Genomic DNA, 57671 nt, shown 5'->3' with positions numbered 1-57671 from the left:
CTCCTATCCTCAGTCGCCCTCGAGCTGGGCACGCAGAGCTTCTTCCTCCTCCTCACGCCTGCGATCTCGGAATGTGTCCGAGGCGAGATTCATCCACAGGTCCTCATGGGTGCTGCCGTCGGCGTACGTGAAGGTCGCGGCCGGCCCCACGGGGATGTCTTCGTCGAGGTTGGCGATGTAGCCGAGAAGGTGGCCGTCGAGGGCGAATCCGCAGACGCTACACAGGAAGTGCCGGGTGACGATCACGACCTCGGGCTCTTCGGCCGTAAAGTCGGTGTCTAGATCACCGCCGACCCAGCCTTGGCTGGAGCATGCGGGGCAATCGCGCATCGCTGTCGCCTGCCCTGCGACCATGCTGTGTACCTGCGCGCTGGCTACGGCCCTGCGTCGCTCTTCTGTGTCGCTCTTCTGTGTCGATGGCACCGAACCGCGTCACGTATGTCTTGTTGGCACGGATCTTCAACGCCTCGATTCGGAGGAAGTCCGCGCGACGCTTCTCTCCGAGGATCTTGTCGTGGAGAGGCTGGAACTCTCCCCTCAGCAGCGTCTTCTTCGAGAGCGACGAGAACGGCATCGACAATCTTGATCCCGTTGCTGAGAAGGTCCTCAATCTTGGCGGTGTCGTGCACTCCGATGTGAGCGACGCCGTTGCGTGCGTCAGCGATCACGCGGAACTGAGCCTCTGTGACTGTGAGCTTGCCCTTGTCAAGGATCTTGGTGACCCGCGAGAAGGCTTCGACGGCACCGATGGTTTTGATCAGGGACAGTTCCTTCTTGGCGAGGTTACCCCGGTCTGCTGCGTGCAGCAGACTCGGGAGGTCGCGTCCGTCGGCGACGAGCGAGGGGTGGATGGAGCACAGGTGTGCCTTGAGTGCATGCTCAATGGCAACGCCTGCATGGAGGACAACCACGTCAACTTGCTGGTCAGGGGCCCCGAGTTCTCCGAGGGCCAAGTGCATGAGGCGCCGGCTGGAGGCCAGAAGTTCGCTCTTTTTCACGTCTTCTTCCACGGTCGATCAAACCTGGAACGGTTCGGGTACGTGTTGTTCCTGGGATGAGTGAGGCAGCGCTCGGCAGGGCCGGGCGGTGACGTCAACGGACGTAGCGGCGTGCGAGAGCGGCGTCGGCGCGCAAGGTCGCGGGCATTCCCGCGTCCGTTTCGGCTTGGTCGTGCTCTTCGCCGCAGGGGCAGATGCTCCAGCCGTCGCGTTCGACGCGCAGGGCTACGGTCTCGGTGACGTCGGCGAGTTCGGTCACCACGCCCACCGGAACCTCAGCTTCGGTCCCGTCACCGACGCCCGCGACGGTCAGGGCCGCTCCGATCTCGGTCGCCAGGTCCAGGACGTGCGAGGCGGTGCGGCCGTCGCCGTTCAGCGTCGCGTACTGCCGGCCTGTGCGGCGGCCATCACCAGACGGCCCGCCACCACTACAGGCAGTGCGACGGCACGGGCGTCGACTCGCACCGGCCGCACCGCGTACACATGCTCGGCACCCTCGCGGCCAGGGTCCGCGGCGGCGGCGATCGCCTCGGCAACCGACTCCGGCCGGACCAGGTGAAGCGCCTCCTCCTGATCCACGCCCATCCGCTCGGCAACCGAGCAGACCATCAGCGCCACCACGTCGCGCACAGCCACCGGTTCGACCTCGACGCCGCGTGTCAACAGCACCGCGCTCGTCTCGGCGACGATCGCCTTGAACTCCACGCCCTGCTGGATATCCGGCACCTCTCCAGCCTACGAGTTCATTCCTGTCGGGATGCGACAACCCAACAGGACACCGCAGCACCACGAACGCCGGGCCATCCGGGGACTCATTCCGCCCACCGGACGCTCCAACGCACCTACGGCCAGCACCGAGCCACCAGAGAAACGGGACCAACAACGGCCTTCGGCCGCGCGCACCGTGCGCTCCCCGGGAACAGTCCGTCGTCCTCCACCTGTCCCGATGCGCTCCCCTCGCGCTCCCCTGACCTTCCGGAGCCGTCTTCAGACCGGACCGGAGGACCCACGAGGCTCAGGGAAAAGCAAAAGCCCCAGGTCACGGCGAGTGAGTCCTGAGGCTTCTACAGAGCCGCCTTCGGGATTCGAACCCGAGACCTACGCATTACGAGTGCGTTGCTCTGGCCAACTGAGCTAAGGCGGCACGCCCTGTCACACCATGGTGCGATCAGCAGCGGGCCCAAGTCTACACAGTTTCCGAGGGTGCTCCGTACCGGCCTCTCGCCGGGGTGTAGTCGCAGGTCAGCGGCGCGGTGGGTGGGGTCAGGAGCACTTCTTGCCGTCGCTCGGCGGGGTGCCCTCCAGGAGGTACGTGTTGATCGCCGTGTCGATGCAGTCGCTGCCACGGCCGTACGCCGTGTGGCCGTCGCCCTGGTACGTGAGGAGGGTCCCGGAGGAGAGCTGGCCGGCCAGGGACTTGGCCCACTTGTACGGGGTGGCCGGGTCCCGGGTGGTGCCGACCACCACGATCGGGGCCGCACCCTCCGCCTTGATGCGGTGCGGGGTGCCGGTGGCGCGGACCGGCCAGTAGGCGCAGTTCAGGGAGGCCCAGGCGAAGCCCTTGCCGAAGACCGGGGAGGCCTTCTCGAAGGTGGGGAGTGCCTGAGTGACGGCCTTGGAGGTGGTGAAGGCGGGCGGGAGGTCGATGCAGTTCACGGCCGCGTTGGCATACATCAGGTTCGCGTACGAACCATTGGGCTCGCGTTCGTAGTAGCTGTCCGCCAGGGAGAGAAGGCCGGAGCCGTCGCCCTTCTGGGCTGCGGTGAGCGCTTCGCGGAGCTGGGGCCAGGCCGTCTCGTCGTACATGGCGGCGATGACGCCCGTGGTGGCCAGGGACTCGCCGAGCTTGCGGGGGTCGCCCGTGGCGATCGGTTTGGCGTCGAGGTCGGCGAAGAGCTGCTTCAGCCTGTTCGCGGCCTCGGACGTGGACGTGGTGCCGAGCGGACAGTCCGCCTTCTTCACGCAGTCACCGGCGAAGGACTGGAACGCCGTCTCGAACCCCGCGGTCTGGTCGCGGTTCATCTCGACCGAGGGAAGCGACGGGTCCATCGCGCCGTCGAGGACGAGCCGCCCGGCCCGTGCGGGGAAGAGTTCGGCGTACGTCGCGCCCAGGAACGTGCCGTACGAGGCCCCGACGTAGTTCAGCCGGTCGTCACCGAGCAGCGCGCGCAGGATGTCCATGTCACGCGCCGTCTCAACGGTGGAGACATGCGGCAGGATCTCCCCCGAGCGCTGCTCGCAGCCCGTGGCGAACTTCTTGAACGCACCGCTCAGCGCGGTGACCTCGCCCGCGTCGTCCGGCGTCTGGTCGACCTGGGTGTAGGCGTCCATCTGCGGACCGGTGAGACAGGTGACGGGTTCGCTGCGCGCCACCCCGCGCGGATCGATGGCCACCATGTCGTAGCGGGCCCGTACCTGGGCGGGGTAGCCGATCGCGGCGTAGCCCTGGAGGTAGCCGATGGCCGATCCGCCGGGGCCGCCCGGATTCACCAGCAGGGAGCCGATCCGCTTGCCGGGCCCGGTGGCCTTCTTACGGGAGACCGCCAGCTTGATCTCGCCGCCGTCCGGCTTCGCGTAGTCGAGCGGCGCCTTCATCGTGGTGCACTGGAATCCGGTGACACCGCAGTCCCGCCAGCTGAGGTGCTGCGCGTAGAACGTCTTCAGCGCCGCGGGGACCGGGGAGGCGGTGGCCGAAGGGATGGACGAGGAGGCGCTCGTCGTCGAACTTCCGCTGCTGCAGCCGGAGATGAGCAGGCCGGCAGTGCCGAGCGCGAGGGCGAGAGTGCGGAGCGGGCGCCTGGTGTCCATGTCCGGAGCGTAGCCGCCGGGTGACGACTCGCCCGATTCCCTGCCCATTCGGGTGATTCGGTGCCGGCCGCCGGACCGCGACGGCCACCGGACTCGTTACGTCAACCCGCCCGCAGCGCCATCGTCATCGCCTCCACCGCGAGCAGCGGGGCCACATTGCGGTCCAGCGCCCGGCGGCAGGCGATCACCGCCTCGATCCGGCGCAGGGTCCGCTCGGGGGTGGACGAACGGACGATGCGGTCGAGGGAGTCCTGCGCGTCGGTGTTGGCGATGGCGATCCGCGAGCCCAGCTGAAGAGCGAGCACATCGCGGTAGAAGCCGGTCAGTTCGGTGAGCGCCAGATCCAGGCTGTCGCGCTGCGTACGGGTCTTGCGGCGCTTCTGCCTGTCCTCCAGCTCCTTCATCACCCCGGCCGTGCCGCGCGGCATCCGGCCTCCGGCGGACGCGCCGAGCGCGGCCTTCATGTCTTCCGTCTCCTTGACGTCCACGCCCTCGGCGACCTGTTTCGCGTCGTCGGTGGCGGTGTCGATCAGCTCCTGCGCGGCCTTGAGGCAGCCGCCGATGTCCTCCACACGCAGCGGCAGTCTGAGGACCGCCGCACGACGGGAGCGGGCCCGCTCGTCCGTGGCGAGGCGGCGGGCCCTGCCGATGTGGCCCTGGGTGGCGTGGGCGGCGGCCGCGGCCCGCTCCGGGTCGATGCCGTCGCGCCGGATCAGGACGTCGGCGACCGCTTCGACCGACGGGGTGCGCAGCGTGAGGTGACGGCAGCGGGACCGGATCGTCGGCAGTACGTCTTCGAGTGAGGGCGCGCAGAGCAGCCACACGGTACGGGGCGCGGGCTCCTCGATCGCCTTCAGCAGAACATTGCCCGCGCCTTCGGTGAGGCGGTCGGCGTCCTCCATGACGATGACCTGCCAGCGTCCGACGGCCGGGGAGAGCTGGGCGCGGCGGACCAGCTCCCGGGTCTCCTTCACACCGATGGAGAGCAGGTCGGTACGGATCACGTCGACATCGGCGTGCGTACCGATGAGGCTGGTGTGACACCCGTCGCAGAAACCGCACCCCGGCGCCCCGCCCAGGGCACGGTCCGGACTGGTGCACTGCAGAGCGGCGGCGAAGGCGCGGGCGGCGGTGGACCGTCCGGAGCCCGGCGGGCCGGTGAACAGCCAGGCATGGGTCATCTTCGAGCCGGGCGGCACCGGTTCTCTCGCCGCGATGGCGGAGACCAGCACGTCGGCGTCCCGGGCGGCGGCACCGAGTTGCTCCTGCACCCGGTCCTGGCCGACCAGGTCGTCCCATACGGACATGGGTCACCGCCCTTCCGGAGGTGTGCGGCCGCGCTGCCCTTCCGTGGAACGGCGGCTCGGCCCTGTGTGGCTCGTCGTGGATCTCGTCCCGGCTCTTGCCGTGGACCTCAACCCGGCTCTTGCCGTGGCTCTCGTCGGTCCGGCATCGACCGGGCGTCGATCCGGCTTCCCATTGTGGGGGACGGGTCTGACAATCCCGGCAGCGTCCCGGCTGACCGTTAAGCAGGCGGCCGGCTGACCGGCAAGCGCCCTGGAACGCGCCGGGAGCCCCAGACACCAGTCGCCCGGGGCTCCCGTACGTACCCGGATCAGCGGCGCGGGCGACGTCCCCGGCCCGGGGACGCGGGGCCCTCGTCGTCGTGGTCGCCGAGCAGTTCGTCCGCCAGCGTCGGCAGATCGTCCAGCGGGGTCTCCTCCGCCCAGTCGGGGCGGGGCCGCCGGGACGGCCGGCCGGAGCGCTCCTGCTGGTCCGGAGCCGGCTGCTGGGGCGCGTTCGGGTCGGTGACCTGCGGGAGCTCGCGGGTGCGCTCGTTCTCGCGCTCCGGTACGGAGCCCGCCGGGTGCTCGTCCCGGAATATGCCCCGCGGTACCCGGTCGGCCGGATCGGCGTCCCGCACGGACCCGCGGCCCGCGTCCCGTACCGGCGGGAGCACCGTCGTCTCGTCCATCGCACCAGCCGCGTCCCGCCCGCCGGAGCGCTCGTCCGGGTCGGTGACCTTCGGGATCATCGTCGTCTCGGCCTCGTCGGAGGGCCAGGTGGCGGACGAGGAACGGGAACCGGAACGCGTCGCGCCGGACGGCGGATCCACCGGGGAAGGAACCGGCTGAGTGATCTCGTTCGGGTTGACGATCGGGGTCGGCACGGTCAGCTCGTTGTCCGGCATGGACGGCCCGGACGACCCTGACGAAGAGGACGAAGAGGACGACGAGGACGAGGAGGACGAGGACCCGGACGCCCGGGAAGCCCTCGCAGCCCTCTCGGCCTCCGCCGCTTCCGCCTCGGCGGCGGCAGCTTCCGCGCGCGCGGTCTCGGCCGCGGCGGCCGCCTCTGCCTCGGCCTGACGGCGTGCCGCCTCGGCCCTGAGCAGTGCCTCCTCGGCCTTGCGCTGCTTCTCAAGACGCCGTGCCTCGGCCTCCTGACGCTGCCGCGCCTCCTCCTCGGCCTGGCGGCGCAGCCGCGCCTGCTCAACCTCGCGGGCGGCTTCCTCGGCCTCCAGCCGGGCTCGCTGCTCCTCCGCGATCCGGCGGGCCTCCTCGGCGCGCTGCCGGGCCTCCTCCGCCTGGCGTTCGGCCTCGCGGCGACGCGCTTCCTCCAGCTCCTGGCGCTTGCGCTCCTCCTCCTCGGCACGGAGCCTGGCGAGCTGTTCCTGCCGCTCGCGCTCCAGGCGCTCCTCCTCGGCCTTGCGCGCCGCCTCTTCCTCGGCGAGGCGCCTGGCCTCTTCCAGGGCGGCCTTGCGTGCCTCTTCCAGGGCCTTGATCTCGGCCTCGGAGAGCGGAAGGAGCTGGTCGAGCCGGTGCCGTACGACCGTGGTGATCGACTCCGGGTCCTGGCCGGCGTCCACCACGAGGTAGCGCGTCGGGTCGGCCGCGGCCAGCGTCATGAAGCCGGCGCGCACCCGGGCGTGGAACTCGGGCGGCTCGGACTCCAGCCGGTCGGGCGCCTCGGTGAACCGTTCGCGCGCCGTCTCCGGATCCACGTCCAGGAGCACCGTCAGATGCGGTACGAGCCCGCTCGTCGCCCACCGCGAGATCCGGGCGATCTCGGTCGGCGCGAGATCGCGGCCCGCGCCCTGGTAGGCGACGGACGAGTCGATGTAGCGGTCGGAGATGACGATCGCGCCGCGCTCGAGCGCCGGACGCACGACCGAGTCGACGTGCTCGGCACGGTCGGCGGCGTACAGCAGCGCCTCGGCACGGTTGGAGAGCCCGGCCGAGGACACGTCGAGCAGGATCGACCGCAGCCGCTTGCCGACGGGCGTGGCCCCGGGCTCCCGGGTGACGACGACCTCGTGGCCCTTGGCCCGGATCCACTCGGCGAGCGCTTCCACCTGAGTGGACTTGCCCGCTCCGTCGCCGCCCTCCAGGGCGAGGAAGAAACCGGTCGTGGCGGGTGCGACGGCCGGATCGCCGCCGCGCAGCGCCTCGCGCAGATCGCGGCGCAGCGGCACTCCGGAACGGTCGTCCGTCTTCGCGAGGACGATCGCGGCGACCGGCAGCAGCAGGGCGCCGATCAGCATCAGGGTGAAAGCGGCACCACCGTGCGCGAATACGAAGTCACCGGCTGTCAGCCGGTGCGTACCGATGGCGGCGGCCAGCAGCGGGCCCCCGACCGCGCCGAGCGCGATCAGGACCCGGACGACGGCCTGGAGGTGTTCGGTGGTCCGCGCCCGGCGGAACTCCTCGGACTCCTGGTCGACGAGGACATGGCCGGTGTTCGCGGCGACGCCCGCCGCGTATCCGGCGAGCACCGCGATCAGCACGACGGTCGTCGTGTCCGGCACCAGGCCCATCACCAGGAGCGCGACTCCGGTGACGGCGGTGGCCAGGGAGAGCAGCCGTCGCCGCGACAGCGTCGGCAGCACCTTGCCGGCGGTGCGGATACCGACCCCCGTACCGCCGGTGAGGGCGAGGATCAGCAGCGCGAAGGTGACGGGGCCGCCGCCCAGGTCGGGGGCGTGCAGCACGGCGGCGGCTCCCGCGGCCGCGATCGCTCCGGCGACAGCGGCGCAGGTCGCGACGATCAGCGGGACGGCACCGGTGCGGCCCTTGTCCCGCTCATCGCCGGTGGACGGCCGGCGCAGCCCCTCCAGGGGGGAGCGCGGCCGGGGCGTGGCCGTAGCGGGGAGCTCCAGGAAGTACAGGATGGAGATGGAGGCGGAGAACAGCCCGGCCGCTACGTACGAGCCGAGGGCCGCCTGGTGGAAGGAGAACCAGTCCAGGCCCGAGCCCAGCAGGTTCCCGATCAGCGTGGCCACCAGCAGCACGGCCGCGGCGACGGGGACTGAGGCGAAATCGGTGCGCAGGGAGAGCCGGCGCAGCGCGCCGAGGTGGTCCGGCAGCGGGCGTACCGCGGCGCCCTCGATGGGCGGGGCGGGCAGCAGTGCGGGAGCGGCGCTCTCCTTGGCGATCCGCCACAGGCGTTCGCCGACGCCGGTGACGAAGACGGTGATCAGGATCATCATGAGTGCCCGATCGGGCATCCAGTCGATCCACAGCGGTGCGACGACGAGCAGCGCGAGCCGCAGCCCGTCCGCCCCGATCATCAGCCATCGCCGGTCGATCGGCCCGCCCGGCGCCGTCAGGGTCGTCAACGGCCCCAGAAGTACGGCTCCGAAGAGCAAGGTGGAAATAATCCGGGCACCGAACACGGCGGCGACGGCGAAGGCCGCCCCGCGGTATCCGGATCCGAATGAGCCCTCAAGGACCGCCGCTTGCAGCGACAGCAACACCAGCACGAGAAGGGCGAGTGCATCGCCGATACCACCGACGAGCTGGGCGCTCCACAACCGCTTCAGCGGGGGAATACGCAACAGGGCTCGTACGGCGCGCTCGCGTGAGTCTGCGGCAAGTGTGTCGGAGGTGGGGCTCACGACCGTTGGCTGCTCGGCTCGCGTCATCCGCCCAGCCTATCGGGAGCAGACCGGTGCCCGGGGCCCGCATCCGAACATACGACCGCCGGCCACCCACACCCACCCCGTCCCGCCCCCGATTCCACCCCACCCCAGCCCGCCACCCGGTCGGCCGTCACTTTCAGCCCCTCCAGCGTTTGAGGAGCGGGGTCCGGGGCGGAGCCCCGGTTACGGGAAGGGGCGGGGAGGGGACAAGGCACGCCGCAGGCGCCCCACCCCCGCCCCCGAACCACAGAACAAACGCCGGACGGGCTGGAGAAACATCTCCAGCCCGTCCGGCGTTCAGAAACCCCGCGAGGTCACTCCCCCGTCGACGACGACGACGCAGAGGCAGAAGCGGAAGCGGAAGCGGACTTCTTCGCGACCGCAGTCGTCTTCTTCGCCGCGGTCTTCTTCGCCGTAGCCGCAGTCGTCTTCTTCGCCACCGTCTTCTTCGCCGCAGCCGTCTTCTTCGCCGGCGCCTTCTTCGCGGTCGCCTTCTTGGCCGGGGCCTTCTTCGCCGTCTTCTTCTTGGCGGGCCCCTTGGCCCGCTTCTCGGCGAGCAGCTCGTACCCGCGCTCCGGCGTGATCTCCTCGACGCTGTCGTCGGACCGCAGCGTCGCGTTCGTCTCGCCGTCGGTGACGTACGCGCCGAAGCGGCCGTCCTTCACGACCACCGGCGCCCCGCTCACCGGGTCCGTGCCCAGTTCCTTCAGCGGCGGCTTGGCCGCGGCCCGGCCTCGCTGCTTCGGCTGGGCGTAGATCGCCAGCGCCTCGTCGAGCGTGATGTCGAAGAGCTGGTCCTCGGAGGTCAGTGACCGAGAGTCCGTGCCCTTCTTCAGGTACGGGCCGTAGCGGCCGTTCTGCGCGGTGATCTCGACACCCTCGGCGTCCTCACCGACGACGCGCGGCAGCGACATCAGCTTCAGCGCGTCGGCCAGCGTCACCGTGTCCAGCGACATCGACTTGAAGAGCGAGGCGGTCCGCGGCTTCACCGCGTTCTTGCCGGTCTTCGGGGTGCCCTCGGGCAGCACCTCGGTGACGTACGGGCCGTAGCGCCCGTCCTTGGCGATGATCTGGTTCCCGCTGACCGGGTCCGCACCGAGTTCGAAGTCGCCGCTCGGCTTGGCCAGCAGCTCCTCCGCGTACTCGACGGTCAGTTCGTCGGGCGCCAGGTCCTCGGGGACGTCCGCGCGCTGGTGGCCCTCGGAGTCCTTCTCGCCGCGCTCGATGTACGGGCCGTACCGGCCGACGCGGAGCTTGATGTCGTTGCCGACGGGGAACGAGGAGATCTCCCGGGCGTCGATGGCACCGAGGTCGGTGACGAGCTCCTTGAGCCCGCCGAGGTGGTCGCCGTCGCCGTTGCCCGCGTCGGAGGCCTTTCCGGCACCGGCCGCCTCGTCCCCGGCGGTCGCACCGAAGTAGAAACGCCTCAGCCACGGCACGGACTGGGCCTCACCGCGTGCGATGCGGTCGAGGTCGTCCTCCATGCGGGCCGTGAAGTCGTAGTCGACCAGCCGGCCGAAGTGCTTCTCCAGCAGGTTGACCACGGCGAACGAGAGGAACGACGGCACGAGCGCCGTCCCCTTCTTGAACACGTATCCGCGGTCGAGAATCGTCCCGATGATCGAGGCGTACGTCGACGGACGGCCGATCTCGCGCTCTTCGAGCTCCTTGACCAGCGAGGCCTCGGTGTACCGGGCCGGCGGCTTCGTCGCATGGCCGTCGACGGAGATCTCGTCCGAGGTCAGCGCGTCGCCCTCGGTGACCTGCGGCAGGCGGCGCTCACGGTCGTCGAGCTCGGCGTTCGGGTCGTCGGCGCCTTCGACGTACGCCTTCATGAAGCCGTGGAAGGTGATCGTCTTGCCGGACGCCGAGAACTCGGCGTCCCGGCCGTCGCTCGCCCGGCCGCCGATCTTGACCGTGACGGAGTTACCGACCGCGTCCTTCATCTGGGAGGCGACGGTCCGCTTCCAGATCAGTTCGTAGAGCCGGAACTGGTCGCCGGTGAGGCCGGTCTCGGCAGGGGTGCGGAAGCGGTCCCCGGAGGGACGGATCGCCTCGTGCGCCTCCTGCGCGTTCTTGACCTTGGCGGCGTACGTGCGCGGCTTGTCCGGCAGGTAGTTCGCCCCGTACAACTGCGTGACCTGGGCACGGGCCGCGGAGATCGCGGTGTCCGAGAGGGTCGTGGAGTCGGTACGCATATACGTGATGAAGCCGTTCTCGTACAGCTTCTGCGCGACCTGCATGGTGGCCTTGGCCCCGAAGCCCAGCTTCCGGCTCGCCTCCTGCTGGAGGGTCGTCGTACGGAAGGGTGCGTACGGAGAACGGCGGTACGGCTTCGACTCGACGGACCGTACGGCGAACGCGGAGTCGGCGAGCGCGGCGGCCAGGGCGCGGGCGTTCGTCTCGTCCAGGTGCAGCGTCTGGCCGGAGCCGGACTTGAGCTGCCCGTCCGGACCGAAGTCGCGGCCCTGGGCGATACGGCGCCCGTCAACCGCGCTGAGGCGTGCGGTGAGCGTCGAGGGATCGGAGGCGTCACCGGTGCGGCCGGTGGCGAACGTGCTGGTCAGGTCCCAGTACTCGGCGGAGCGGAAGGCGATGCGCTCGCGCTCCCGCTCGACGACGAGGCGGGTGGCGACGGACTGGACACGGCCCGCCGACAGGCGCGGCATGACCTTCTTCCACAGGACCGGCGAGACCTCGTAGCCGTAGAGACGGTCGAGGATCCGGCGGGTTTCCTGGGCGTCGACCATGCGCTGGTTGAGCTCGCGCGGGTTGGCGACGGCTGCCCGGATCGCGTCCTTGGTGATCTCGTGGAAGACCATCCGGTGGACCGGGACCTTGGGCTTGAGCACTTCCTGCAGGTGCCACGCGATGGCTTCGCCCTCACGGTCCTCATCGGTGGCGAGGAAGAGTTCGTCCGACTCGGCCAGTAGCTGCTTGAGCTTCCTGACCTGGGCCTTCTTGTCGGCATTGACGACATAGATGGGCTGGAAGTCGTTCTCGACGTCGACGCCGAGCCGGCGCACCTCGCCGGTGTACTCGTCCGGCACCTCCGCGGCGCCGTTCGGGAGGTCGCGGATGTGCCCGACGCTCGCCTCGACGACGTATCCGGGGCCGAGATAGCCCTTGATCGTCTTCGCCTTGGCAGGCGACTCGACGATGACGAGTCGGCGGCCGCCCTGTGCGGTCTCGCTGGTCGGGGACAACTTCGCTCTTCTCTCCGGTCGACGCTCGGTGGGCATCCGGGCAGCGCGATCGCGCTGCCGACAGTGCTGTCGCTGCGGAGTGTGACGGTACAACCCGCCCCCGTGTCAAACGGCAAAAGCCCGCAACGGCCACTCGAACGGTAACCCGACTTCCGCCTTTCCTGCCGCCCGGCCCGCTCGGTCCGTCGCGTACAGGGCCGCTGCCTGCGGGTTTCGGAGGGGCTGTGGCCGCCCTTCGGGTGCCGGGGGCGAGGTGCGGGCAGGCCGGGCGTGTTCCGGGTCCACCCCGGGCGGTGAGCGGCTCACGGCAGATTCGGACGCGCATTCATACACGTGTTCAAACGGGCACTTCAGACACGCGTTTCAGACATGCGTCTGAAACGCGTGCTTCAGACGCATGTGAAGCACCACACCCCGAGGACGAGGAAAACTACGCCGAACACAGTGGCGAGTACGGCGGAAACGACGGGGCTAGCCCTGTGCGCCACCGGCGCGCGGTGCAGCACGCACGCCCCCGTCCACAGCAGCAGCGCGGCACCGAACAGCGCGAATGCCGTTCCGGCGAAGATCGCAGGTCCGCTCTCCATGTCCGTACGCCTCTCTGTCCCCCCGGCGCGGACCGGGGTGGGTACCCGCGGGGTCACACCGCGCCGCACGGCTTCGTGTCGCACCGTTTCGGGGGAGGCTCGCACCACGGGACGTCGGCGACGCGAACCCCGGGTGAACAGCGGGTCGGGGCTGTGAACACGTCATCCGTACGTGCGGCCGGCGACGGACAACTCACGTGCTGCTTCGGCGGCGTGGGCCGGCGCCAGGCCGAACGTGGCACACCCCACCGCCGCGGCGAGCACGACCGCGGCCAACCCGGGCAGAACGCGAACCGGAACCCGCAGACCGAGCAGCAGACATGCGGCGCAGACCATGAAGACGCTGATGACAAGGCCGTTCAGCACATACTGCAGTGCACCGCCGAATCAGAGCGGAGCCCGGTTTCGGCGGCTCAGCAGCCCCGCGCCGGGGGATGGCTCGTCCGGCCCGATCGGGTCATCCGGCCCGATCAGATCATCCGGCTGGTCGGCCGGCCGGGGGCACCGGTTCCAGGAAGCCCTCCTCGACCAGCAGCCGGATGGCCTGCGGGGTGCGGTCGCGCAGCAGCACCGGGTCCTCGTTCATCAGCTGGGCGATGGCGTCGAGGATCCGGCCCGCGGGCAGCGATCCGTCGCACACGCCGGCGAATCCGGCGCCGACCGCGTCGACCTTCGTCGCGCGTCGCATACCCCGGTTCTGACGGAGCACCACGTGCTCGGGATCCTCCGCACCCGGCAGCCCGACCTGCTCCTGCATGACCTCGTCGGCGAGGGTGAAGTAGCCGGCCAGGAGCGCGGCGTCGTCCTGGTCGCGCAGATAGTCCTGACGGGCGAAGTGCGTCTCGATGGCCGGTCCGAGCGGCTGCTCCACCGCGTGCGGCCACTCCTCGATCACGATCGACGGGTACCCGGCGGCCGCCGCGGCGGACTTCCGCAGTGTGATCCAGCCGAAGCCGACGCCCTTGGTCCCACTGGCCTCGAACTCGTCCAGCCAGGCGTTGTACCGCGCGGCGTACTCCGCGGGCTCCGTGCGGTGGTCGCCACTGTCGCGCAGCCACAGCTCCGCGTACTGCGTGACGTCCTGGACCTCGCGCTGCACGACCCAGGCGTCACAGCCGTTCGGCACCCAGGAACGCAGCCGGTCCTGCCACTCCTCGTCCTCCGTGTGCTGCCAGTTGGCCAGGAAGTGGGCGTATCCGCCCTCGTTCAGCCGGGCGCCGGTCTGCTGCACCAGGGTCCGGCACAGGTCGTCGCCCGCCATGCCGCCGTCGCGGTAGGTGAGCCGGGCGCCGGGCGAGATGACGAAGGGCGGGTTGGAGACGATCAGGTCGTACGTCTCGCCGGCGACGGGTTCGTAGAGGGACCCCTCGCGCAGATCGGCCGGGGCGGCGCCGGACAGGGCGAGCGTGAGTCGGGTGAAGCCGAGGGCGCGCGGGTTGAGGTCAGTGGCGGTGACCCTGGTGGCGTGCTGCGAGGCGTGCAGCGCCTGGATGCCGGAGCCCGTACCGATATCGAGGGCGGAGGCGACGGGTCCGCGCACGGTGATCCCGGCGAGGGTGGTGGACGCGCCGCCGATGCCGAGGACGACGCCCTCCTCGTGCGAGCCGATGCCGCCCGCGCCGCCGACGGCGCAGCCCAGGTCGGAGACGATGAACCAGTCCTGGCCGTCCGGCCCGCTGTACGGCCGCACGTCGACGGACGCGCGCACCTCGCCGTCCGACTCGGTCAGCCAGCCGTCCGCCACGCATTCCGGCAGCGGCAGCACGGCAGCCGCCCGCCCGGCCGGAACCGGGTGCTGGAGGAGGAAGAGCCGCACCAGCGTGTCGAGCGGCGCCTCCCCCGGGGTGGCACGCAGCGCCGGAACGGTCTCGCTGCGGGCGAGCGCGGCGTAGGCGGGCGCACCGAGCAGGTCGAGGAGCCCATCGGCGGTGAAGGCGGCGGCGAGCAGGGCTTCGCGGAGCCGGGTCGCATGGTCGGGTGCGGGAAGGCTGGTCTTACTCACGTGACCCATTGTGGCGGCTCCCACTGACAACGGCAGCGGCCCGCCGGCCCGTCAGGGGCCGCCGGGCCGGTCGCACGACCGCCGGCCGGCGGTCGTACAGCTGCTCGTTCGGGGTATGCGGCCGCGGCCGGGGGCTGCCCGGTTACGACTTCTCGCTGGGCGAGGCGGCAGAGGACGCCTCCTTCGATGCCTTCGAGTCCTTCGGTTCCCCGGAGTCCTTCGAGGAGCCGGCCGACGGCGATGCCGAGGCCGTCGGCTTCTGGCAGCCCTCCTGCTTGGCCATCGCGGTGCCGACCTTGCCGGACTGGAGCTTCTTCAGCGCCTGGTCACCGTTGGTGCTGATCTTGTTCAGCTCGTCAGCGATGCCCTTGAGGCCGTCGGCGAACTTCGCCTGGTCCTTCGTGTCGAGATCATCGACCTTCTTCTGCAGATTCGCGTAGGCCGCGGAGGAGGCGTTGAGCTCCTTCACGGCCTCCTTCTGCGTGGTCTCACCGTTGTCGACCGGCGGCGGGCCCGCCGAGTCGACCGCCGAGCCCAGTGCCTTGTAGGCCTGGGAGATCTGCTGGAAGGCGGCCGAGTCGGTCTCCTGGACGTCGGCGGGCTTGCTGTTGTCGGCGGTCTGCTGCTGGATGGAGGCGTTGGCGTTCGCGATCTTCTGCAGCTGGGGCTGGACCTGGTCGCAGACCTTCTTGGCCCAGTCGTTCACCTTGTTGTCGCTGTCGTCGCTGCAGCCCGACAGCGTAAGTACCAGTACCGCACCGCCGGACAGCGCGGCCGCAAGCTTCTTGTTCACCGGATTGGTCCCTTCCAAGGCTCTCGGCCCCGGAACTTACACGGCGAGCGCCCTTCATCCGGGCGCCCGGCGTCCCATGGGTGACCTTTTGAAGCCATTTGCACCAAGCGAAACATGGGAGATACAACTCACCCACATGGCCCCCACATACAGGAACACCTGAACGAACAAGCACTCGTTCGGACAGCCCAACGGGCGGACGAAGCATCAGAATGCCTCGCCCGCCCGCCCGTTCGTCATTTCGGTCGCCCATTGACCTCAGGCAGTCCGGCTGGGGTGTCCCGGAGCGTCGCCGACGCGGGTCTTCTCGGACGGCCGCCTCACTGAACGGCCGCCGGGTCGGCCGGCCTGGCCGAGCTGCCCCCGTCCTCACCTCCGGAGTCGCCGTCGTCCCCCACGGCGATCCCGCGCCGCTTGGAGACGTAGACCGCACCGACGATGACCGCGATGGCGAGCGCGGCCACCACCGCGCGCACCCCGGCGCTCGCGTCCTCGCCGTAGCTGAACTTCACCACCGCGGGCGCGATGAGCAGCGCCACCAGGTTCATCACCTTGAGCAAGGGGTTGATCGCCGGCCCGGCCGTGTCCTTGAACGGGTCGCCGACCGTGTCGCCAATGACGGTCGCGGCATGGGCGTCGCTCCCCTTGCCGCCGTGATGCCCGTCCTCGACGAGCTTCTTGGCGTTGTCCCACGCACCGCCGGAGTTGGCGAGGAAGACCGCCATCAGCGTCCCGGTGCCGATCGCGCCGGCGAGATACGAACCGAGCGCCCCGACCCCGAAGCTGAAGCCGACCGCGATCGGCGCCAGCACCGCCAGCAGACCGGGCGTAGCCAGCTCGCGCAACGCGTCCTTGGTGCAGATGTCGACGACGCGTCCGTACTCCGGCTTCTCGGTGTAGTCCATGATCCCGGGGTGCTCGCGGAACTGCCGGCGCACCTCGTAGACCACGGCCCCGGCGGACCGGGACACCGCGTTGATGGCCAGGCCGGAGAAGAGGAAGACGACCGCCGAGCCGACGATCAGGCCCACCAGGTTGTTGGGCTGCGAGATGTCCAGGCTCAGCCCCATCTCCCCGGCCGAGGCGCCGACGTCGTCGACCGCGGTGGCGATCGCGTCACGGTAGGAACCGAAGAGCGCCGCCGCCGCCAGAACGGCGGTGGCGATGGCGATGCCCTTGGTGATGGCCTTGGTGGTGTTGCCGACGGCATCCAGATCGGTGAGGACCTGGGCACCGGCGCCGGTGACGTCGCCGGACATCTCGGCGATGCCCTGAGCGTTGTCGGAGACCGGACCGAAGGTGTCCATGGCGACGATGACCCCGACGGTGGTGAGCAGTCCGGTCCCGGCCAGCGCCACTGCGAAGAGCGCCAGCATGATCGACGTACCACCGAGCAGGAACGCCCCGTAGACGCCGAGCCCGATCAGCAGCGCGGTGTAGACGGCGGACTCCAGGCCGATGGAGATGCCGGCGAGTACGACGGTGGCCGCTCCGGTCAGCGAGGATTTACCGATGTCCCTGACGGGGCGCCGGTTGGTCTCGGTGAAGTACCCCGTCAACTGCTGGATCAGGGCCGCGAGCACGATGCCGATGGCAACGGCGACCAGGGCGAAGAGCCGTGGATCCCCGCCGTGCGAGGTGATCGACGTATCGGTGACACCGTCCAGATCCGCGTACGAGGACGGCAGGTAGACGAAGACCGCGACCGCCACCAGGACGAGCGAGATGACCGCCGAGATGAAGAACCCGCGGTTGATGGCGGTCATCCCGCTGCGGTCGCTGCGCCGCGGGGCGACCGCGAATACGCCGATCATCGCGGTGATCACGCCGATCGCGGGCACGATCAGGGGAAAGGCCAGCCCCGCGTCACCGAAAGCGGCCTTGCCGAGGATGAGCGCGGCGACCAGCGTCACGGCATACGACTCGAAGAGGTCGGCCGCCATGCCCGCGCAGTCCCCGACGTTGTCACCCACGTTGTCGGCGATGGTGGCGGCATTGCGCGGATCGTCCTCCGGAATACCCTGTTCCACCTTGCCGACCAGGTCGGCACCGACGTCGGCGGCCTTGGTGAAGATGCCGCCGCCGACCCTCATGAACATCGCGATCAGCGCCGCACCGAGCCCGAAGCCCTCCAGCACCTTGGGCGCGTCGGCGGCGTAGCCGAGCACCACGCAGGAAGCGCCCAGGAGGCCGAGGCCCACGGTGATCATGCCGACCACGCCGCCGGTACGAAATGCGATCTTCATCGCTTTGTGCGAAACGGCGGTGAGATCCTTTTCCGGTTCGCCTTCCGCGGGAGTCGCCTCACGCGCGGCGGCGGCCACCCGCACATTGCTCCGAACGGCAAGCCGCATCCCGATGTATCCGGTGGCCGCCGAGAAAAGCGCACCCACCAGGAAGAACACCGAACGGCCCGCTCGCTGCGACCAGTTGTCGGCCGGAAGCAGCAGAAGCAGGAAGAAGACCACGACGGCGAAGATGCCTACCGTTCGCAACTGCCGTGCCAGATAGGCATTTGCGCCTTCCTGGACGGCCCCCGCGATCTCCTTCATGCGGTCGGTGCCCTCACCGGCCGCCAGCACCTGGCGTGCCAGCAGCTGGGCGACCAGCAGTGCCGCGACAGCGACGACCGCGACGACGATCACGATGACGCGGTTGTCATCGGTGAGTACCGCTGCCGCGAGAGTGGTGGGTGGGTCGGAAAGTGCGGAAAACTGCGTCAGTTCTGCCAGTGGTGTGGTGCCGAACCCCGCCATACGTCCTCCTTGACGCTCAGCGCTCAAGACGTGGACGGATTGTAGGTAGCAGAACACGATCAAAACAGTGCGCGGTAAATGTAATTGACCTTCATCCACCTAACGGCAATTGATCACCTCTGCCGACTGGACCGAATGCAGTAATGGGGCAGACGCATTGTCCGTAGATCACCGATCAAGCAGAAATGAAAAAAGGCCCTGCTCAGCAGGGCCTCGAAAAACTGATCAGGGGTGACGCCCACGCCACCGGGCCGGCCGAACCGCCCCGGGACGCGCCCCACTCAGGGCAGTACGGTCGCCGGCGTCTTCGGCCAGCTCATCCGGATGACTCCGCCGTCCGCACCGGATCTGACTTCCACGTCGTCGACCAGACCGCTGATGACCGCGAGGCCCATCTCGTCCTCGCCGTCGCCCTCCGGATCAGGTTCCGGCTCGTCCGGTCCCACACCGGGCGTGGCGCCGCCGCGTCCGGACGTGCCGGGTACGGCCCCGTCGCTGCCGGGGCCCGGCACCTCGTCGGCGACCTCGATGGAGAAGGACTTCTCCTCCTCGGTCAGGACGACCGTGACGGGAGCGGTGATGCCATGGCTGCGGTGCAGCCCGACTGCACGGCTGCAGGCTTCTCCCACGGCGAGTCTGACCTCGTCGAGCACGGCCTCGTCGACCCCGGCCCGGCGCGCCACGGCAGCCGCCACGAGGCGGGCCGTTCTGACGTGTTCGGGCTGGGCGCTGAAGCGAAGTTCAACGGTGGCCATGCGATCCCCTCGAACGTACGTGTGTGCATCCCAGGAACCGGGCGGGTGGCCCGGCACTCCTGCGCTCTTCTTTCCGGACACCGCCGACCGGCACACCTGCCCGGCAACCGCCGGACACCGGCCCGACGGATGATGTCCGGACAACATTCGGCCGCTGCCTTACGGCTGACGGCTGACGGCTGACGGCTGACGGCTGACGGCTGATCCGATCGTGTGAGCGACCGGCCGGCAAATGGACCGGCAAATAGATCAGCCGACGACCGCCGACCGAGTGACAGGCCGATGCCTGACACCGGAATCGCCAGCCACCGGAATCACCGGCCACTGGAGTCACCAGCCGCCGACGAACCGCCGCCATCACTCCGGCTGTCTTCCTCCGGAGCTACCAACGGCATCGACTGCGGTGGCACCCGCTGCCGCCGGACCGGCCCTGGAGCCGATCCGACCGCGGGGCCGTCAGTCGGTTGCCGCAACGGCCTCGTCGACCGTGGTGTGAATCGGGAACACCTTGGTCAGGCCGGTGATCCGGAAAATCTTGAGAATGCGCTCCTGGTTGCAGACCAGGCGCAACGAGCCCTCATGGGCCCGCACACGCTTCAAGCCGCCCACGAGCACGCCGAGGCCGGTGGAGTCGAGAAAGTCGACGCCTTCCATGTCGACAACCAAGTGGTAGCTGCCGTCATTCACCAACTCGACCAACTGCTCGCGCAGCTTGGGCGCGGTATACACATCAATCTCGCCACCGACCTCGACGACCGTACGGTCGCCACCAGGGCCGGACACATTGCGAGTCGACAAGGACAGGTCCACGGATCCTCCAGCACCTTGCTATCGAGCGGTCGCCCCTCGGTCTCCCCGGCGGAGCCAGGGGACGGATCGCCAGCCGCGATGGCATTCAATCACTTACCAGCTGCCATGCACGACGCCTTGGGACCATTGTCCGCCTCGCCAGTGACACACTCGGTGCCGATGGCCAAGAATCACCGCCCCAGTCGACCGCCCGAGAGCGGGGGCTCCCGCCCCTCTCCGGACATGGTCCTCGACCGGCTCGCCGCAGGGGCGAACCGGTCCGCGCGCATCACTCATACGGAGCACTTGCCCCCGCGTGCGGGAACCCATGCCATCTGGCCCGATCGCATCCGTCCAGAAGTGATCGCCGCCATCCAGAAGGCCGGAATCGATCATCCCTGGGCCCATCAGGCGGCTGCGGCGGAGCACGCGCTGGACGGCGAGTCGGTCGTCATCGCCACCGGAACCGCCTCCGGCAAGTCGCTGGCCTACCTCGCCCCGGTCCTCAGCGCCCTCCTGGACGGCTCCGAGGCTCCCAACGGCCGTGGCGCGACCGCCCTCTACCTCGCCCCCACCAAGGCCCTGGCCGCGGACCAGAGGCGCTCGGTGAAGGAACTCGCGGCCCCGCTGGGCAACGGGATCCGTCCCGCGGTCTACGACGGCGACACCCCCGTCGAGGAACGCGAATGGGTACGCCAGTACGCCAACTACGTCCTCACCAACCCCGACATGCTGCACCGCGGGATACTCCCGTCCCACCCCCGCTGGTCCTCCTTCCTGCGCGCCCTGCGCTACGTCGTCATCGACGAGTGCCACACCTACCGAGGTGTCTTCGGCTCCCACGTCGCCCAGGTGGTGCGCCGACTACGCCGCCTGTGCGCCCGCTACGGCGCCGATCCCGTCTTCCTCCTGGCCTCCGCCACCGCGGCGGAGCCCTCGGCCGCGGCGGGCCGCCTCACCGGCCTCCCGGTCGTCGAGGTCGCCGACGACGCCTCCCCGCGCGGCGAACTGGTCTTCGCCCTGTGGGAGCCGCCCCTGACCGAGCTGCACGGCGAGAAGGGCGCCCCCGTGCGCCGCACCGCCACGGCGGAGACCGCGGACCTGCTCACCGATCTGACCGTGCAGGGCGTGCGCTCGGTCGCCTTCGTGCGCTCCCGGCGGGGCGCCGAACTCATCTCCGTCATCGCCAAGGAACGCCTCGCGGAGATCGACCGCTCCCTGCCCGCCCGCGTCGCCGCCTACCGCGGGGGGTATCTCCCCGAGGAACGCCGAGCCCTGGAACGCGCCCTGCACTCCGGCCAGCTGCTCGGCCTCGCCGCCACCACCGCCCTCGAACTCGGCATCGACGTCTCCGGCCTGGACGCCGTCGTCATAGCGGGCTACCCCGGTACGAGGGCTTCACTGTGGCAACAGGCCGGCCGCGCGGGACGAGCGGGCCAGGGCGCCCTCGCCATCCTGGTGGCCCGTGACGACCCGCTGGACACCTTCCTCGTCCACCACCCCGAGGCACTCTTCCAGCAGCCCGTGGAGTCGACCGTCCTCGATCCGGACAACCCGTACGTCCTGGCCCCCCATCTGTGTGCCGCCGCAGCGGAGCTGCCGCTCACCGGACCCGACCTGGAGCTCTTCGGGCCCGCCACGGCCGAACTGCTGCCCCAGCTGGAAGCCGCGAAGCTGCTCCGCAAACGACCCTCGGGCTGGCACTGGACCCGGCGGGAACGGGCCGCCGACCTCACCGACATCCGGGGCGAGGGCGGCCGCCCCGTCCAGATCGTCGAGGAGGGCACCGGGAGGCTGCTGGGCACCGTCGACGAGTCCGCCGCCCACACCGCCGTCCACGAGGGCGCCGTCCACCTCCACCAGGGCCGCACCTACCTGGTCCGGAAACTGGACCTGGAGGACTCGGCGGCACTGGTCGAGGAGGCGAATCCGCCGTACTCGACGACCGCACGCGACACCACCGCCATCGCCGTCCTGGAGACCGACACCGAGATCCCGTGGGGCGACGGGCGCCTCTGCTACGGCTCCGTGGAGGTCACCAACCAGGTCGTCTCCTTCCTCCGTCGCAAACTGATCAGCGGCGAGGTGCTCGGCGAGACCAAACTGGACCTTCCGCCCCGCACCCTGCGCACCCGCGCCGTGTGGTGGACGGTCACCCAGGACCAGCTCGACACCGCCCGGATCAACCCGGAGATCCTGGGTGGCGCGCTGCACGCCGCCGAACACGCGTCGATCGGGATGCTGCCGCTCTTCGCCACCTGCGACCGCTGGGACATCGGCGGCGTGTCCGTACCGCTGCACCCGGACACCCTGTTGCCGACAGTCTTCGTGTACGACGGCCACCCCGGAGGTGCCGGGTTCGCCGAACGCGCCTTCCACACCGCGCGCGGCTGGCTGACCGCCACGCGTCAGGCCATCGCTTCCTGCGAGTGCGACGCGGGCTGCCCGTCCTGCATCCAGTCCCCGAAGTGCGGCAACGGCAACGAACCGCTGCACAAACGCGGCGCCGTACGCCTGCTCACCGAGCTCCTCCGATCCGCACCTCCCGACCAGGGTTTGGGGGGCTCGGTGCCACCGGACCCGCGCTCGGCGGCACCGGACCGATCAACCGTGTCAGGGCCCTCGGCGACACCGGCGCCGCCATCTGCACCGGACCCGTCACCGGCACCAAGCCCGCCCGAACCGGACGCCCCTCACGACCCCCCGGACTCCCCGACGGCCCTGTAGCCACAGGAGCCGTCGTCGCCGGCCCCGCCCGGGACCTGACCTCCGGTGCGTACGGCCCGAGCCGCACCCGGACCGCCACATCGGCGATCTCCCCCTGCACGGCACACCGCACCACTTCCGCCCCCTGCGCGCCGGCAACCTGCTGGGCGGCCCGGCATGCCGCGGCTGCTCCCTCCAAGGCCCGGTCGGCCGCGGCCAAGGCAGCCAGATCGGCCGCGCCTCCGGCCCGGTGCCGAGCCACCACCACCTGCCCGAGCGCCAGCACCACCGCGAACACCGTGCACAGCGTCACCGTGGCCACCGCAGCCCACACGGTGGCCAGTCCCCGGTCCCGCCGCTCACAGCGCCTGTAGCGCCCGCAGAGCCCCTGTAGCCACTCGCCAGGCGCTCGCCGACCCAGCCGCATCATGGCGTCGCCCCCACCATGTCCTCCGCCGACGCCACGGCCTCCGCTCTCAGCGTGACGGCCAGCGGCCCGGGGCCCGGAGTCGGTGCGGTCACCCTGACCCGCCACAGTGCCCCGGTCCGTCGTACCTCGACCCCCGCCCGGCCCGGCGCCGCCGAGAGGGCGGCCTCCCGCACCTGTGCCTCCGGCTCGGAGCGGGCCGCCGCCCGTGCGCCGGCCCGTGCCGCGTCCACACACCGGATCTGGGCCGATGCGGCCATCAGGGCCCACAACAGGGCGAGGGTGAACACCACCAGCACCGGAATCGTCATGGCGGCCTCTGCCGTCACCGCACCCCGGTCACTCCACATCCCCACCGGCCCGGATCGCTCCCCGGACCCTTCCCCGGACCCCGGCACCACCACTGCGCCGCGCTCAGATGCGCCGCGCTCAGAACTTCGCATCGAGGGCGCCCTTGAGCAGCGATTGCAACTGCGCCATGACCGGTGCGCTGGTGACCACCTTGTAGAGCACCGCAGCGAACGCACAGGCGGCGATCGTGCCCACCGCGTATTCGGACGTCGTCATGCCCCTGTCGGCCCGAGTCCGGCTTACCAGACTCCGCACCCGATCCATTACTTTCCGCATCATTTCAAACCCCCACGAGATGGTTTTCCATCGAAATTGACCAAGTAATCTCATTTGCCTCTATTGGCGCGTCAGGGATTCAGCAATCCCGTCGCCAGACCGATCACCACGGGCGCCACCCCCACCGTGAGAAACGCGGGAAGGAAGCAGAGCCCGACAGGCGCGGTGATCAGCACGCCGGCCCTCTGCGCACGCGTCACCGCTGCGCTCGACCGCTCGGCGCGCATCGCTTCGGCCAGCCTGGAGACCGGCTCCGCCGCCGGAGCGCCGGTCGCAGCGGCCCGGTCCAGACAGCGCGCCAGCGCGGCAGCGCCCGGTACCTCCCCGAATCTCCCCCAGGCGACGGCAGGGTCCCCACCGAGCCGGATCTCCGCCGCCGTGCGCGCCAGTTGCTCACCGACCGGCCCTCCCAGCGACTCCCCCACCGCCTCTGCCGCCTCTCGCGGACCGGCCCCGACGGAGATACAGGCCGCCAGCAGATCGGCAGCCAGCGGGAGCTGACGTATGGCCTCCGCGGCCCTCGCCGCCTCCTGCGCCGCGTCATGCGGCGCGTTTCCCTGCCGAGCCCGCTGCCACCGCCAGGCGCCGTACCCCGCCGCCAGGCCAACCGCCCACCCCAGCAGGCCACCCACCAGAATCCAGCCCGCCGGCACGACACCCAGCGCCACCGCCCACAGCCTGACCGGGGCACCGGCCACCAGCCGGCCGAGCCGCCGCGGTACCCGGCCGACTGTGCCGGCACGGCCGCCAGGACGTACCGGACCCAGCTCGTCGACCGCCAGAACCGTCGCTCCCCTGCACCGCACCCGCCGCCCGGTCCGCCGACGGGCCAGGGCGAGCGCCGACTGGGTACACACAACCGCCGCCGACCCGACGACCCCCACCCTGTGGACAACTTCACCGAACGCGGCGCTCATACCGCTTCTCCCGCCCGGACGATCCGGCCGGCCCAGAGCAGACCGGCCGCCTCCAGCAGGCCGCCCGCCACCAGACAGACCAGTCCGGCCGAACTGTGCAGCAGCACCTTCAGCGGCTCCGCCCCGAGCGCGGCGCCAAGCCCCATGCCCAGCACGGGCAACAGAGCCAGCACCACGACCGTCGACCACGCACCGGCCAGTTGCGCCCGCAGTTCTTCCCGCCGACGCCGCTCGGCCCGTAACGCGCCCTCCAGCCGGTCCAGACCGGCCGCGAGTCCGGCCCCGCCGTCCACCGCCACCCGCCAGCAGGCGGCCACTCCGGCGAGCCCGTCCAGACCCGGTTCGCACGCCGCCTGCCCCAGCGCTCCCGGGACATCGCCCCCGAACTGCGCTGCGGCCGACACCCCCGCCTCCGCCGCGCCCATCGCCCCCGTTCCGCGGACCGCGACGAGCAGCGCCTGCCCCGGTTCGCGGCCGGCCCTCAGCTCACCCACCACCGCACCGCACAGGTCCACCACTCCGTCGGCCCGGCGCTCCCGGTCCTCGCGCAACTCCCTTCTCCGCAGCCACCGCCGCACCAACGGCACCGCGGCCGCCCCCGCGACGATCGGCAGCACGGACTCACCAAGAGCCCCCAGGGCCAGGGCCACCGGCAGACACAGCCACTCCCGCCGCCCTCTCAGCCACACCTGGAGCCGTCTCCGACCGCTCTCCCATCGCTTCCCCAGCGGCGACTCCGCAGCCCCTTCGTCGAACAACACCCTCGCTCGCCGCGGCCCTTGGTCCCGCCCGGCCACCACCAGCCAGGCCGCTGCTCCCGCACACAGTGCTGCCGCACGCACCGCCTCCGGCATCCCCACCTCTGCCGCACCACCGGTCACAGCTCACCCCCGATCAGGGACCGCAGCCGCTCCCAGCCCCGCTCCCGCTCGAATCCGACCGCACCCCAGCGCAGTGCCGGTACGGTCACCACCAGCCCCGCCGCGTCCCGCTCCAGAACATGGACCTCGGCGATCCGCCGCCGCCCGGACCGGTCCCGCACGAGATGAACCACCACGGACAGCGCCGCCGCCAGCTGGCTGTGAAGAGCCGTCCGGTCCAGTCCCGCCGCCGTCCCCAACGCCTCCAGCCGGGCCGGGATATGCTCGGCCGCGTTTGCGTGAACCGTTCCTGATCCGCCCTCATGGCCGGTATTCAGCGCAGCCAGCAGCTCGGTGACCTCCGCGCCCCGCACCTCCCCGACCACCAGCCTGTCGGGCCGCATGCGCAGGGCCTGTCGCACCAGGTCCCGGAGCGTCACCCGCCCGGCGCCCTCCTGGTTGGCAGGACGGGACTCCAGCCGTACGACGTGCGGATGGTCCGGGCGCAGCTCGGCGGAGTCCTCGGCGAGCACAATCCGCTCCCGCTCCCCCACCGCACCCAGCAGGCTCGCGAGGAGCGTTGTCTTCCCGGCCCCCGTTCCTCCACTGATGAGGTAGGAGACCCGGGCCTCCACCAGTGCCCGCAGCACCCGGTCACCACCTGGGGGTACGGTCCCCGCCGCAACCAGCTCGGCCAGCGAGAAGGCCTTGGGCCGGACCACCCGCAAGGACAGGCAGGTCGATCCGACCGACACGGGTGGCAGCACGGCGTGCATCCGGGTCCCGTCCGGAAGCCGCGCATCCACCCAGGGCCTGGCATCGTCCAGGCGCCGTCCCGCCACGGCTGCGAGCCGCTGCGCGAGCCTGCGCACCGCCGCCGCGTCGGCGAAGGTCACCCCGGTGAGTTCGAGTCCGCGGCCCCGGTCCACCCACACCCGGTCGGGCGCGGACACCAGAACGTCGGTGACCGCCGGATCCACGAGGAGCGGCTCCAGCACGCCGGTCCCGATCAGCTCTCCGCGCAACTCATCTGCGGCACACAGCACTTCGGCGTCCCCGAGCAGTCGCCCCTGCGCCCGCAGCGCGGCCGCGACTCCGGCCGGGGTCGGCGCCGCTCCGCTCTGCGCCAGCCGCTGCCGAACGGCGTCGAGCAGCGCCTCGGTCATGAGGCACCTCCGGCGGCCGGTCCACCGGCGCCCTCACCGGCGAGCGCCCGGTCCCAGAAGGCCGAGCAGAACCTGGCAAGCGGTCCGCGAGCGCTGCCGCCGGGCGGCTCACCCATGTCCTGCTCGGCCAGCAGGCCTTGCTCCAAGGGGAGTTCACCGGCCAGCGGGAGCCCCATGGCGTGCGCCACCCATTGTTCGTCGAGGCCGGAGGCGTACGGCCCGCGCGCCACGACCCGGAGGTCGTCGAGCACCATCCCAGCCATCGACGCCACGCGTTTCGCCGCCGCGACCGCCCGCAGTTCCCCGGGCACCACCACAAGTCCGAGGTCCATTTGCGCAAGGGCCTCGGCCACCGCCTCGTCGACACGGCGCGGCAGATCGACGACCACCACCCCACCGAGCCTCCGCGCGGCGGCCAGAACCGCCTGCATGGCCTGCGGCGGGATGACCACCCAGTCGTCACGGCCCCAGCTGAGCACCCGCAGCCCGTGGACCGCGGGCAGCGACTCCTCCAGGGCGCCGCCACCGACCCGCCCCTTGGAGTGGGCGAAATCAGGCCACCTCATGCCCTCCGCCCGTTCGCCGCCGAGCAGCACATCGATGCCGCCGCCCAGCGGATCACCGTCGATCAGCATGGTCCGCCGCCCGATCCTCGCGGCGGTCACCGCGAGTGCGCAGGCCAGCGTGGACGCACCGGCGCCACCGCGGCCGCCGATCACTCCGACGGTGAGCGCCGGCCTGCCGACGCCTTCCGTCGCGTTGGCGATCTGATCGACGAGCCAGTTCTCCGAATCGGGCAGCCGCAGCACGTACTCGGCCCCGATCTCCACGGCCCGGCGCCAGACGTCGGGCGCGTCCTGGTCGCGCCCGACGAGCATCACGCCCCGCCTGCGAGCCGCACCACGGCACCGCAATGCCGCGTCGTCCCCGACGAGAACCATGGGTGCCCGCTCCCAGCCCCCTCGCCGGTCCGGCAGCGTGTGATGGACCTCGGGCTCCGCGCCGGCGGCCGCACACAGCCTCAGCAGATCGTCGAGCAGATCCACATCCTCGGTGACGATCAACGGCCCGTCCCGCCGCGACCCGACGGCCTGCAAACGATCCCGTGCGCTGGATTCAGCCACGATCTCAGCCCCCTTCTTCACTCACCTTCACCGCGGTTCGCGGCGATCTCGGAGCGTTCCGAGAACGGTGATTCCGGACCCCGCGGACTTCACGGGTGGAATCACGGTGCAGCGCTTCAGGAAATCGTGTGGATCTTGCTCGAAAACTGTGGACAACTCCGCCGTTGTGAATATCCCCGTAGCTCAAACCGGCGACTTCCAGAGAGCAGCCCTTCCATCACACACCGTGACGATGCATGCTGATGTGAGTTCAGCGCAGACACGGGCCACCACGGCCGAGAAGGAGGAGAAAATGCTTGATTCCGAGCGACAGAAACGCGTCCGGACATGCGACGACCCCCGCCGGGGGGGAGAGCGGGGGTCGTCCCCACGGCCGACTCGGGGGGGGAGGAGCCGGACCGGGTTAGCACGGTCGCGAACGATCCGTGACTTCCATGGTGTACCCGAGCGTCTTCTCAGGCAAACCCACACGCCGGAGTTTACGCCGAATGGTGGGCCCCTATGCTCTGCCTTGTGGAAAACTGCTTCTTGCCGCGCACAGCAGCCTTCTTTGACCTGGACAAGACGGTCATTGCGAAGTCTTCGACACTGACCTTCAGCAAGTCCTTCTATCAAGGCGGGCTGATCAACCGCCGTGCCGTACTGCGCACTGCGTACGCACAGTTCGTGTTCCTTGCCGGGGGCGCAGATCACGACCAGATGGAGCGGATGCGCGAGTATCTCTCCGCGCTCTGCAAAGGCTGGAACGTCCAGCAGGTGAAGGAAATTGTCGCCGAGACCCTTCACGATCTGATCGACCCGATCATCTACGACGAAGCGGCGACGCTCATCGAGGAACATCACACCGCAGGACGTGATGTGGTCATCGTCTCGACCTCCGGCGCCGAAGTCGTCGAACCGATCGGTGAGCTGCTCGGCGCCGACCGTGTCGTTGCCACGCGCATGGTCGTCGGCGACGACGGCTGCTTCACCGGCGAGGTGGAGTACTACGCGTACGGACCGACGAAGGCGGAGGCCATCAAGGCCCTCGCCGTGTCCGAGGGCTACGACCTCGCGCGCTGCTACGCCTACAGCGACTCCGCGACCGATGTGCCGATGCTGGAGTCCGTCGGCCATCCGCACGCGGTCAATCCGGACCGCGCCCTGCGCCGCGAGGCGACTCTCCGGGAGTGGCCGATTCTCGTCTTCGACCGCCCGGTCCGACTCAAGCAGCGGTTGCCCGACTTCTCGTTGCCGCCGCGCCCGGCACTCATGGCTGCGGCAGCGGTGGGCGCGGCCGCTCTCACCGCCGGACTGGTCTGGTACACCGCCCGCCGACGCGCCGCCGTGACATCGGCGTGACGCAGCCATCTCCCAACCCCGCCCTCGGCCACCCGGACGCCGGACGCCCCACCTCGCCCCGCCAAACCCGGTCCGCCGACCATCTGGACCACCCCGGGAATCAGCTACGGACCGTCATCACCGCACCCTGAAATCCCCGTGGCCCCAATTGATCCGACTCATCCGTAATTGAACCCAAAAGTAAAGAAGTGCCGCCAGCACTACCGCTCACCCGGCCCCTGGAGTACAAAGGAGTCAACGGCCCGCGAGACCAAGGACATCCGTGAGGATGACCTGGAACGCAGAAAAGGCCCCACGGACCGCGCATGAAAGCCGGGCACCCACGCGACGTCGACCCGTCGATTACGGGCCAGCCGCACCAGGGACGGGCAAAGCACCCGACCTGATGGGCATATATCGAGGACGCTTGGTAACCGGGTGGACATGCCAGCGGCGGTACCGAGCCCGGTACCGCCGCAACCCTTTTCCCCAGATACTGCCGCCCGGCGTCGGAACCAGCGTGAACCTCTCGGCGTCCGCTCGTTACGCGGCGCCGCGCTGGAGCGCCTCGCAGACCGCCGTCGATTCCCTGGCGCCGAGTTCCGCCGCGCGCCCGCAGTGCGCAATCCAGGCCGCCATACCCTCCGGCGTTCCCGACAGGTATCCCTCGAAAGCCGCTACGTAAGCCGCCCGCCCCTGCTCGGCATGGCCGACCTCTGCCGGGCAAATCGACTTCGGGTCGAGTCCGCTCCCGATCAGCACGATCCGCTCGGCGGTCCGCGCGACCAGACCGTTGTGCGATTCGAACGGACGCAGGGCCATCAACTCGCCGTGCACGACCGCGGCCGTCACCAGGGCAGGCGCCTCACTCCCCGAAAGAATGAGCCCGCTGAGCCCTTCCAGCCGGCCCGCCACCTCGTCGGCGCCGGGCAGCGGCGCTTCGATCAGCGGCTCATCCACCGGCTCACCCGCCAGCCGGGGCCGGCCGACGGCGTCCTCGGGCGCCGCGCCACCGGCCGCCACCAGATGCAGCCTCGCCAGCACACGCAACGGGGACTGCCGCCAGATGGAGAGCAGTTGGCCCGCCTCTGCGGTCAACCGCAGAGCGGCCCCGACCACACGCGCCTCACTGTCCCCAGTGAAGTCGGTGCGCCGGCGCACCTCTTCCAAGTTCCAGTCAGCGCCGGAGAGCGCGGCCGACCCGCGAGCGCCGCGCAGGGCCGCCTCCGAGGTGACCTCGTTGCTGCGGCGCCGCATGACACGGTGACCGTAGACGCGGTCGACCGCCTTGCGTACGGAGTCCACCGCATCCGTCACGCCCGGCAGGGTACCCAGGGTGGCGAGCGGGTCCGAGGAAGTCGTACTCATAAGTAGCGAGGCTACGCGCACCCCGCCCACCTGCCGCCCCGGAGTGGTCTTCTTCACGAAGTTCGACGACGTATAGCAATCATGCCACTACGCTAGGTGAACATGAAGATCGCTTTCGTAGGGAAGGGCGGCAGCGGCAAGACCACGCTGTCCTCGCTCTTCATCCGCCACCTTGCCGCCAATGAGGCCCACGTCGTCGCGGTGGACGCCGACATCAACCAGCATCTCGGGGCCGCGCTCGGCCTCGACGAGGAGGAGGCCGCAGCGCTGCCCGCCATGGGAGCACAGCTGCCTCTGATCAAGGAGTATCTGCGCGGCAGCAATCCCCGCATCGCTTCGGTCGAGACGATGATCAAGACAACGCCGCCCGGCGAGGGCTCGCGACTGCTCCGCGTGCGCGAGGACAACCCGATCTACGACGCATGCGCCCGCACGGTCGGGCTCGACGACGGGGACATCCGCCTGATGGCCACCGGGCCGTTCACCGAGTCGGACCTGGGGGTGGCCTGCTACCACTCCAAGGTCGGCGCAGTCGAGCTCTGCCTCAACCATCTCGTCGACGGCCCCGAGGAGTACGTCGTGGTCGACATGACCGCGGGCTCGGACTCCTTCGCCTCGGGGATGTTCACCCGCTTCGACATGACGTTCCTGGTCGCGGAGCCGACCCGCAAGGGAGTGTCGGTCTACCGCCAGTACAAGGAGTACGCGCGTGACTTCGGAGTCGCACTGAAGGTCGTGGGCAACAAGGTGCAGGGCGAGGACGACCTGGAGTTCCTGCGCGCCGAGGTCGGCGACGACCTGCTGGTAACCGTCGGCCATTCCGACTGGGTGCGGGCCATGGAGAAGGGCCGCCCCTCCCGCTTCGAGCTGCTGGAAGCGGACAACCGTATGGCTCTGCAGGCCCTGCAGAACGCCGCGGAGGACTCGTACGGGCAGCGCGACTGGGAGCGATACACGCGACAGATGGTGCATTTCCATCTGAAGAATGCTGAGAGCTGGGGCAACGAGAAGACAGGGGCCGACCTGGCGGCCCAGGTGGACCCGGCCTTCGTGCTCGACGAGCACTGCGCCCGGACCGGGGCGGCCCAACCGGCCTGACCGGCCGGCGCCCTGCCCGAGTTCGGGTACGGGCGCCCCCGGCCAGGCGCATCCTCACCTGTGGCCGTCCGGGTCGGTGGGCTTCCCGCCCGACCCGGACGGCTACCTTCGCAGCAGCCTTGCCCTGCTCCGGCTTCAGCTCCTGCTCTTGTTCCTACTCCTGCCCCTGCTCTTGTTCCCGCTCCTGCCCTACTCCTTGCCCTTGCCGGGGCTCGCGGCTCCGCCGAGGAAGGAGGCCCAGCTCTTCTCGGGTGCTTCTCCGACCTTCAGCGTGCCGAGCTTCGCGAGCGTCGCCGGGTCCTGGCCGTCCAGCCAGTCCGCCAGCTGCTTGAAGGACACGCAGCGCACACCCTGCTTGGTACAGACGGACTCGATCGTCTCCTCGATGGCGCGCATGTACGTACCGCCGTTCCAGGACTCGAAGTGGTTGCCGATGATCAGCGGGGCGCGGTTTCCGTCATACGAGCGGTCGAAGGCCTGGAGCAGGCCGTCCCGCATCTGGTTGCCCCAGTACTCGTGCTGGTCCGGGTCGCCCTGGGTCGTACCGGACTGGTTGAACATGAAGTTGTAGTCCATCGAGAGGGTCTCGAATTCGCGTCCCGGTACCGGGACGAGCTGCATCGAGAGGTCCCAGATGCCGCCCTTCTTCTTCGGCCACACCTGGTCATTGACGCCACTGGAGTCGTAGCGGAAGCCCATCGAGCGTGCGGCCGCCACCATGTTCTTCTGCCCCTCCAGGCAGGGGGTGCGGCCGCCGATGAGTTCCTTGTCGTAGTCGAAGGGCAGCGGCTTCATGCCCTTGAGCTCGGGATCGTTCGACTTCCAGCCCTTCACGAAGGACTTCGCCTGGTTGATCTCGCTCTTCCACTCGGCAACGGACCAGGTGCCGACGCCACCGTCCTTGCCGCAGAAGTGGCCGTTGAAGTGGGTGCCGATCTCGTTTCCGTCCAACCAGGCACCGCGGACCTGAGTGAGGGTGTCCCGGATCCCCTTGGTGTCGTTGAAGCCGATGTCGGAACTGCCGGCGTTGTGCTTGGGCGGGTCGTAGAGCTTCTTCTTCGCTTCCGGCAGCAGGTACACGCCGCTGAGGAAGTACGACATGTTCGCGTCGTACTTCTTGCCCACCTCGCGGAAGTGCGAGAAGAGCTGCTGGCTGTCCTCCCCCGCGCCGTCCCATGAGAACACCACGAACTGCGGGGGCTTCTGACCGGGAGCCAGCCGCTTCACCGCGGGCTGCTTCGGCTGGGCGCCGGTGAAGGCCGTGGAACCGTCGCCGATGAGCCGGAACGCACTCTTGGGTGCTTCGTCGGCGGCCTTCTTCTTCGCCCCGGCCGCACCGTTCGCGGCTCCGCTCGGCGCACCGTTCACGGCACCGGGCCCGGATGCGCCCGTGCCGGAATCCGACCCGGAGCAGCCGGCCACTCCCGCGACCAGCGCAATGGCCACGATGCCCAAGGCGATCCTCTTCGTGGCGGTCATCATCCGCCCACCCTCTTCCTTGCAGGTTTGATTGCGCTGAAGTGCCGACACGGCGCGGTCAAAGTCGCACGCACTGCACACAAATCCGTGCGACAGGCCGAATGAAAAGCTGCCTATTCACTGAAATGGGTGATTAGATGGACCATTTGCCCTCAATCATGGACACAGATCTTTACTCTCCATTACGATCTATTTACCGAGAGTTGGGATATCTCGCCGCTGCACGCCGTGACTCACGGCCGCTTCCCACGTTCCGCGCCGCCCCGGAGGAGACGGGAAACATGTCTGCCTGCGTCCCCATTCGTCATGACCGCTCATCCCGCAGTTCGCGACCTCCCCGGTCATCGGGGGTCAAGCGACCTCACAGCCCGCCACCGCCGCATCGCGGCGGACGATTCCGCATCGCGGGCGCCGACCTGTCCGCATCGATCACTGTCTTCCTTCTCGCCATCCCCATGTCGCTCGGCCTGGCCGTCGCCATGGATGCCCCGCTGGAAGCCGGTCTCATCTCCGCCGCAGTCGGCGGCATCGTGGCCGGCCTGCTCGGCGGCACCCCGCTCCAGGTCTCCGGGCCGTCCGCCGGACTCACCGTGGTGACCGCCGAGTTGATCCAGGTCTACGGCTGGCGCACCACCTGCGCGATCACCATCGGAGCGGGCCTGCTACAGCTCCTGCTGGGTTCACTGCGGGCCGCTCGCAGCGCGCTGGCCGTCAGCCCCGCCATCGTGCACGGCACGCTCGCCGGCATCGGAGTGGCCATCGCGCTCGCTCAGCTGCACATCGTGCTGGGCGGCTCGCCGGAGAGCTCGGCCGTCTCCAACGCCCTTACGCTGCCCGACCGGTTGGCACAGGTGGGCCCGGCCGCACCGCTGATCGGCGGTCTGACCATCGCGATTCTGGTGCTGTGGCCCCGGATTCCGGGGCGGCCCGGCCTCACAATGCGGCGGATTCCGGCGGCCCTGGTGTCCGTAGCCGTCGCCACTGCCGTAGCGGCCTTCGCAGCACCGTCGATCGCTCGGGTCGATCTGCCGTCCTGGCGTTCGCACGCCCTGCCCGAAATGCCGCAGGGACCCGTACTCGGCCTGGCCACAGCCGTGTTCACGATGATGCTGGTGGCAAGCCTGGAATCCCTGCTCGCCGCCGTCGCCGTGGACAAGTTGGCCGCCGACCGGAACAGCGAGCGGTCGGCCGGAGCGTCCGTCGAGCAGGACGGTGATCAGGCGGGCGAGGGTACGTACGCACACCCGGCCGAACTCCCCGAGCCCGGTTCCCGCCCGGCCTCGCCCCCCGTCAGACGCTCCGACCTCGACCGGGAACTACGCGCACAAGGCATCGCCAACACGGTGTCGGGCCTGCTCGGCGGGCTGGCTGTCTCCGGCGGCGCGGTGCGCAGTTCGGCGAACGTACGGGCCGGAGCGACCAGCCGTGCCTCCACCGTGCTGCACGGCATCTGGGTACTGCTCGCCACTGGTCTGCTGGTCACCGTGCTGGAGTGGATCCCCCTGGCCGCCCTGGGCGCGCTCGTGATGGTGGTCGGCATCCAGATGGTGAGCTTCGCCCACATCCGTAACGTCCACAGACATCGGGAATTCCTGGTGTACGGAGCGACGATCACCGGGGTACTGCTCTTCGGTGTCCTCAAGGGCGTGGCGATCGGGATCGCGGTGGCGGTGGCCGTCGCCCTGCACCGACTGGCGCGGACCAGGATCACCGTGACCGAACAGAGCGGTCGGCATCTGGTCGTCGTACGGGGACAGTTGACGTTCCTGGCCGTGCCCCGGCTCAACCGGACGCTGGGACAGCTGCCCCACGACGCGGACGTGGTCGTCGAGCTGGACGGCTTCTTCATCGATCACGCGGCGTACGAGATGTTCCAGGACTGGAGCAATGCCCATACCGCCCACGGCGGCCGGGTCGTCTTCGCCGGCAGGTCCGGTGGCCGGATCGCCGAGCCCGCGTCGGCAGCACACTCCTGCTGCCGCCCCTGGACACCATGGCGCAACCATCACTGCCACGACCGGCCCGAGCACGTACCCCTCACCGACTTCAGCCACGGCCGCCACGCCTCAAGCACCACCGTCGAGGTCGCCATCGCCGCGGTGACCACCGTCGAGGCCACCGCATGCGCCGAACCCGCCGGCACCACCACCGCCCCCACGACGAAATCGACCGACGCGACGGGCACGACAGGCACGACGGACAGACCCCTCCCAGCCCCCTTCCACCCCGCGCCCGCTCCCTCACCCACCCCCGCGCCCGCTCCCGTCCCACCCAGGCCCCCACTCACACCCCCACCCCTGGCGGGCGTCACCGACACCCCCGGCACCACCTCCGATGGGCTCACCCCCGCAGACGCCCAGCAGCCCCCCGGCCGTTCAACGGATTACGCACCTGACCACGACGCCGCTCCACCACGCCGGACCGGTGGGCAGCGACTGGTCAGCGGCCTCAGTTCGTTCCAGCGCAATACGGCGCCCCTGGTGCGTGAGGAGCTGGCGAGGCTGGCCAGGGAGGGGCAGCGCCCCTCGCAGCTGTTCATCACCTGTGCGGATTCCCGCCTGGTGACGAGCATGATCACGGCAAGCGGTCCGGGCGACCTGTTCACCGTCCGGAACATCGGAAACCTGGTGCCGCCGCCGCATTCCGAGAGAGGTGACGACTCGGTGGGCGCGGCGATCGAGTACGCGGTGGACGTGCTGGGGGTGGAGTCCATCACCATCTGCGGGCACTCCGGCTGCGGCGCCATGAACGCACTGCTCGGCGCCGGACCCGACACCCCGGACACACCTCTGTGGCGCTGGCTGCGGCACGGTGTGCCGAGCCTGAAGCGAATGGCCTCCAAACGCCACACCTGGGCCCGGATCTCCGGCCGGCTGCCCGCCGATGAGGTGGAACAGCTCTGCCTCACCAATGTGGTCCAGCAGCTGGACCACCTGCGGGTCCATGGATCGGTGGCGCGACGCCTCGCGGAAGGCACGCTCCAGCTGCACGGCATGTACTTCCACGTGGCTGAGGCCCAGTCGTACCTGCTGACCGAAGGCATCGGCGCCGGCCACGGGCTCGACGAGGTCTTCGACCGGGTCGGCCCCTCCGCCCCGTACGATCCCTATGAACCGGCCGAGTTGGCGCGTACCGGCGCCTGAACCGGGTGCACCTCGGGTCCGTGAGACCGTGTGGGTCCCGCCTCCGCAGCGCCGTCCACCCTGCACCACCGCAGGGCGCCTCGGCACTCCGCTCCACCCCGCCGCGGGGACGGGATCGTGCCTCCATACACGAAACACAGGTCTAAACCAATTCCCGGCAGACACTTGTCACCCGGCCTTTGGCCTGATGAGCTATGCCCCGGGACACAACGGACACCCTGGGAATGGGAGATGTCGTGAGCAACGAAAGCCTGGCCAACCTGCTCAAAGAGGAGCGGCGGTTCGCACCGCCTGCCGATCTGGCCGCGAACGCCAACGTCACAGCCGAGGCGTACGAACAGGCCGATGCGGACCGGCTGGGCTTCTGGGCCGAGCAGGCCCGCCGCCTGACTTGGGCCACGGAGCCGACCGAGACGCTCGACTGGAGCAATCCGCCCTTCGCGAAGTGGTTCGCGGACGGCAAGCTCAATGTCGCGTACAACTGCGTGGACCGCCACGTCGAGGCGGGTAACGGCGACCGGGTCGCCATCCACTTCGAGGGTGAGCCCGGCGACAGCCGTGCCATCACCTACGCGGAGCTGAAGGACGAGGTCTCCCGCGCCGCCAACGCCCTCACCGAGCTCGGTGTCGGCAAGGGCGACCGGGTCGCCGTCTATCTGCCGATGATCCCCGAGGCCGCCATCGCCATGCTGGCGTGTGCCCGGATCGGTGCGGCGCACTCAGTGGTGTTCGGCGGCTTCTCCGCCGATGCCATCGCCACCCGCATCCAGGACGCGGACGCGAAAGTCGTCATCACCTCCGACGGCGGATACCGCCGCGGCAAGCCCTCCGCGCTCAAGCCCGCGGTCGACGACGCCGTCGCCCGTATCGAGAGCGTCGAGCACGTCCTCGTGGTCCGGCGCACGGGACAGGACACCGCGTGGACCGAGGGCCGTGACGTCTGGTGGCACGAGATCACCGGCCGCCAGTCCACCGAGCACACCCCCGAGGCGTTCGAGGCGGAGCAGCCGCTCTTCATCCTCTACACCTCGGGCACCACGGGGAAGCCGAAGGGCATCCTGCACACCTCCGGCGGCTACCTCACGCAGGCGGCGTACACGCACCACGCGGTCTTCGACCTCAAGCCTTCGAGCGACGTCTACTGGTGCACCGCCGACATCGGCTGGGTGACCGGACACTCGTACATCGTCTACGGCCCGCTGGCCAACGGCGCGACGCAGGTCATGTACGAGGGCACGCCCGACACCCCGCACCAGGGGCGCTTCTGGGAGATCATCCAGAAGTACGGCGTCACGATCCTCTACACCGCGCCGACCGCGATCCGTACGTTCATGAAGTGGGGTGACGACATCCCCGCCAAGTTCGACCTGTCGTCGCTGCGCGTGCTCGGGTCGGTCGGTGAGCCGATCAACCCCGAGGCCTGGATGTGGTACCGCAAGCACATCGGCGCCGACACGTGCCCGATCGTGGACACCTGGTGGCAGACCGAGACCGGCGCGATGATGATCTCGCCGCTCCCCGGTGTCACGGCGACCAAGCCGGGCAGCGCCCAGCGCGCGCTGCCGGGCATCTCCGCCACGGTCGTCGACGACGAGGCCCGTGAGGTCCCGGACGGCGGGGGCGGCTATCTCGTCCTCACCGAGCCGTGGCCGTCGATGCTCCGCACCATCTGGGGCGACGACCAGCGGTTCCTCGACACCTATTGGTCGCGCTTCGAGGGCAAGTACTTCGCGGGCGACGGTGCCAAGAAGGACGAGGACGGCGACATCTGGCTGCTCGGCCGGGTCGACGACGTGATGCTGGTGTCCGGGCACAACATCTCGACCACCGAGGTCGAATCGGCGCTCGTGTCGCACCCGTCGGTCGCCGAAGCGGCCGTGGTCGGCGCCGCCGACGAGACGACCGGCCAGGCCATCGTCGCGTTCGTGATCCTGCGCGGTACGGCGACCGCCTCCGACGACCTCGTCGCGGAGCTGCGCAACCACGTCGGCACCGTGCTCGGCCCCATCGCCAAGCCGAAGCGGGTCCTGCCCGTCGCCGAGCTGCCGAAGACCCGATCCGGCAAGATCATGCGGCGTCTGCTGCGAGACGTGGCGGAGAACAGGGAGCTGGGGGACGTCACTACACTGACCGACTCCTCGGTCATGGATCTCATCCAGACCCAGCTTCCGTCGTCCGCCTCCGAGGACTGAGAAGGCCTTCCTCCGAGGACTGAGCCTTCCTCCGAGGAAACGACAGCAGAGAGCGACAGCCAAGAGTTACAGCCAAAAGCAACAGCGGAGCTGAGCTCCCCGAAGGGCATCCGGCAGCGCGCCGGATGCCCTTCGGGCATTTAGGGTGAAGATCACCGCTCACAGCCCCGCACACCCCGGGTACAGTGGCAGCTGGTCAATAACACGACAAGAAATCTCAAAGGGTGTGCCGGGAAGTCTGGTCGGCAAGTGCATCAGCCATGCCGTCGCTGCCGTACCCACCCGGAGGTCCTCTCTCGTGGCCGCGCCCACCCCCGCACCCCCCTCCCCCCGCCGCACCTTCCTGGGACGCCAGTCGCTCCCGGAGCGGAACTTCCTCACCGACGCGCTGCGTACCGAAACCGTCGGCGGAGTCATCCTGCTGGTCGCCGCGGTGGCCGCGCTGATCTGGGCGAACACCTTCGGGTCGAGCTACACGACCGTCAGCGACCTCCACTTCGGACCCGAGGCGCTCGGTCTGCATCTCTCCGTGGCGCACTGGGCGGCCGACGGACTGCTCGCGATCTTCTTCTTCGTCGCGGGGGTCGAGCTCAAACGCGAACTCGTCGCAGGTGAACTGCGCGACCCGAAGGCCGCCGCCCTCCCGGTCGTCGCCGCGCTCTGCGGCATGGCCGTGCCCGCGCTCGTCTACACCCTGGTGACGGTGCTCGGCGACGGCTCCACCAGCGGCTGGGCCGTCCCCACGGCCACCGACATCGCCTTCGCGCTCGCCGTCCTCGCGGTCATCGGCACCTCGCTGCCGTCCGCGCTCCGTGCGTTCCTGCTGACCCTCGCCGTCGTCGACGACCTCTTCGCGATCCTGATCATCGCCGTCTTCTTCACCGAGAACATCGACTTCGTCGCGCTCATCGGCGCCGTCGTCGGCCTGGCCGTCTTCTACCTGCTGCTGCGCCTCAACGTCCGCGGCTGGTACGTCTACGTACCGCTCGCCCTGGTCATCTGGGGGCTGATGTACAACAGCGGCATCCACGCCACCATCGCCGGTGTCGCGATGGGCCTGATGCTGCGCTGCACCAGGCGCGACGGCGAGGAACGCTCCCCCGGTGAACGCGTCGAGCACCTGATCCGCCCGCTTTCGGCAGGTTTCGCCGTACCGCTGTTCGCACTTTTCTCGGCCGGGGTCTCGCTCTCCGGCGGCGCGCTGGCCGGCGTGATCACCCGGCCCGAAACGCTCGGTGTCGTGCTGGGACTGGTCGTCGGCAAGGCGCTGGGAATCTTCGGCGGTACGTGGCTGGCCACCCGGTTCACCAAGGCGGAGCTGAACAAGGAGCTGGCCTGGGCCGATGTCTTCGCGGTCGCCTCGCTCGCCGGCATCGGGTTCACCGTCTCGCTGCTGATCGGCGAGCTCGCCTTCGCCGGCGACGACGACATGATCAACGAGATCAAGGCGTCGGTTCTGCTCGGCTCGCTGATCGCCGCCGTACTCTCCGGTGTACTGCTCAAACTCCGGGTACGCAGATACCGGGCGCTCACGAACGCGGAGGAGCTCGACGAGGACGAGTCCGGGGTACCTGACGTCTATGAACAGGACGATCCGGAGTACCACCTGCGGATGGCCGCGATCCACGAGAGGAAGGCGGCCGAGCACCGCCGCCTTGCCCGACTGGCGGGGGCAGCGAGCAACAAGCCGGACAGTCCGGCATGATCTGACATCGGATGTGTTGAACAGGAGAGGGAGTCAGGCATGAGCGACCCCGGCAATTACGCGGGCAGCGCCGACCGCAGTCTCGGCCAGCTGGTCGCCTCGGCGACGGCCGAACTGTCGGCGCTGGTACACGACGAGATTGCCCTGGCCAAGGCCGAGGTGCGACAGGACGTCAAGCGCGGCGTCATCGGCAGCGTGGCGTTCATCGTCACGGGTGTGCTGATCCTGTTCGCGATCCCGGTGCTGAGCTTCGCGGCCGCGTACGGAATCCACAATCTGGGGCTGGGTCTCGCCTGGTCGTTCCTGATCGTGGGCGGCGCGTTCATCCTGCTGGGGATCCTGCTCGCGCTGTTCGGCTACGCCAAGTTCAAGAAGGTCAAGCCGCCGGAGAAGTCCATCGCGTCGGCGAAGCAGACCGCCGCCGTCCTCCAGGGCGTCAAGCCGCACCCCCGTCCGGGCATCGCGGCGGACGCGATCCTTCCGGCGGGCGGCAGCACAGTTGCGGACAAGGCCATCGAGAACCGTCCGGTCCAGGACAAGGCGTCAGCTGTGGCACGCTCATCCACATGACGGTCCCCGATTCCAGCGCATTCGGCCCAGTGGGCCCGGACGACCGGGCGGGCCACGAAGGGCCGGCCGGCCCCCCGGCAGACCCTTCCGCCACACCGCCATCACTGCCACCGCCCCCGGCCTCGGCCTCAGCGCCTTTCACCGGCCCGCTGGGCCCCGCGGCCGGGTCCGGTGGCCCCGTCCGTCTGGACGGGCCCTGGACGCACCGTGACGTCGCCGCCAACGGCGCCCGCTTCCACATCGCCGAAATGGGCGAGGGGCCACTGGTCCTGCTCCTGCACGGCTTCCCGCAGTTCTGGTGGACCTGGCGCCACCAGTTGCCCGCGCTCGCCGACGCGGGGTTCCGCGCGGTGGCGATGGACCTGCGCGGCGTGGGCGGCAGCGACCGTACGCCCCGGGGTTACGACCCGGCCAACCTGGCGTTGGACATCACCGGCGTGATCCGCTCGCTCGGCGAGCCGGATGCCGCCCTGGTCGGCCACGACATGGGCGGCTACCTCGCCTGGACGGCCGCGGTGATGCGCCCGAAGCTGGTGCGCCGGCTGGTGGTCTCCTCGATGCCGCATCCGCGGCGGTGGCGCTCCTCGATGCTCTCCGATTTCGCGCAGTCCCGCGCGGGCTCGTACATCTGGGGCTTCCAGCGGCCGTGGGTGCCGGAACGTCAGCTCGTGGCGGACGACGCGGCATTGGTGGGGCGGCTGATCCATGACTGGACGGGGCCGCGGACCGCGGACTTCCCCTCCGACGCGACCGTGGACGTCTACCGGCGCGCCATGTCCATCCCGTCGACGGCGCACTGCGCGATCGAGCCGTACCGCTGGATGGTGCGCTCGCTGGCCCGCCCGGACGGCATCCAGTTCAACCGGCGCATGAAGCGGCCGGTACGGGTGCCCACGCTGCACCTGCACGGTTCACTCGATCCGGCGGTACGCACCCGGAGTTCGGCGGGGTCGGGCCAGTACGTCGAGGCACCGTACCGTTGGCGACTTTTCGACGGTCTGGGGCACTTTCCCCACGAGGAGGATCCAGCCGGGTTCTCGGCCGAACTCATCAGCTGGCTCAAGGATTCCGAGCCCGACCGCTGACCGATGGGCACACGAGTCCTACGAACAGCCACTTGCCTGACGCATAGGCCAATTGGCTGACGGATGGGCGGTTACCGACCATGAGCCACGGGCAGACGTCGGGGTATGGGCTGGACGCACGACTTCGGTGACGCAGCACGCAATCGTCGCTCGACCGCTACGGCGGGTCCGGGCACTCATGAGGGGGGCGGCCTCCAGGGCCGGGTGCACGCTATGCATGTTCTGCATGATCCCCGGCTCGGCATTCCGCGCATCCTCCGCCGCCGGGCCCGCTGGGTCTCGGCTCGGCTGCGCCACCCGCGTGGATGACCTCCCGATCTGAGCGGACGGCCTCCCGGCCTCCGCGGACCGCCTCCCGGTCACCCACCGCCCTCACGCACTGAACCCCTCACTCCCACGCGCCACGCCTCCCGGCGTACGACGGGACTCCGCGGACACGGCCCAGGCCTAGAGCGCACACGCCTGACTGTCGACCTGCTGGTTGGCGGTACGGCCCTGCGTGATGTCCTGGCGGATCTCGTCGGCCGTCAGCGCGTAGCCGGTGTTCGGGTCGTCGAGCGACTTGGCGAAGACGACTCCGTACACCTTGCCGTCGGGGGTCAGCAGCGGTCCGCCGGAGTTCCCCTGACGGACCGTGGTGAAGAGTGAGTACACATCGCGGCGGACGGTGCCCCGGTGGTAGATGTCCGGGCCGTTGGCGTCGATACGGGCGCGGACCCGCGCGGCCCGTACGTCGTACGCGCCGTTCTCCGGGAAGCCCGCGACGATCGCGCTGTTGCCGGTCGCGGCGTCGTGGTCGGTGTCGGTGAAACGGAGCGGCTTCGCGTCGAGGTCCGGGACGTCGAGTACGGCGATGTCGCGCCGCCAGTCGTAGAGAACGACCTTCGCGTCGTACAGCCGTCCCTGGCCGCCGATCTGGACGGTCGGCTCGTCGACGCCGCCGACGACGTGGGCGTTGGTCATCACCCGGCGGTTGGAGAAGACGAAGCCGGTGCCTTCGAGGACCTTGCCGCAGCTCGGGGCCGTACCCACGACCTTGACGATGGACTTCTGGGCGCGGGCGGCGACCGGGCTGCCCACCAGGGCCGGGTCGGGGGCCCTGACTTCGGTGATCGGCTCATTGGCGAAGGGGCTGAACACCTGCGGGAAGCCGTTCTGCGCGAGGACCGAGGAGAAGTCCGTGAACCAGGTGGAGGCCTGGGGCGGCATCACCCGGGAGATGCCGAGCAGCACGGAGGAGCTGCGCACCTCCTTGCCCAGCGTCGGCAGCGAGGTGCCGGCCAGCGCGGAGCCGATCAGCCAGGACACCAGCAGCATCGCCACGACGTTGACCAGCGCACCGCCCGTCGCATCGACGGCACGCGCGGGCGACCATGTGATGTACCGGCGGAGCTTGTTCCCCAGGTGGGTGGTGAAGGCCTGGCCCACCGAGGCGCACACGATCACGATGACGACCGCGACGACGGCGGCCGTCGACGAGACCTCGGAGCCGTCCGTCACCTGGTCCCACAGGACCGGCAGCAGATAGACGGCGACGAGACCGCCGCCCAGGAACCCGATCACCGACAGAATGCCGACGACGAACCCCTGGCGGTATCCGATGACCGCGAACCACACGGCGCCGGCCAGCAGCAGGATGTCCAGCACGTTCACCGTCTATAGCCTCACAGATTCGTCACCGGGCCCGTACGTCTCTCTGGGTCCGGGCGGGCCCGGAGCAGTGGAGCACGGAAGTCAGCCTGTCATGCGCGCCAGTCGAGCGGCACCTGCTTGGCTCTGTCCCAGGGGCGCTCCCAGCCCGCGAAGTGCAGAATCCGGTCGATCACGCCGGCCGTGAACCCCCATACGAGTGCGGATTCGACCAGAAATGCCGGGCCTCGGTGACCGCTGGGGTGGACGGCCGTCGCCCGGTTGGCCGGGTCCGTGAGATCCGCCACGGGGACCGTGAAGACCCGCGCGGTCTCCCCCGGGTCGACGACGCCGACCGGGCTGGGCGAACGCCACCAGCCGAGGACCGGCGTCACCACGAAGCTGCTCACCGGGATGTAGAGGCGGGGCAGCACGCCGAACAGCTGCACACCGTGCGGATCGAGGCCGGTCTCCTCCTCGGCCTCCCGCAGCGCGGCCCTGAGCGGACCCGTCGTCGCCTGGTCACCGTCCCCGGGGTCCAGGGAGCCGCCGGGGAAGGAGGGCTGCCCGGGGTGCGACCGCAGGCTTCCGGCGCGCTCCATCAGGAGCAGTTCGGGACCGCGCGCACCCTCGCCGAACAGAACGAGAACGGCCGACTGCCGCCCCGCCCCGCTCTCGGGCGGCAGAAACCGGCTGAGCTGCTGCGGCTCGACGGTGCGCGCGGCATGGGCGACAGGGTCCAGCCAGCCGGGCAGGCCCTCGGTGGTGACGGTGATCGAGGCCTCTCGGCCGGCACCCGACCCGGGCGCGGCCGACGCGGCGGCGGCCGCCGCGTCCGTGCTGTGTTGATGCGTCTTCATGGGCACCCCTCGTCTCACAACGCCTGTCGTCACGCATTTCGTTCCGGATCGGCGCTCGGGGTCAGCCGGCGCCCAGGGCGGGGGCGGGGGCGCCCGGGTACTCCGGCGGCGGGCTCAGCCGCTGCCCCGGCCGGCCCCCCAGCTCGTACTTCAGAAGCTTGCGGGCCTTCTCGGGGTCCGTCTCGCCCTCGCCGTACGAGGGACAGAGCGGGGCGATCGGACAGGCACCGCAGGCGGGCTTGCGGGCGTGGCAGATGCGGCGTCCGTGGAAGACGACGCGGTGCGAGAGCATCGTCCACTCGCTCTTGGGGAAGATCGCCGCGACCTCCGCCTCGACCTTCACCGGATCCTCCTGCTCGGTCCACTTCCAGCGGCGCACCAGCCGTCCGAAGTGGGTGTCGACAGTGATCCCAGGTACGCCGAAGGCGTTCCCAAGCACCACGTTGGCGGTCTTGCGCCCGACGCCGGGCAGCGTCACGAGATCCTCCAGCCGTCCGGGCACCTCGCCGTCGAAGTTGTCCCGGAGGGCGGCGGAGAGGCCGAGCAGCGACTTGGTCTTGGCGCGGAAGAAGCCGGTCGGCCGGATGATCTCTTCCATTTCCTCCGGGACGGCCGCGGCCATGTCCTCGGGGGTGGGGTAGGCGGCGAAGAGCGCGGGGGTGGTCTGGTTGACCCTCAGATCGGTGGTCTGGGCGGAGAGGACCGTGGCGACGAGGAGCTCGAAGGCGTTCCTGAAGTCCAGCTCCGGGTGCGCATACGGGTAGAGCTCGGCGAGCTCACGGTTGATCCGGCGAGCTCTGCGGACCATGGCCAGGTGGGATTCCGGCTTGGCCTTGGCGTTCGGCTTCGTCGACGGCTTGGCCTTGGCGTTCGGCTTCGTCGACGGCTTGGCCCGGGATTTGTCGTTGGCCTGGGATTTCGACGTCGGCTTGGCCTGGGATTTCGACGTCGGCTTCGGCCTCGGCTCCGTCGCCGTGCCGGGGCCACCCTCGGATCCCACCCGTTTCATCCGCCCCGCCGGGCTTTTTGTCGCATTTTTCGGTTCGCTTGCAGCCTGTTCGCCCACAGCGGAATTACGGCCTTCCGACACCCCATCAACCCCCTTGGCCTGCGCTCTCACCGGCGTTCCCGACACCCGGCCAGCCTAGAGCCAGCCACTGACATCCGCCCCGGTCACTGACGATCCACCCCCAATCGGCCCCCTGCCGTACGTTCCGGGACGCGCGTGCGTCAAACTGGTTTGTGATTGATCGCACTGTTTTACCGTCCGGCATGATGGGGACCACGGTTCCCTGAACAGGCCGACAAGGAGAGAACTCGTGGACGACGTTCTGCGGCGCGCCCCGCTTTTCGCGGCGCTCGATGACGAGCAGGCCGCGGAGCTCCGCGCCTCGATGAGTGAGGTGACCCTCGCGCGCGGCGACGCGCTGTTCCACGAGGGTGACCCGGGCGACCGCCTCTATGTGGTCACCGAGGGCAAGGTGAAGCTCCACCGCACCTCCCCCGACGGCCGCGAGAACATGCTGGCCGTCCTCGGTCCCGGCGAGCTGATCGGTGAGCTGTCGCTCTTCGACCCGGGCCCGCGTACCGCCACCGCGACCGCGCTGACCGAGGTGAAGCTCCTCGGCCTCGGCCACGGCGACCTCCAGCCCTGGCTGAACGTACGCCCCGAGGTGGCCACGGCCCTGCTGCGCGCCGTCGCCCGGCGCCTGCGCAAGACCAACGACCAGATGTCCGACCTGGTCTTCTCCGACGTGCCGGGCCGGGTGGCCCGTGCGCTCCTCGACCTGTCGCGCCGCTTCGGCGTGCAGTCCGAGGAAGGCATCCACGTCGTGCACGACCTGACGCAGGAGGAGCTGGCCCAGCTGGTCGGCGCCTCCCGCGAGACGGTCAACAAGGCCCTCGCCGACTTCGCCGGCCGCGGCTGGCTGCGGCTGGAGGCCCGTGCGGTGATCCTCCTCGACGTGGAGCGGCTGGCCAAGCGGTCCCGCTGACCCGTCGTACCCAGGGGCCCCGCCGACCCGGCGGGGCCCCTCACGCATGTCCCCGTACGAGCCCTCACGCAAGGGGGCGCGGGCGCGGGCCCCACGACGCCTCCCGGCCGGTCTCAGACCAGGCCGTGCTCGTCCAGGTACTCCAGCTGCGCCAGCACCGAGAGCTCCGCCGCCGGCCACAGTGACCGGTCCACGTCCGCGTACACGTGCGCCACCACCTCCGACGACGTCCGGTACCCCGCCTCCACCGCCGTCTCCACCTGGGCCAGCCGGTTCGCGCGGTGCGCCAGGTAGAACTCGACCGCGCCCTGCGCGTCGTCCAGCACCGGACCGTGCCCCGGCAGCACCGTGTGCACCCCGTCGTCGACCGTCAGAGAGCGCAGCCGCCGCAGCGAGTCGAGGTAGTCCCCCAGCCGCCCGTCCGGATGCGCGACCAGCGTCGTACCGCGGCCGAGGATCGTGTCCCCCGTCAGCACCGCACGGTCGGCGGGCAGATGGAACGAGAGCGAGTCCGCGGTGTGGCCCGGGGTCGGCACCACGTACATCTCCAGCCCACCGGTCGTGATCACGTCCCCCATGCCCAGGCCCTCGTCACCGAGGCGCAGCGCGGGGTCGAGCGCGCGCACCTTCGTACGGGTCAGCTCGGCGAACCGTGCCGCGCCCTCGGCGTGGTCGGGGTGGCCATGGGTGAGGAGCGTGAGCGCGATCCGGCGGCCCGCCCGCTCGGCCGTGTCGATGACGGCCCGCAGGTGGACGTCGTCCAGCGGTCCCGGGTCGATGACCACCGCGAGATCGGAGCCGGGCTCCGCGACGATCCAGGTGTTGGTGCCGTCCAGCGTCATCGGCGACGCGTTGGGCGCGAGGACGTTGACCGCACGGGTGGTGGCGGGGCCGGACAGCACCCCGCCGCGCGGCTGTCCGGGCAGCGCTGCCGCGTCACTCATGCCGCCCCACCGCCCGCGCCGCCCGCCGGGATGTGTTTGGTGAACTCCGCGTGCCCCGGCCAGCTCAGCACCAGCTCGTCGCCCTCCAGGCGCGCCTGTGCGAGTACGGGGGTGAGGTCCTGGGCCGATGCCGCTTCCAGGGCCTGTGCGGCGGTGGCGTGGTCCCTGAGCGCGCGCAGCGTCGAGACGGTCGGCGGCATCATCAGCAGTTCGCCGCGGTCGTAGCCGTCGGCCGCCTCTCCCGGGCGGATCCACACCGTGCGGTCGGCCTCCGTGGAGGCGTTGCGGGTGCGCTGGCCGGCGGGGAGCGCGGCCACGAAGAACCAGGTGTCGTAACGGCGCGGTTCGAACTCCGGAGTGATCCAGCGCGCCCACGCGCCGAGCAGGTCCGAGCGCAGGACCAGCCCGCGACGCTCCAGGAACTCGGCGAACGAGAGCTCCCGTGCGACCAGCGCCTCGCGGTCGGCCTCCCAGGCCGCGCCGGTGGTGTCCGTGACGACGGTGTCCGCGGCCGGGCCCGCGAGCAGGACGCCCGCCTCCTCGTACGTCTCGCGGACCGCCGCGCAGACGATCGCCTGCGCCTCGGCGGCCGTGGCGACACCGAGCCGCTGCGCCCAGCTCTCCAGCGCGGGCCCGGCCCAGCCGACGAGCCGGTCGTCGTCGCGCGGGTCGACCCCGCCACCCGGATAGGCGTACGCCCCTCCGGCAAAGGCCATCGAGGTGCGCCGGCGCAGCATGTGGACAGTGGGTCCGCCCCCGGTACCCTCGGCGGCGTCCCGGAGCAGCATCACGGTGGCGGCCCGCCTGGGGGTCGCGGCCGTCAGTTCGCCGGTGGCGAGGGCCCGGATCCGGCCGGGCCATTCCGGTGGGTACCACTGACCATTGGACATGGCCGGAGGCTATCCGGAACCGTGACGATGTTCGAGGGGGTCGGTGGTCCGTACATGCCCCGTACACAGATGATCCGCCGCGCGATCAGTCCGCCGCACCGTTGATCCGCTCCGGTACACAGGAGATCCCGCCCGGTCGTCGTGAACCGGACGGGATCAGGAGGGGCTGCGACGAGGAGCCGGTTCAGGCCCCGGTCAGTTCGACCTGGACCTCGACCTCGACCGGTGCGTCCAGCGGCAGCACCGCGACGCCCACGGCACTGCGCGCGTGCACGCCCTTGTCGCCGAGCACCGCACCGAGCAGTTCGCTCGCGCCGTTGATCACGGCGGGCTGGCCGGTGAAGTCGGTGGCCGAGGCGACGAAGCCGACGACCTTCACGACGCGTGCGATCCGGTCCAGGTCGCCCGCGACCGACTTCACCGCGGCGAGCGCGTTGAGCGCGCAGGTCTTCGCCAGCTCCTTGGCCTCGTCGGGCGTGACCTCCGCGCCGACCTTGCCGGTGACGGCGAGCTTGCCGTCCACCATCGGCAGCTGGCCCGAGGTGTACACGTACACCCCGGACCGCACGGCCGGCTGGTACGAGGCCAGCGGCGGCACGACGTCCGGCAGAGCCAGCCCGAGCTCGGCGAGCTTCGCCTCGACGGCGCCCGCCACTACTGCTTCTCCCGCTTCAGGTAGGCCACGAGCTGCTCGGGGTTGTTCGGGCCGGGAACGACCTGGACCAGCTCCCAGCCGTCCTCGCCCCAGGTGTCCAGAATCTGCTTGGTCGCGTGCACGAGAAGGGGCACGGTCGCGTATTCCCACTTGGTCATGGCCCGACTGTAATGCCTGTGCAATCCGCGGGACGCGCAGCCTCGTGCGTAGCCTGCGGTACGACTGGTTAGGCTCGAATACGTGAGCAGGTTCCAGGTCGTCAGCGGCAAGGGCGGTACCGGTAAGACCACGGTTGCCGCCGCCCTCGCGCTCGCCCTCGCGACCGAGGGCAGGCGCACCCTCCTCGTCGAGGTCGAGGGCAGACAGGGCATCGCCCAGCTCTTCGAGGCGGACTCCCTCCCCTACGAGGAACGCAAGATCGCCGTCGCACCGGGCGGCGGGGAGGTGTACGCCCTGGCGATCGACGCCGAGCGCGCCCTCCTCGACTACCTCCAGATGTTCTACAAACTCGGCAGCGCGGGCCGGGCGCTCAAGAAGCTCGGCGCGATCGACTTCGCCACCACGATCGCGCCCGGCGTCCGGGACGTCCTGCTGACCGGCAAGGCGTGCGAGGCCGTGCGCCGCAAGGACAAGCAGAACCGGTTCGTCTACGACTACGTGATCATGGACGCCCCGCCGACCGGCCGCATCACCCGCTTCCTCAACGTGAACGACGAGGTGGCGGGGCTGGCCCGGATAGGCCCGATACACAATCAGGCCCAGGCCGTGATGCGGGTGCTGAAGTCCCCGGAGACCGCGGTCCATCTGGTGACCCTGCTGGAGGAGATGCCGGTCCAGGAGACCGCCGACGGCATCGCCGAGCTCCGGGCGGCCGAACTGCCGGTGGGCCGGGTCATCGTGAACATGGTGCGCCCGCATCTGCTGGACGAGGACGCGCTGCGCACCGCCGCGGGCGGCCGCCGCAGGGAGATCGCCAAAACGCTGACCCGGGCCGGCGTGACCGGCGCCGCGGGCCTCGTGCGCCCGTTGGTCGAACAGGCCTCCGAGCACGCCCAGCGGGTCGAGCTGGAGCGGGAACAGCGCGCCGTGCTGGCAGACCTCGGACTGCCGGGTTACGAGCTCCCGCTGATCGGCGAGGGCGTGGACCCGGCCGGGCTGTACGAGCTGGCGATGGAGCTCCGTAAGCAAGGTGCGGGCGAAGGGCCGACGGGACAAGGGATGGGTTCATGACAGCTGATGCAGACAGAGACGCAGACGTAGACGCGGACGCGACGACAACCGCAACCGACCCGACCCCCGAACCCGCAACCACCCCCACGCCCACCGCTGTCCCCGCCCTGGACACCGACGCTCTCCTCGACGACCCGGACATCCGGATCATCGTGTGCTGCGGTTCGGGCGGCGTCGGCAAGACGACGACCGCCGCGGCGCTCGGCGTGCGCGCGGCCGAGCGCGGTCGCAAGGTCGTCGTCCTCACCATCGACCCGGCCCGCAGGCTCGCCCAGTCCATGGGCATCGAGACGCTGGACAACATCCCCCGCCGGGTCAAGGGCATCGAGACACGGGGCACCGGCGAGCTGCACGCCATGATGCTCGACATGAAGCGGACCTTCGACGAGATCGTCGAGGCGCACGCGGACGGCGAGCGGGCCCGCGCGATTCTGGAGAACCCCTTCTACCAGTCCCTTTCGGCCGGCTTCGCGGGCACGCAGGAGTACATGGCGATGGAGAAGCTCGGTCAGCTCCGGGCGCGCGAGGAGTGGGACCTGATCGTCGTCGACACCCCGCCGTCGCGTTCCGCGCTCGATTTCCTGGACGCGCCGAAGCGGCTCGGCTCGTTCCTGGACGGGAAGTTCATCAAGCTGCTGATGGCCCCCGCGAAAATGGGCGGCCGGGCCGGGATGAAATTCCTCAACGTGGGCATGTCGATGATGACCGGGACGCTCGGCAAGCTGCTCGGCGGTCAGTTCCTGAAGGACGTACAGACCTTCGTCGCCGCGATGGACACCATGTTCGGGGGATTCCGCACCCGCGCCGATGCCACGTACAAGCTTCTCCAGGCGCCCGGTACGGCGTTCCTCGTCGTCGCGACGCCGGAGCGGGACGCGCTCCGCGAGGCGGCGTACTTCGTGGAGCGGCTGGCCTCGGAGAACATGCCGCTGGCGGGTCTGGTCCTCAACCGGGTGCACGGCAGTGAGGCCGCCCGGCTCTCGGCCGAGCGCGCGCTGGCCGCCGCAGAAAATCTTGATGCGACCGGCATTGTGGATCAGACGGCCGGGAAGGCTGGACTTCGTGGGCCCGCCGACTCCCCCGAGGCCGGGACCGCACAGACCACGCACACCACTGGAGCCACCACCCCCGACCCGTCCGCCGGAGCCGACACCGCCGATCCCTCGGATCATGCCTCGGAATCGGAGCATGCCCCGGACCACGAACCGACCTCCGTCGAGCAGCTGACTGCCGGTCTGCTGCATCTGCACGCCGAAAGGATGCGGGTGGTCGCGCGCGAAAAGCACACACGTGACCGGTTCACCGCGCTGCATCCCGAGGTGGCCGTGACGGCGGTGGCCGCGCTGCCCGGAGATGTCCATGACCTCACTGGGCTGCGAGCCATCGGGGACCGGCTCGCGACCGGTTCTCCCCCGGCCGGAGCTGCGTAGCCATCCCGTAACCCGTATCCGTGATCCGTAGTACGCCTCAGGACATCCGTACCGCGTGGATCCGCCCCCGCGGGACCGGACCGGCCGTCCACCGCCCGGGGCTACCCCACGGCGGCGAACGTCTCGTGCAGTTCGTCGTCCTCCAGCCCGATCGCCACGGGCAGGATGCCCGTGGACCGCTCGTACTCGCTGCGTGCGGTCTCCAGCAGCCGGCGCCAGGACGTGACGGTCGGGCGCCTGCGCAGCAATGCGCGGCGCTCCCGCTCCGTCATTCCGCCCCACACGCCGAACTCGACGCGATTGTCCAGCGCATCGGCCAGGCACTCGGTCCGCACCGGACATCCGGTGCACACCGCCTTGGCTCTGTTCTGCGCTGCCCCTTGTACGAACAGTTCATCCGGATCGGTAGTGCGGCAGGCTGCCTGCGCACTCCAGTCGGTTACCCAGCCCATCCCGGCGCCGTCCTCTCCCGAATCGAGGCTCCCCCACGGCGACAGCGGCATATTCACCGCTGCCAGTTGAGGACGTTACGGAAGGTGGCGACAGCACAACACCCCCTTCGGGCCCAATCTTGAATGGCCCGAACGGACTATGCGTATGCGGCAGATCACCCAGGGGAGTGATGTGAGGACATGCACGACTATCCCGTCAGAATCGGGACAGACCATCCGAGCCACAGCGGACGTTCGATGACACACGAGGCGATTTCGGGAGCGCCTGAATCGTGGCCGGGTCGTGCACAGGCTATGCAGGGGGGTTGATACGAAACCGGACTGCTGTGACAGTTGAGAGCAGCTTAGGCCAAGGCATATACGTGTGTCCGGCGAATGAGAACGTAGGCTGCCCCCATGCCAAAGAAGCGCTCGGGCGGGGGTCTCACGACGACCCAGCAGGCCGCCAAGTTCCTCGGTGTCGCCGCACTCTCCGGAGTGGTCCTGGCGGGCATCGCGCTGCCGGCCGCCGGAGCACTGGGTCTCGCCGCCAAGGGAACGGTCGACGGATTCGACGAGATCCCGGCCAATCTGAAGACTCCGCCGCTGAGCCAGCGAACCAAGATCCTGGACAACCAGGGCGGCCAGATCGCCACGGTCTACTCGCGTGACCGCACCGTGGTGCCGCTCAAGGCCATCTCCCCGTACATGCAGAAGGCGATCATCGCGATCGAGGACGCCCGGTTCTACGAACACGGCGCGGTCGACCTCAAGGGCATCCTGCGCGCCATGAACCGGAACGTTCAGTCGGGCGGGACCGCGCAGGGCGCGTCGACCCTCACCCAGCAGTACGTGAAGAACGTCTTCGTCGAGGAGGCGGGCGACGACCCGGCCAAGGTCGCCGAGGCCACCCAGCAGACGCTCGGCCGCAAGGTCCAGGAGCTGAAGTACGCGATCCAGGTCGAGGAAGAGCTCGGCAAGAAGAAGATCCTGGAGAACTACCTCAACATCACCTTCTTCGGACAGCAGGCGTACGGGGTCGAGGCGGCCTCGCAGCGCTACTTCTCGAAGTCGGCGAAGGACCTGAAGGTGGAGGAGGCGGCGCTGCTGGCCGGCATCGTGCAGTCGCCCAGCCGCTACGACCCCGTCAACGACACTGAGGAGGCGACCAAGCGCCGAAACACCGTGCTCCAGCGGATGGCGGATGTCGGGGACATCTCGAAGGGCGAGGCGGCCAAGGCCCAGGCCACCCCGATCAAGCTGAAGGTCAAGCGGCCGCAGAACGGCTGCATCACCGCCGTCAGCGGATCCGGCTTCTTCTGCGACTACGTCCGGCAGATCGTCACGGGCGACCCCGCCTTCGGCAAGACCGCGAAGGACCGCGCCAAGCTCTGGTCGGTCGGCGGGCTCACCATCAAGACGACGCTGGACCCGCGCTCGCAGGCCGCCTCCAACGAGGCCGCCACGTCCCGGGTCAACAAGGACGACGCGATCGCCGACGCGGTCGTGCAGGTGAAGCCCGGCACGGGCCAGATCATGGCGATGGCCCAGTCCCGCCCGTACGGACTGGACGCTTCCAAGCACCAGACCGTGCTGAACCTCAACGTCGACCACAAGTCGGGCGGCACCAACTTCGGCTTCCAGGTGGGTTCGACCTTCAAGCCGATCACCGCGGCGGCAGCACTGGAGAAGGGCATCAGCCCGGCGCAGAGCTTCACCACGGACCACCAGATCAGCCTGCCCGCCGACGCCTTCCGCACCTGTGAGAACCAGCCCGCGGACACCATCCCGTGGAGCGTGGAGAACGAGCTGGAGTCGGAGAAGGGCACCTTCGACATGACCAGCGCGCTGGGCAAGTCGGTCAACACCTACTTCGCCAAGCTGGAGGAGAAGACAGGCCTCTGCGAGACCCTCTCGATGGCGAAGAAGGTCGGCTACATCCGCGGCGACAACAAGCCGCTGAAGCAGGCCCCCGCCACCACCCTCGGCGGCCAGGAGTCGACACCGCTGGCGATGGCGTCGGTGTACGCCACCTTCGCCAACCGCGGCAAGTACTGCTCCCCGATCGCGATCCTGTCGGTGACGAAGCCGGACGGCAAGCAGATCGACGTACCGAAGTCGACGTGCACGCAGGCCATGAGCGAGCACACGGCGGACACCATCAACCAGATGCTCAAGGGGGTCGTGGCGGACGGCACCGGGCAGCAGGCGGGTCTCAAGGACCGTGACAACGCGGGCAAGACCGGTACCACCGACGAGCGCAAGAACGCCTGGTTCGTCGGCTACACACCGAACTTGTCCACGGCAGTCTGGGTCGGCAGCGACGGCGCCAAGCAGCTCCCGATGAGCAACATCACCATCGGCGGCCAGTACTACGACGACGTCTGCGGTGGCTGTCTGCCCGGCCCGATCTGGAAGACGGCGATGACCGGCTCCCTGAACGCCTCGGAGACCCCGGCCTTCAACGCGGTCGACGTACCGCGGGCCAAGCCGAAGGCAGACAAGGACAAGGGCAAAAACAGGGACAAGAACAAGCCGGGCGACGGCGACAACAAGCCCGGTGGCGACGACCCCTTCCCCGGCATCAGCATCCCGCCGGGCCTGGTCGGCGGGAACAACGGCCACGCCCGCGGTCAGGACAACGGCGGGTCGCAGGGTCCCTGACCCGTCACTGCCGTGGACATGAAGGTGGGGCGCACCCGGACCGGGCGCGCCCCACCTTCGTATGTACCGGCTCCGTATGTACCGGCTTCGTACGTACCGGCTCCGTACGTACCGGCTCCGTACGTACCGGCTTCGTACGTACCGGCTTCGTACGTACCGGCTTCGCGGCCGCCTCAGCCCGCGAGAAGCCTCTTGACGAGGGCGGCCACCCGGCCGCCCTCCGCACGCCCCGCGACCTTCGGGTTCACGATCTTCATCACGGCGCCCATCGCACGGGGCCCCTCGGCACCGCCGGCCTTCGCCTCGTCGACGGCGGACGCCACGATCGCGGCCAGCTCGTCGTCGCCCAGCTGCTGCGGGAGGTAGGCATCGAGCAGCTCGCCCTCCTTCTTCTCCCGCTCGGCCTGCTCGGTCCGGCCGCCCTGGGAAAAGGCCTCGGCCGCCTCGCGGCGCTTCTTCGCCTCCCTGGCGATCACCTTCTGCACCTCGTCGTCGGAGAGTTCGCGGGCCGACTTGCCGCTGACCTCCTCCTTGGTGATCGCGGTGAGCGTCAGCCGGAGCGTGGACGAGGTCAACTCGTCGCGCGCCTTCATGGCCGTGGTGAGGTCTTCCTTGAGCTTGGACTTGAGCGTGGTCATGGGGTGATTGTGGCAGGTGCGGGGCGCCCGCCGCCCGCCGGTTTTCCTGTCGGCACGCACTGTCTGCGACGATGGGCACATGCGCGCACGCTACGGAGTACCCCTGAAAATCACGGCGGTCACCGCCGCGGCCGGCGCCGTCGGCCTCGCCTACGCGGCCGGATTCGAGGTCCGCTCGTTCCGCCTGCGAAGGGTCACCGTCCCCGTACTCCCGCACGGAGCACGCCCGTTGCGCGTCCTCCAGGTCTCCGACGTGCACATGGTGAGCGGCCAGCGCAAGAAGCGCGCCTGGCTGCAGTCCCTGGCGGGGCTGCGCCCGGACTTCGTCGTGAACACCGGCGACAACCTCTCCGACCCGGAGGCCGTACCGGAGCTGCTCGACGCCCTCGGACCGCTGATGGAGCTCCCGGGCGTGTACGTGTTCGGCTCGAACGACTACTACGGTCCCAAGCTCCGCAACCCCGCCCGCTACCTCTTCGAGAAGACCGCGGGCAAGCACGGCCTCAACGGGAACGCCCCGGCGGTCGGCGTCGTCCACAACCCGTGGGAACCAATGCGGGACGCCTTCGACGAGGCGGGCTGGCTGAACCTGTCCAACACGCGCGGCCGCCTCAAGCTCGACGGCCTGGAGCTCGCCTTCACCGGCCTCGACGACCCGCACATCAAGCGCGACCGCTACGCGGAGGTCTCGGGCGGCCCCGAGTCGGGCGCCGACCTCTCCATCGGCGTGGTCCACGCCCCCTACCTGCGCTCCCTGGACGCCTTCACCTCGGACGGCTACCCGCTCATCCTGGCCGGCCACACCCACGGCGGCCAGCTCTGCATCCCCTTCTACGGAGCCCTGGTCACCAACTGCGACCTGGACACGAACCGAGTGAAGGGCCTCTCCTCCCACTCGGTCGACGGCAACCGCGCATACCTCCACGTCTCGGCCGGCTGCGGCACCAACCGCTACACCCCGGTCCGCTTCGCCTGCCCCCCCGAGGCCACCCTGCTGACCCTGACGTCCCGGGACGCGTAGCCCCGTACAACGCCCCCCTCGTCCGCACCCTCAATCCATACCCTGCCCCGGTATCCCTCACTCACACCCCGATCGGCACAAAAACCGGATTTCGTCTCCGGCCGCCGGTGGGCTAAAGTAATCGATGTCGCCGGGACACCGACGACGATCGGGGTGTAGCGCAGCTTGGCAGCGCGCTTCGTTCGGGACGAAGAGGTCGTGGGTTCAAATCCCGCCACCCCGACAGCTGAAACACCAGGTCAGGGGCCTGATCCACTTAGTGGATCGGGCCCCTGAGTGGTTTCCGGGGGCGTCTTGGGAGCCGTTTGGGAGCCAGGTACGGGAGACAGCTCCCCGGACAGCTCGCACGAGAACGCCGGCGGGTTGGGGAGTTCCAGTCGGCAGGGCGTCCACCGATCAGACTTCGCCGACCTTTGACTGTCAGTGGCCACCCATACCCTGAGAGGTGATTTGCCGCACGTCCCAGGAGGGCCCGTGGACCACCTCGTCAAGACCTCGGCAGCCTCAAGAGAGGCTCCGTAGTCGTCGTCACCCTGCGCAAGCAAGCCAACGTCCAGGTGATACCCCGCAGCGAGTACACCAAGTACAAGTCGGGGAGGAAGCACCAGTACCTCGGTGGTCGTGTCGCTCGTTCTCCTCACCGGATCACCATCCCGAGAAGCGGACACTGGGTCGTGGCTATCGACCTCGGCGGCAATGCTGGCCGCATCGCAGCATCTGTTCAGGTGCAGCCACCCCCGCGGGGGTCCCTCCCCACGGCCCGGGAGTCGCAGGGCAACCCAGCCCGCTCCGTCGCAGTCCATGAGCCGGAGGAACCAGCCGGTGAAGTTCCCCCCGCGAGCTGGACAGCGGGTGTTTACGCTGCCGGGGCGAGGTTCTGTCTGAGCAAGGCTCTCGTTTCGAGCGGGGTGACGTACCCGTAGTCGGGGTGCCGACGGAGCCGGCTGCGGTTGTACTCGACCTCGACGTAGCGAAAGACGTCGGCCCGGCAGCCTCGCGGGTCTCCCACATGGTCGTCCCGATCTCCGCTTTCAGGATGGCGAACCAGCTTTCCGCGGCGGCGTTATCGTAACAAGATCTGACGCGTCCCATCGATTGCCGCATGCGCAACTTGCGTATTTCGGTGCGGAATTCGTCACTCGTGTACTCGCTGCCGCGATCCGTATGCATGACGCAACCGTGTTCCAGTCCGCCACGCCCGGCCGCCATCCGCAGGGCAGCGACCGGCAGCTCGGCGCGGTGGTGATCGGCCATCGCCCAGCCGACCACCTCCCGCGTCGCAAGATCGATACAGATCGCCAGATACAATTTCCCCTCCAGCGTGACGAGTTCGGTCATGTCGCCGACGAGCCGCATTCCGCGTCTGGGTGCGGTGAAGTCCCGACCGATCAGGTCGAGGGCGAATACCGCCCGCTTCGCCTGCCGGGTCAGGCCCCCACGCCGTCGGCGGGTGATCCCGGCAATCCGGTGCTTGCGCATCAGTCGCTCGACTTTCTTGGAGTTCACCGCCCGACCGGCCCGCCGCAGGGCGGCGTGGATCCGCGGGGCCCCGTAGGCGCCGCGCGATCCGGCGTGGAGTACCCGGATCTCGCCCACGAGCACCTCCTCGGCCCGCTCCCGCACCGTCCGGGCCGGCCGTGACGCCCTGTGTGCGTAGTAGGTGGAGCGGGGCACTCCCAGCACACGGCACAGGAACGAAACACTGTGACCTGCGGAATTACCCTCCGATGCCTTCTCCGCATCGATGAAGTGACACCGTGCCGCGGTGTCTACCTCATCTTGTCCTGAGCGAAGTCGGGTGGCCCGGGGGATTTCGCCCCCGGGCTCCCACAGATCCGTACGTGACCGTCTCCGGTCATACGGCTCTTGTCGTCCTGGTCACC

The 57671-nt window shown here is 69.7% G+C and carries 47 protein-coding genes, 2 tRNA genes and 2 pseudogenes; 17 read left to right on the top strand and 34 right to left on the bottom strand.

The genetic code is table 11. From position 1 onward, the window contains the following. Positions 1-9: 9 nt before the first annotated feature. Positions 10-354, bottom strand: a complete 345-nt coding sequence (locus AB0I52_RS11000) for a hypothetical protein (RefSeq protein ID WP_363071090.1) — start codon at positions 352-354, stop codon at positions 10-12. A gap of 62 nt (positions 355-416) precedes the next feature. On the opposite strand from AB0I52_RS11000, the gene AB0I52_RS10995 reads away from it, so the two are divergent. After that, positions 417-1058 carry a hypothetical protein gene (locus AB0I52_RS10995; RefSeq protein WP_363071088.1) on the top strand — a complete coding sequence of 214 codons (642 nt, stop codon included), beginning with the start codon at positions 417-419 and terminating at the stop codon, positions 1056-1058. 34 nt (positions 1059-1092) lie between these two features. On the opposite strand, the gene AB0I52_RS10990 is transcribed toward AB0I52_RS10995, so the two are convergent. The 14 genes from AB0I52_RS10990 to AB0I52_RS10925 form a co-directional block, all read right to left on the bottom strand. After that, the gene (locus AB0I52_RS10990) at positions 1093-1257 is read right to left on the bottom strand and encodes a hypothetical protein (protein ID WP_363071086.1); all 165 of its coding nucleotides are present in this window, start codon (positions 1255-1257) and stop codon (positions 1093-1095) included. A 113-nt stretch (positions 1258-1370) separates the two neighbouring features. Beyond that, entirely contained in the window at positions 1371-1724 is a 354-nt protein-coding gene (locus tag AB0I52_RS10985) for a hypothetical protein (protein WP_363071084.1), read from the bottom strand. 344 nt (positions 1725-2068) lie between these two features. Further along, positions 2069-2142 (bottom strand) — tRNA-Thr (locus AB0I52_RS10980). A gap of 119 nt (positions 2143-2261) precedes the next feature. Next, positions 2262-3806 carry an alpha/beta hydrolase gene (locus AB0I52_RS10975; protein WP_363071082.1) on the bottom strand — a complete coding sequence of 515 codons (1545 nt, stop codon included), beginning with the start codon at positions 3804-3806 and terminating at the stop codon, positions 2262-2264. A gap of 101 nt (positions 3807-3907) precedes the next feature. After that, complete coding sequence (locus AB0I52_RS10970; protein WP_363071080.1) at positions 3908-5113, bottom strand: DNA polymerase III subunit delta'; 1206 nt, start codon at positions 5111-5113, stop codon at positions 3908-3910. 308 nt (positions 5114-5421) lie between these two features. Then, positions 5422-8730 (bottom strand): dTMP kinase, encoded by a 3309-nt coding sequence (tmk, locus tag AB0I52_RS10965; RefSeq protein WP_363071078.1) that lies wholly within the window; start codon positions 8728-8730, stop codon positions 5422-5424. A 311-nt stretch (positions 8731-9041) separates the two neighbouring features. Continuing rightward, the gene (gene topA, locus AB0I52_RS10960; protein WP_363071076.1) at positions 9042-11933 is read right to left on the bottom strand and encodes a type I DNA topoisomerase; all 2892 of its coding nucleotides are present in this window, start codon (positions 11931-11933) and stop codon (positions 9042-9044) included. 389 nt (positions 11934-12322) lie between these two features. Next, positions 12323-12520, bottom strand: a complete 198-nt coding sequence (locus tag AB0I52_RS10955) for a hypothetical protein (RefSeq protein ID WP_363071074.1) — start codon at positions 12518-12520, stop codon at positions 12323-12325. Between the two features lie 162 nt (positions 12521-12682). Then, the gene (locus AB0I52_RS10950; RefSeq protein WP_363071072.1) at positions 12683-12886 is read right to left on the bottom strand and encodes a hypothetical protein; all 204 of its coding nucleotides are present in this window, start codon (positions 12884-12886) and stop codon (positions 12683-12685) included. A 109-nt stretch (positions 12887-12995) separates the two neighbouring features. Beyond that, positions 12996-14522, bottom strand: a complete 1527-nt coding sequence (locus tag AB0I52_RS10945) for a methyltransferase (RefSeq protein ID WP_363071070.1) — start codon at positions 14520-14522, stop codon at positions 12996-12998. Between the two features lie 142 nt (positions 14523-14664). Continuing rightward, positions 14665-15315 (bottom strand): small secreted protein, encoded by a 651-nt coding sequence (locus AB0I52_RS10940; protein ID WP_363071068.1) that lies wholly within the window; start codon positions 15313-15315, stop codon positions 14665-14667. A gap of 320 nt (positions 15316-15635) precedes the next feature. Next, positions 15636-18071, bottom strand: coding sequence for a sodium-translocating pyrophosphatase (locus AB0I52_RS10935; protein WP_363071066.1), 2436 nt, complete (start codon positions 18069-18071; stop codon positions 15636-15638). Positions 18072-18352: 281 nt separating this feature from the next. Further along, positions 18353-18826: an ATP-binding protein gene (locus tag AB0I52_RS10930; protein WP_362965845.1), complete on the bottom strand. Its 474-nt coding sequence runs from the start codon at positions 18824-18826 to the stop codon at positions 18353-18355. A 456-nt stretch (positions 18827-19282) separates the two neighbouring features. Next, the gene (locus AB0I52_RS10925; RefSeq protein ID WP_003967428.1) at positions 19283-19636 is read right to left on the bottom strand and encodes an STAS domain-containing protein; all 354 of its coding nucleotides are present in this window, start codon (positions 19634-19636) and stop codon (positions 19283-19285) included. A gap of 78 nt (positions 19637-19714) precedes the next feature. On the opposite strand from AB0I52_RS10925, the gene AB0I52_RS10920 reads away from it, so the two are divergent. Then, positions 19715-22342: a DEAD/DEAH box helicase gene (locus AB0I52_RS10920; RefSeq protein WP_363071064.1), complete on the top strand. Its 2628-nt coding sequence runs from the start codon at positions 19715-19717 to the stop codon at positions 22340-22342. Positions 22343-22373: 31 nt separating this feature from the next. Here AB0I52_RS10920 and AB0I52_RS10915 read toward each other — a convergent pair. The 7 genes and pseudogenes from AB0I52_RS10915 to ssd all read right to left on the bottom strand — a co-directional run. Beyond that, a pseudogene (locus tag AB0I52_RS10915) lies at positions 22374-22748 on the bottom strand (Rv3654c family TadE-like protein); the annotation flags it as partial. Beyond that, positions 22748-23098, bottom strand: coding sequence for a TadE family type IV pilus minor pilin (locus tag AB0I52_RS10910; protein ID WP_363071253.1), 351 nt, complete (start codon positions 23096-23098; stop codon positions 22748-22750). The gene AB0I52_RS10910 and the pseudogene AB0I52_RS10915, both read right to left, overlap by 1 nt. A gap of 79 nt (positions 23099-23177) precedes the next feature. Beyond that, positions 23178-23378, bottom strand: a complete 201-nt coding sequence (locus tag AB0I52_RS10905) for a DUF4244 domain-containing protein (protein ID WP_363071062.1) — start codon at positions 23376-23378, stop codon at positions 23178-23180. Positions 23379-23446: 68 nt separating this feature from the next. Then, positions 23447-24292, bottom strand: a complete 846-nt coding sequence (locus AB0I52_RS10900) for a type II secretion system F family protein (RefSeq protein ID WP_363071060.1) — start codon at positions 24290-24292, stop codon at positions 23447-23449. Beyond that, on the bottom strand, positions 24289-25146 hold the full coding sequence (locus tag AB0I52_RS10895) for a type II secretion system F family protein (protein ID WP_363071058.1): 858 nt from the start codon (positions 25144-25146) through the stop codon (positions 24289-24291). The genes AB0I52_RS10900 and AB0I52_RS10895 overlap by 4 nt, the downstream gene beginning before the upstream one ends. Before the next feature lie 23 nt (positions 25147-25169). Next, the gene (locus tag AB0I52_RS10890) at positions 25170-26318 is read right to left on the bottom strand and encodes a TadA family conjugal transfer-associated ATPase (protein WP_363071056.1); all 1149 of its coding nucleotides are present in this window, start codon (positions 26316-26318) and stop codon (positions 25170-25172) included. After that, positions 26315-27415 carry a septum site-determining protein Ssd gene (gene ssd / locus AB0I52_RS10885; RefSeq protein WP_363071251.1) on the bottom strand — a complete coding sequence of 367 codons (1101 nt, stop codon included), beginning with the start codon at positions 27413-27415 and terminating at the stop codon, positions 26315-26317. Before ssd ends, AB0I52_RS10890 begins: the two co-directional genes overlap by 4 nt. A 528-nt stretch (positions 27416-27943) precedes the next feature. Between ssd and AB0I52_RS10880 the strand changes: the two genes are divergently transcribed. After that, positions 27944-28783 (top strand): HAD-IB family hydrolase, encoded by an 840-nt coding sequence (locus AB0I52_RS10880; RefSeq protein WP_363071054.1) that lies wholly within the window; start codon positions 27944-27946, stop codon positions 28781-28783. A 522-nt stretch (positions 28784-29305) separates the two neighbouring features. On the opposite strand, the gene AB0I52_RS10875 is transcribed toward AB0I52_RS10880, so the two are convergent. Next, positions 29306-30130: an oxidoreductase gene (locus AB0I52_RS10875; protein WP_363071052.1), complete on the bottom strand. Its 825-nt coding sequence runs from the start codon at positions 30128-30130 to the stop codon at positions 29306-29308. A 102-nt stretch (positions 30131-30232) separates the two neighbouring features. Between AB0I52_RS10875 and AB0I52_RS10870 the strand changes: the two genes are divergently transcribed. Then, positions 30233-31228 carry an ATP-binding protein gene (locus AB0I52_RS10870; RefSeq protein ID WP_363071050.1) on the top strand — a complete coding sequence of 332 codons (996 nt, stop codon included), beginning with the start codon at positions 30233-30235 and terminating at the stop codon, positions 31226-31228. A gap of 189 nt (positions 31229-31417) precedes the next feature. Here AB0I52_RS10870 and AB0I52_RS10865 read toward each other — a convergent pair whose 3' ends face one another. Beyond that, on the bottom strand, positions 31418-32710 hold the full coding sequence (locus AB0I52_RS10865) for a hypothetical protein (RefSeq protein ID WP_363071048.1): 1293 nt from the start codon (positions 32708-32710) through the stop codon (positions 31418-31420). 278 nt (positions 32711-32988) lie between these two features. Here AB0I52_RS10865 and AB0I52_RS10860 point away from each other — a divergent pair, with 278 nt between their 5' ends. The 6 genes from AB0I52_RS10860 (at position 32989) to AB0I52_RS10835 (ending at position 41711) form a co-directional block, all read left to right on the top strand. Continuing rightward, entirely contained in the window at positions 32989-35850 is a 2862-nt protein-coding gene (locus AB0I52_RS10860) for a SulP family inorganic anion transporter (RefSeq protein WP_363071046.1), read from the top strand. Positions 35851-36044: 194 nt separating this feature from the next. Further along, positions 36045-38042 (top strand): acetate--CoA ligase, encoded by a 1998-nt coding sequence (gene acs, locus AB0I52_RS10855; protein ID WP_363071044.1) that lies wholly within the window; start codon positions 36045-36047, stop codon positions 38040-38042. A gap of 298 nt (positions 38043-38340) precedes the next feature. Beyond that, positions 38341-39747, top strand: a complete 1407-nt coding sequence (gene nhaA / locus AB0I52_RS10850) for a Na+/H+ antiporter NhaA (RefSeq protein ID WP_363071042.1) — start codon at positions 38341-38343, stop codon at positions 39745-39747. Between the two features lie 39 nt (positions 39748-39786). Continuing rightward, on the top strand, positions 39787-40317 hold the full coding sequence (locus AB0I52_RS10845; protein ID WP_363071040.1) for a phage holin family protein: 531 nt from the start codon (positions 39787-39789) through the stop codon (positions 40315-40317). After that, positions 40314-41402 (top strand): alpha/beta hydrolase, encoded by a 1089-nt coding sequence (locus AB0I52_RS10840; protein ID WP_363071038.1) that lies wholly within the window; start codon positions 40314-40316, stop codon positions 41400-41402. Before AB0I52_RS10845 ends, AB0I52_RS10840 begins: the two co-directional genes overlap by 4 nt. Before the next feature lie 105 nt (positions 41403-41507). Next, positions 41508-41711, top strand: coding sequence for a hypothetical protein (locus AB0I52_RS10835; RefSeq protein ID WP_329615417.1), 204 nt, complete (start codon positions 41508-41510; stop codon positions 41709-41711). 138 nt (positions 41712-41849) lie between these two features. On the opposite strand, the gene AB0I52_RS10830 is transcribed toward AB0I52_RS10835, so the two are convergent. From AB0I52_RS10830 to nth, 3 genes are all read right to left on the bottom strand, one after another. Then, positions 41850-43055, bottom strand: coding sequence for a MarP family serine protease (locus AB0I52_RS10830; RefSeq protein WP_363071035.1), 1206 nt, complete (start codon positions 43053-43055; stop codon positions 41850-41852). An 89-nt stretch (positions 43056-43144) separates the two neighbouring features. Next, positions 43145-43891 carry a CoA pyrophosphatase gene (locus tag AB0I52_RS10825; protein WP_363071033.1) on the bottom strand — a complete coding sequence of 249 codons (747 nt, stop codon included), beginning with the start codon at positions 43889-43891 and terminating at the stop codon, positions 43145-43147. Positions 43892-43952: 61 nt separating this feature from the next. Further along, on the bottom strand, positions 43953-44891 hold the full coding sequence (gene nth / locus AB0I52_RS10820; RefSeq protein ID WP_363071031.1) for an endonuclease III: 939 nt from the start codon (positions 44889-44891) through the stop codon (positions 43953-43955). A gap of 319 nt (positions 44892-45210) precedes the next feature. Here nth and AB0I52_RS10815 point away from each other — a divergent pair, with 319 nt between their 5' ends. Then, positions 45211-45885 carry a Crp/Fnr family transcriptional regulator gene (locus AB0I52_RS10815; RefSeq protein WP_123460131.1) on the top strand — a complete coding sequence of 225 codons (675 nt, stop codon included), beginning with the start codon at positions 45211-45213 and terminating at the stop codon, positions 45883-45885. 113 nt (positions 45886-45998) lie between these two features. Here AB0I52_RS10815 and AB0I52_RS10810 read toward each other — a convergent pair whose 3' ends face one another. From AB0I52_RS10810 to AB0I52_RS10795, 4 genes are all read right to left on the bottom strand, one after another. Next, positions 45999-46829, bottom strand: coding sequence for an MBL fold metallo-hydrolase (locus AB0I52_RS10810; protein ID WP_363071029.1), 831 nt, complete (start codon positions 46827-46829; stop codon positions 45999-46001). Next, a complete protein-coding gene (locus AB0I52_RS10805; RefSeq protein ID WP_363071027.1) occupies positions 46826-47719 on the bottom strand; it encodes an NUDIX hydrolase in 894 nt (297 codons plus the stop codon). The genes AB0I52_RS10810 and AB0I52_RS10805 overlap by 4 nt, the downstream gene beginning before the upstream one ends. 184 nt (positions 47720-47903) lie before the next feature. Beyond that, entirely contained in the window at positions 47904-48374 is a 471-nt protein-coding gene (locus AB0I52_RS10800; protein ID WP_148019943.1) for a RidA family protein, read from the bottom strand. Further along, positions 48374-48532: a DUF4177 domain-containing protein gene (locus AB0I52_RS10795; RefSeq protein WP_003991873.1), complete on the bottom strand. Its 159-nt coding sequence runs from the start codon at positions 48530-48532 to the stop codon at positions 48374-48376. Before AB0I52_RS10795 ends, AB0I52_RS10800 begins: the two co-directional genes overlap by 1 nt. 82 nt (positions 48533-48614) lie before the next feature. Here AB0I52_RS10795 and AB0I52_RS10790 point away from each other — a divergent pair, with 82 nt between their 5' ends. Then, positions 48615-49604, top strand: coding sequence for an ArsA-related P-loop ATPase (locus tag AB0I52_RS10790; protein ID WP_363071025.1), 990 nt, complete (start codon positions 48615-48617; stop codon positions 49602-49604). Beyond that, positions 49601-51034, top strand: a complete 1434-nt coding sequence (locus AB0I52_RS10785; protein WP_363071023.1) for an ArsA family ATPase — start codon at positions 49601-49603, stop codon at positions 51032-51034. The genes AB0I52_RS10790 and AB0I52_RS10785 overlap by 4 nt, the downstream gene beginning before the upstream one ends. A 101-nt stretch (positions 51035-51135) precedes the next feature. Here the strand turns inward: AB0I52_RS10785 and AB0I52_RS10780 are convergent, their stop codons facing one another. Next, the gene (locus AB0I52_RS10780; RefSeq protein WP_018551136.1) at positions 51136-51486 is read right to left on the bottom strand and encodes a WhiB family transcriptional regulator; all 351 of its coding nucleotides are present in this window, start codon (positions 51484-51486) and stop codon (positions 51136-51138) included. Between the two features lie 396 nt (positions 51487-51882). Between AB0I52_RS10780 and AB0I52_RS10775 the strand changes: the two genes are divergently transcribed. Beyond that, the gene (locus AB0I52_RS10775) at positions 51883-54129 is read left to right on the top strand and encodes a transglycosylase domain-containing protein (protein ID WP_363071021.1); all 2247 of its coding nucleotides are present in this window, start codon (positions 51883-51885) and stop codon (positions 54127-54129) included. A gap of 173 nt (positions 54130-54302) precedes the next feature. Here AB0I52_RS10775 and AB0I52_RS10770 read toward each other — a convergent pair whose 3' ends face one another. Continuing rightward, on the bottom strand, positions 54303-54767 hold the full coding sequence (locus AB0I52_RS10770; RefSeq protein ID WP_363071019.1) for a GatB/YqeY domain-containing protein: 465 nt from the start codon (positions 54765-54767) through the stop codon (positions 54303-54305). Positions 54768-54846: 79 nt separating this feature from the next. Here AB0I52_RS10770 and AB0I52_RS10765 point away from each other — a divergent pair, with 79 nt between their 5' ends. The 3 genes and pseudogenes from AB0I52_RS10765 to AB0I52_RS10755 form a co-directional block, all read left to right on the top strand. Beyond that, complete coding sequence (locus tag AB0I52_RS10765) at positions 54847-55788, top strand: metallophosphoesterase (protein WP_363071017.1); 942 nt, start codon at positions 54847-54849, stop codon at positions 55786-55788. A gap of 149 nt (positions 55789-55937) precedes the next feature. Continuing rightward, positions 55938-56011: transfer RNA gene (locus tag AB0I52_RS10760), tRNA-Pro, on the top strand. Between the two features lie 280 nt (positions 56012-56291). After that, positions 56292-56513 (top strand): annotated as a pseudogene (locus AB0I52_RS10755) (DUF1883 domain-containing protein); the annotation flags it as partial. On the opposite strand, the gene AB0I52_RS10750 reads toward AB0I52_RS10755, so the two are convergent. Then, complete coding sequence (locus tag AB0I52_RS10750; protein ID WP_363071249.1) at positions 56467-57600, bottom strand: IS3 family transposase; 1134 nt, start codon at positions 57598-57600, stop codon at positions 56467-56469. The pseudogene AB0I52_RS10755 and the gene AB0I52_RS10750 overlap by 47 nt on opposite strands. Positions 57601-57671 lie beyond the last annotated feature (71 nt).

The organism is Streptomyces sp. NPDC050423 (genome assembly GCF_040655445.1).
GTDB lineage: Bacteria > Actinomycetota > Actinomycetes > Streptomycetales > Streptomycetaceae > Streptomyces.
Note: the sequence above shows the minus strand (reverse complement) of the source record. Positions and strands in the feature narration are given on the sequence as shown.

Bases quoted from the DNA above. Each gene is read 5' to 3' on its own strand.
- AB0I52_RS11000 (WP_363071090.1), bottom strand. From the start codon at position 354: ATGGTCGCAGGGCAGGCGACAGCGATGCGCGATTGCCCCGCATGCTCC.
- AB0I52_RS10995 (WP_363071088.1), top strand. From the start codon at position 417: ATGGCACCGAACCGCGTCACGTATGTCTTGTTGGCACGGATCTTCAAC.
- AB0I52_RS10975 (WP_363071082.1), bottom strand. From the start codon at position 3,806: ATGGACACCAGGCGCCCGCTCCGCACTCTCGCCCTCGCGCTCGGCACT.
- AB0I52_RS10970 (WP_363071080.1), bottom strand. From the start codon at position 5,113: ATGTCCGTATGGGACGACCTGGTCGGCCAGGACCGGGTGCAGGAGCAA.
- tmk (WP_363071078.1), bottom strand. From the start codon at position 8,730: ATGACGCGAGCCGAGCAGCCAACGGTCGTGAGCCCCACCTCCGACACA.
- AB0I52_RS10955 (WP_363071074.1), bottom strand. From the start codon at position 12,520: ATGGAGAGCGGACCTGCGATCTTCGCCGGAACGGCATTCGCGCTGTTC.
- AB0I52_RS10935 (WP_363071066.1), bottom strand. From the start codon at position 18,071: ATGGCGGGGTTCGGCACCACACCACTGGCAGAACTGACGCAGTTTTCC.
- AB0I52_RS10930 (WP_362965845.1), bottom strand. From the start codon at position 18,826: ATGGCCACCGTTGAACTTCGCTTCAGCGCCCAGCCCGAACACGTCAGA.
- AB0I52_RS10920 (WP_363071064.1), top strand. From the start codon at position 19,715: ATGGCATTCAATCACTTACCAGCTGCCATGCACGACGCCTTGGGACCA.
- AB0I52_RS10910 (WP_363071253.1), bottom strand. From the start codon at position 23,098: ATGTGGAGTGACCGGGGTGCGGTGACGGCAGAGGCCGCCATGACGATT.
- AB0I52_RS10905 (WP_363071062.1), bottom strand. From the start codon at position 23,378: ATGATGCGGAAAGTAATGGATCGGGTGCGGAGTCTGGTAAGCCGGACT.
- AB0I52_RS10900 (WP_363071060.1), bottom strand. From the start codon at position 24,292: ATGAGCGCCGCGTTCGGTGAAGTTGTCCACAGGGTGGGGGTCGTCGGG.
- AB0I52_RS10895 (WP_363071058.1), bottom strand. From the start codon at position 25,146: ATGCCGGAGGCGGTGCGTGCGGCAGCACTGTGTGCGGGAGCAGCGGCC.
- AB0I52_RS10890 (WP_363071056.1), bottom strand. From the start codon at position 26,318: ATGACCGAGGCGCTGCTCGACGCCGTTCGGCAGCGGCTGGCGCAGAGC.
- AB0I52_RS10880 (WP_363071054.1), top strand. From the start codon at position 27,944: ATGCTCTGCCTTGTGGAAAACTGCTTCTTGCCGCGCACAGCAGCCTTC.
- AB0I52_RS10875 (WP_363071052.1), bottom strand. From the start codon at position 30,130: ATGAGTACGACTTCCTCGGACCCGCTCGCCACCCTGGGTACCCTGCCG.
- AB0I52_RS10870 (WP_363071050.1), top strand. From the start codon at position 30,233: ATGAAGATCGCTTTCGTAGGGAAGGGCGGCAGCGGCAAGACCACGCTG.
- AB0I52_RS10865 (WP_363071048.1), bottom strand. From the start codon at position 32,710: ATGATGACCGCCACGAAGAGGATCGCCTTGGGCATCGTGGCCATTGCG.
- AB0I52_RS10860 (WP_363071046.1), top strand. From the start codon at position 32,989: ATGTCTGCCTGCGTCCCCATTCGTCATGACCGCTCATCCCGCAGTTCG.
- acs (WP_363071044.1), top strand. From the start codon at position 36,045: ATGCCCCGGGACACAACGGACACCCTGGGAATGGGAGATGTCGTGAGC.
- AB0I52_RS10845 (WP_363071040.1), top strand. From the start codon at position 39,787: ATGAGCGACCCCGGCAATTACGCGGGCAGCGCCGACCGCAGTCTCGGC.
- AB0I52_RS10840 (WP_363071038.1), top strand. From the start codon at position 40,314: ATGACGGTCCCCGATTCCAGCGCATTCGGCCCAGTGGGCCCGGACGAC.
- AB0I52_RS10835 (WP_329615417.1), top strand. From the start codon at position 41,508: ATGGGCTGGACGCACGACTTCGGTGACGCAGCACGCAATCGTCGCTCG.
- AB0I52_RS10825 (WP_363071033.1), bottom strand. From the start codon at position 43,891: ATGAAGACGCATCAACACAGCACGGACGCGGCGGCCGCCGCCGCGTCG.
- AB0I52_RS10810 (WP_363071029.1), bottom strand. From the start codon at position 46,829: ATGAGTGACGCGGCAGCGCTGCCCGGACAGCCGCGCGGCGGGGTGCTG.
- AB0I52_RS10805 (WP_363071027.1), bottom strand. From the start codon at position 47,719: ATGTCCAATGGTCAGTGGTACCCACCGGAATGGCCCGGCCGGATCCGG.
- AB0I52_RS10795 (WP_003991873.1), bottom strand. From the start codon at position 48,532: ATGACCAAGTGGGAATACGCGACCGTGCCCCTTCTCGTGCACGCGACC.
- AB0I52_RS10785 (WP_363071023.1), top strand. From the start codon at position 49,601: ATGACAGCTGATGCAGACAGAGACGCAGACGTAGACGCGGACGCGACG.
- AB0I52_RS10780 (WP_018551136.1), bottom strand. From the start codon at position 51,486: ATGGGCTGGGTAACCGACTGGAGTGCGCAGGCAGCCTGCCGCACTACC.
- AB0I52_RS10775 (WP_363071021.1), top strand. From the start codon at position 51,883: ATGCCAAAGAAGCGCTCGGGCGGGGGTCTCACGACGACCCAGCAGGCC.
- AB0I52_RS10770 (WP_363071019.1), bottom strand. From the start codon at position 54,767: ATGACCACGCTCAAGTCCAAGCTCAAGGAAGACCTCACCACGGCCATG.
- AB0I52_RS10765 (WP_363071017.1), top strand. From the start codon at position 54,847: ATGCGCGCACGCTACGGAGTACCCCTGAAAATCACGGCGGTCACCGCC.